The organism is Saccharopolyspora hirsuta (genome assembly GCF_008630535.1).
Classification (GTDB): domain Bacteria; phylum Actinomycetota; class Actinomycetes; order Mycobacteriales; family Pseudonocardiaceae; genus Saccharopolyspora; species Saccharopolyspora hirsuta.
The window spans coordinates 227,917-285,587 of the sequence record NZ_VWPH01000008.1 but is presented as its reverse complement, the minus strand read 5'-3'; the positions used below and the strand labels follow the sequence as shown (position 1 = coordinate 285,587).

The 57,671-nt window shown below is 71.5% G+C and carries 46 protein-coding genes (2 of these 46 only partly in view); 22 read left to right on the top strand and 24 right to left on the bottom strand.

Annotation, left to right across the window (positions count from 1 at the left end; all coding sequences use genetic code 11):
* A protein-coding gene (locus F1721_RS19460; RefSeq protein WP_150068129.1) for a deoxyguanosinetriphosphate triphosphohydrolase family protein crosses the window boundary here: on the bottom strand, positions 1-1,084 show its 5' portion. Its footprint begins 485 nt before the window's first position; only the first 1,084 of its 1,569 coding nucleotides appear in the window; its start codon is at positions 1,082-1,084; the stop codon falls past the left edge of the window.
* A gap of 76 nt (positions 1,085-1,160) precedes the next feature.
* Between F1721_RS19460 and F1721_RS19455 the strand changes: the two genes are divergently transcribed.
* The 3 genes from F1721_RS19455 (at position 1,161) to F1721_RS19445 (ending at position 6,793) form a co-directional block, all read left to right on the top strand.
* Positions 1,161-2,363: a lycopene cyclase family protein gene (locus F1721_RS19455; protein ID WP_150068128.1), complete on the top strand. Its 1,203-nt coding sequence runs from the start codon at positions 1,161-1,163 to the stop codon at positions 2,361-2,363.
* A gap of 202 nt (positions 2,364-2,565) precedes the next feature.
* Positions 2,566-4,296 carry a GGDEF domain-containing protein gene (locus tag F1721_RS19450; RefSeq protein WP_150068127.1) on the top strand — a complete coding sequence of 577 codons (1,731 nt, stop codon included), beginning with the start codon at positions 2,566-2,568 and terminating at the stop codon, positions 4,294-4,296.
* A 112-nt stretch (positions 4,297-4,408) separates the two neighbouring features.
* On the top strand, positions 4,409-6,793 hold the full coding sequence (locus F1721_RS19445; RefSeq protein WP_150068126.1) for a GH92 family glycosyl hydrolase: 2,385 nt from the start codon (positions 4,409-4,411) through the stop codon (positions 6,791-6,793).
* A 4-nt stretch (positions 6,794-6,797) separates the two neighbouring features.
* Here the strand turns inward: F1721_RS19445 and F1721_RS19440 are convergent, their stop codons facing one another.
* Positions 6,798-9,404, bottom strand: coding sequence for a hypothetical protein (locus tag F1721_RS19440; RefSeq protein WP_425474411.1), 2,607 nt, complete (start codon positions 9,402-9,404; stop codon positions 6,798-6,800).
* 136 nt (positions 9,405-9,540) lie between these two features.
* Positions 9,541-10,494, bottom strand: a complete 954-nt coding sequence (locus F1721_RS19435) for a nitroreductase/quinone reductase family protein (protein ID WP_150068124.1) — start codon at positions 10,492-10,494, stop codon at positions 9,541-9,543.
* A gap of 785 nt (positions 10,495-11,279) precedes the next feature.
* On the opposite strand from F1721_RS19435, the gene F1721_RS19430 reads away from it, so the two are divergent.
* Complete coding sequence (locus tag F1721_RS19430; protein WP_246155156.1) at positions 11,280-12,599, top strand: HNH endonuclease signature motif containing protein; 1,320 nt, start codon at positions 11,280-11,282, stop codon at positions 12,597-12,599.
* Positions 12,600-13,071: 472 nt separating this feature from the next.
* On the opposite strand, the gene F1721_RS19425 is transcribed toward F1721_RS19430, so the two are convergent.
* From F1721_RS19425 to F1721_RS19395, 7 genes are read right to left on the bottom strand one after another with little or no spacing between them, the layout of a single operon-like run.
* Positions 13,072-13,482: a metal-sulfur cluster assembly factor gene (locus F1721_RS19425; RefSeq protein WP_150068122.1), complete on the bottom strand. Its 411-nt coding sequence runs from the start codon at positions 13,480-13,482 to the stop codon at positions 13,072-13,074.
* Positions 13,479-13,937, bottom strand: coding sequence for a Fe-S cluster assembly sulfur transfer protein SufU (gene sufU, locus F1721_RS19420; RefSeq protein WP_150068121.1), 459 nt, complete (start codon positions 13,935-13,937; stop codon positions 13,479-13,481). The genes F1721_RS19425 and sufU overlap by 4 nt, the downstream gene beginning before the upstream one ends.
* A gap of 23 nt (positions 13,938-13,960) precedes the next feature.
* Positions 13,961-15,259 (bottom strand): cysteine desulfurase, encoded by a 1,299-nt coding sequence (locus F1721_RS19415; RefSeq protein WP_150068120.1) that lies wholly within the window; start codon positions 15,257-15,259, stop codon positions 13,961-13,963.
* Positions 15,256-16,029 carry a Fe-S cluster assembly ATPase SufC gene (sufC, locus tag F1721_RS19410; RefSeq protein WP_150068119.1) on the bottom strand — a complete coding sequence of 258 codons (774 nt, stop codon included), beginning with the start codon at positions 16,027-16,029 and terminating at the stop codon, positions 15,256-15,258. Before sufC ends, F1721_RS19415 begins: the two co-directional genes overlap by 4 nt.
* Before the next feature lie 33 nt (positions 16,030-16,062).
* The gene (sufD, locus tag F1721_RS19405; RefSeq protein ID WP_150068118.1) at positions 16,063-17,250 is read right to left on the bottom strand and encodes a Fe-S cluster assembly protein SufD; all 1,188 of its coding nucleotides are present in this window, start codon (positions 17,248-17,250) and stop codon (positions 16,063-16,065) included.
* A 1-nt stretch (position 17,251) separates the two neighbouring features.
* Positions 17,252-18,706 (bottom strand): Fe-S cluster assembly protein SufB, encoded by a 1,455-nt coding sequence (gene sufB / locus F1721_RS19400; protein ID WP_150068117.1) that lies wholly within the window; start codon positions 18,704-18,706, stop codon positions 17,252-17,254.
* Positions 18,703-19,458, bottom strand: a complete 756-nt coding sequence (locus F1721_RS19395; protein WP_150068116.1) for a helix-turn-helix transcriptional regulator — start codon at positions 19,456-19,458, stop codon at positions 18,703-18,705. The genes sufB and F1721_RS19395 overlap by 4 nt, the downstream gene beginning before the upstream one ends.
* A gap of 118 nt (positions 19,459-19,576) precedes the next feature.
* Between F1721_RS19395 and mptB the strand changes: the two genes are divergently transcribed.
* From mptB to F1721_RS19370, 5 genes are read left to right on the top strand one after another with little or no spacing between them, the layout of a single operon-like run.
* Entirely contained in the window at positions 19,577-21,100 is a 1,524-nt protein-coding gene (mptB, locus tag F1721_RS19390; RefSeq protein WP_246155155.1) for a polyprenol phosphomannose-dependent alpha 1,6 mannosyltransferase MptB, read from the top strand.
* A gap of 11 nt (positions 21,101-21,111) precedes the next feature.
* Positions 21,112-22,047, top strand: coding sequence for an ABC transporter ATP-binding protein (locus F1721_RS19385; RefSeq protein ID WP_150068114.1), 936 nt, complete (start codon positions 21,112-21,114; stop codon positions 22,045-22,047).
* A complete protein-coding gene (locus F1721_RS19380) occupies positions 22,044-22,853 on the top strand; it encodes an ABC transporter permease (protein ID WP_246155153.1) in 810 nt (269 codons plus the stop codon). Before F1721_RS19385 ends, F1721_RS19380 begins: the two co-directional genes overlap by 4 nt.
* Before the next feature lie 41 nt (positions 22,854-22,894).
* A complete protein-coding gene (locus tag F1721_RS19375) occupies positions 22,895-23,740 on the top strand; it encodes an SCO6745 family protein (protein WP_150068113.1) in 846 nt (281 codons plus the stop codon).
* A gap of 49 nt (positions 23,741-23,789) precedes the next feature.
* Positions 23,790-24,740, top strand: a complete 951-nt coding sequence (locus F1721_RS19370) for a COX15/CtaA family protein (RefSeq protein WP_211840530.1) — start codon at positions 23,790-23,792, stop codon at positions 24,738-24,740.
* On the opposite strand, the gene F1721_RS19365 is transcribed toward F1721_RS19370, so the two are convergent.
* Together F1721_RS19365 and F1721_RS19360 are read right to left on the bottom strand one after the other, a co-directional pair.
* A complete protein-coding gene (locus F1721_RS19365; RefSeq protein ID WP_150068112.1) occupies positions 24,737-25,231 on the bottom strand; it encodes a GbsR/MarR family transcriptional regulator in 495 nt (164 codons plus the stop codon). The two genes, F1721_RS19370 and F1721_RS19365, sit on opposite strands and share 4 nt — an antisense overlap.
* A 94-nt stretch (positions 25,232-25,325) precedes the next feature.
* Complete coding sequence (locus F1721_RS19360; RefSeq protein ID WP_150068111.1) at positions 25,326-25,634, bottom strand: hypothetical protein; 309 nt, start codon at positions 25,632-25,634, stop codon at positions 25,326-25,328.
* 79 nt (positions 25,635-25,713) lie between these two features.
* Here F1721_RS19360 and F1721_RS19355 point away from each other — a divergent pair, with 79 nt between their 5' ends.
* Entirely contained in the window at positions 25,714-26,682 is a 969-nt protein-coding gene (locus tag F1721_RS19355) for a quinone oxidoreductase family protein (protein ID WP_150068110.1), read from the top strand.
* Positions 26,683-26,720: 38 nt separating this feature from the next.
* On the opposite strand, the gene F1721_RS19350 is transcribed toward F1721_RS19355, so the two are convergent.
* Positions 26,721-27,656 (bottom strand): heme o synthase, encoded by a 936-nt coding sequence (locus F1721_RS19350; RefSeq protein ID WP_150068109.1) that lies wholly within the window; start codon positions 27,654-27,656, stop codon positions 26,721-26,723.
* Positions 27,657-28,029: 373 nt separating this feature from the next.
* On the opposite strand from F1721_RS19350, the gene tkt reads away from it, so the two are divergent.
* The 6 genes from tkt to pgl all read left to right on the top strand — a co-directional run bounded on the left by tkt (position 28,030) and on the right by pgl (position 36,257).
* Positions 28,030-30,093 carry a transketolase gene (gene tkt / locus F1721_RS19345; protein ID WP_150068108.1) on the top strand — a complete coding sequence of 688 codons (2,064 nt, stop codon included), beginning with the start codon at positions 28,030-28,032 and terminating at the stop codon, positions 30,091-30,093.
* 14 nt (positions 30,094-30,107) lie between these two features.
* The gene (gene tal / locus F1721_RS19340) at positions 30,108-31,214 is read left to right on the top strand and encodes a transaldolase (protein ID WP_150068107.1); all 1,107 of its coding nucleotides are present in this window, start codon (positions 30,108-30,110) and stop codon (positions 31,212-31,214) included.
* A 174-nt stretch (positions 31,215-31,388) separates the two neighbouring features.
* Positions 31,389-33,020 (top strand): glucose-6-phosphate isomerase, encoded by a 1,632-nt coding sequence (locus F1721_RS19335; RefSeq protein WP_150068106.1) that lies wholly within the window; start codon positions 31,389-31,391, stop codon positions 33,018-33,020.
* Positions 33,017-34,555: a glucose-6-phosphate dehydrogenase gene (zwf, locus tag F1721_RS19330; RefSeq protein WP_150068105.1), complete on the top strand. Its 1,539-nt coding sequence runs from the start codon at positions 33,017-33,019 to the stop codon at positions 34,553-34,555. Before F1721_RS19335 ends, zwf begins: the two co-directional genes overlap by 4 nt.
* Entirely contained in the window at positions 34,552-35,496 is a 945-nt protein-coding gene (gene opcA / locus F1721_RS19325) for a glucose-6-phosphate dehydrogenase assembly protein OpcA (protein WP_150068104.1), read from the top strand. The genes zwf and opcA overlap by 4 nt, the downstream gene beginning before the upstream one ends.
* Positions 35,493-36,257 carry a 6-phosphogluconolactonase gene (gene pgl / locus F1721_RS19320; RefSeq protein ID WP_150068103.1) on the top strand — a complete coding sequence of 255 codons (765 nt, stop codon included), beginning with the start codon at positions 35,493-35,495 and terminating at the stop codon, positions 36,255-36,257. Before opcA ends, pgl begins: the two co-directional genes overlap by 4 nt.
* 52 nt (positions 36,258-36,309) lie before the next feature.
* On the opposite strand, the gene F1721_RS19315 is transcribed toward pgl, so the two are convergent.
* From F1721_RS19315 to F1721_RS19305, 3 genes are all read right to left on the bottom strand, one after another.
* Positions 36,310-38,328, bottom strand: a complete 2,019-nt coding sequence (locus F1721_RS19315) for an NACHT domain-containing protein (protein WP_150068102.1) — start codon at positions 38,326-38,328, stop codon at positions 36,310-36,312.
* Between the two features lie 176 nt (positions 38,329-38,504).
* A complete protein-coding gene (locus F1721_RS19310; protein WP_246155152.1) occupies positions 38,505-39,386 on the bottom strand; it encodes an endonuclease/exonuclease/phosphatase family protein in 882 nt (293 codons plus the stop codon).
* 8 nt (positions 39,387-39,394) lie between these two features.
* Positions 39,395-41,344 carry a glycoside hydrolase gene (locus F1721_RS19305; RefSeq protein WP_246155150.1) on the bottom strand — a complete coding sequence of 650 codons (1,950 nt, stop codon included), beginning with the start codon at positions 41,342-41,344 and terminating at the stop codon, positions 39,395-39,397.
* A gap of 56 nt (positions 41,345-41,400) precedes the next feature.
* Between F1721_RS19305 and F1721_RS19300 the strand changes: the two genes are divergently transcribed.
* Positions 41,401-42,072 (top strand): response regulator transcription factor, encoded by a 672-nt coding sequence (locus F1721_RS19300; RefSeq protein WP_150068100.1) that lies wholly within the window; start codon positions 41,401-41,403, stop codon positions 42,070-42,072.
* Complete coding sequence (locus F1721_RS19295) at positions 42,069-43,415, top strand: HAMP domain-containing sensor histidine kinase (RefSeq protein ID WP_150068099.1); 1,347 nt, start codon at positions 42,069-42,071, stop codon at positions 43,413-43,415. The genes F1721_RS19300 and F1721_RS19295 overlap by 4 nt, the downstream gene beginning before the upstream one ends.
* On the opposite strand, the gene ahcY is transcribed toward F1721_RS19295, so the two are convergent.
* Positions 43,416-44,669: an adenosylhomocysteinase gene (gene ahcY, locus F1721_RS19290; protein WP_150068098.1), complete on the bottom strand. Its 1,254-nt coding sequence runs from the start codon at positions 44,667-44,669 to the stop codon at positions 43,416-43,418.
* 139 nt (positions 44,670-44,808) lie between these two features.
* Here ahcY and F1721_RS19285 point away from each other — a divergent pair, with 139 nt between their 5' ends.
* Positions 44,809-46,098 carry a helix-turn-helix domain-containing protein gene (locus F1721_RS19285; protein WP_170301535.1) on the top strand — a complete coding sequence of 430 codons (1,290 nt, stop codon included), beginning with the start codon at positions 44,809-44,811 and terminating at the stop codon, positions 46,096-46,098.
* Positions 46,099-46,200: 102 nt separating this feature from the next.
* Positions 46,201-47,412 (top strand): glycoside hydrolase family 10-like protein, encoded by a 1,212-nt coding sequence (locus F1721_RS19280; RefSeq protein ID WP_150068096.1) that lies wholly within the window; start codon positions 46,201-46,203, stop codon positions 47,410-47,412.
* On the opposite strand, the gene F1721_RS19275 is transcribed toward F1721_RS19280, so the two are convergent.
* Genes F1721_RS19275 through F1721_RS19255 form a run of 5 tightly spaced genes read right to left on the bottom strand, consistent with a single transcriptional unit; the run spans position 47,400 to position 52,798 of the window.
* Positions 47,400-48,080 carry a GntR family transcriptional regulator gene (locus tag F1721_RS19275; RefSeq protein ID WP_211840528.1) on the bottom strand — a complete coding sequence of 227 codons (681 nt, stop codon included), beginning with the start codon at positions 48,078-48,080 and terminating at the stop codon, positions 47,400-47,402. The two genes, F1721_RS19280 and F1721_RS19275, sit on opposite strands and share 13 nt — an antisense overlap.
* A 41-nt stretch (positions 48,081-48,121) precedes the next feature.
* Positions 48,122-48,907 carry an N-acyl homoserine lactonase family protein gene (locus F1721_RS19270; RefSeq protein WP_150068095.1) on the bottom strand — a complete coding sequence of 262 codons (786 nt, stop codon included), beginning with the start codon at positions 48,905-48,907 and terminating at the stop codon, positions 48,122-48,124.
* The gene (gene tcuA, locus F1721_RS19265; protein WP_150068094.1) at positions 48,900-50,372 is read right to left on the bottom strand and encodes an FAD-dependent tricarballylate dehydrogenase TcuA; all 1,473 of its coding nucleotides are present in this window, start codon (positions 50,370-50,372) and stop codon (positions 48,900-48,902) included. Before tcuA ends, F1721_RS19270 begins: the two co-directional genes overlap by 8 nt.
* On the bottom strand, positions 50,369-51,280 hold the full coding sequence (locus tag F1721_RS19260; protein WP_150068093.1) for an NAD(P)-dependent oxidoreductase: 912 nt from the start codon (positions 51,278-51,280) through the stop codon (positions 50,369-50,371). The genes tcuA and F1721_RS19260 overlap by 4 nt, the downstream gene beginning before the upstream one ends.
* A 36-nt stretch (positions 51,281-51,316) precedes the next feature.
* Positions 51,317-52,798, bottom strand: a complete 1,482-nt coding sequence (locus F1721_RS19255; protein WP_150068092.1) for an aldehyde dehydrogenase — start codon at positions 52,796-52,798, stop codon at positions 51,317-51,319.
* A gap of 328 nt (positions 52,799-53,126) precedes the next feature.
* Between F1721_RS19255 and F1721_RS19250 the strand changes: the two genes are divergently transcribed.
* A complete protein-coding gene (locus F1721_RS19250; RefSeq protein ID WP_150068091.1) occupies positions 53,127-54,449 on the top strand; it encodes an MFS transporter in 1,323 nt (440 codons plus the stop codon).
* Position 54,450: 1 nt separating this feature from the next.
* Complete coding sequence (locus F1721_RS19245) at positions 54,451-55,689, top strand: alpha/beta fold hydrolase (RefSeq protein WP_211840527.1); 1,239 nt, start codon at positions 54,451-54,453, stop codon at positions 55,687-55,689.
* On the opposite strand, the gene F1721_RS19240 is transcribed toward F1721_RS19245, so the two are convergent.
* Entirely contained in the window at positions 55,690-56,358 is a 669-nt protein-coding gene (locus F1721_RS19240) for a potassium channel family protein (RefSeq protein ID WP_246155149.1), read from the bottom strand. It abuts the gene before it with no gap.
* A protein-coding gene (locus F1721_RS19235) for a TrkH family potassium uptake protein (RefSeq protein WP_246155148.1) crosses the window boundary here: on the bottom strand, positions 56,351-57,671 show its 3' portion. 41 nt of this gene lie beyond the right edge of the window; only the last 1,321 of its 1,362 coding nucleotides appear in the window; its start codon lies beyond the right edge, outside the window — the gene reads right to left on this strand; the stop codon is at positions 56,351-56,353. Before F1721_RS19235 ends, F1721_RS19240 begins: the two co-directional genes overlap by 8 nt.

Sequence of the window (57,671 nt, the reverse complement as noted above, 5' to 3'; positions counted from 1 at the left end):
TCCACTCCCCGGAGAACGCCGCGACCGCCTGCTCGGCCTGCTGCGAGCGGTCGAACGGCACCTCCAGCAGCTTGGTGACCAGGTTCGCGACCACCTTCTTGACCGCGCTGACGAACGCCTCGTCGTCGGCGATCCAGGCGTCCTTGGCGTGCAGGCGGCGGCGCAGCCGCTCCAGCGAGCAGCCGGGCCGCATCCCGTCCCCGGCCAGGTCGGCGTCGGAGCGCCCGGCGAACTCCACCGCGTGCCCCAGCCACTCGGTCAGCTCGTGCGAGACGCTGGTGTGCTGCAGGATCCCGACGCGGTGGAAGTCCTCCAGGTCGTGGATCGCGTAGGCGATGTCGTCGGCGGTGTCCATGATCGACGCCTCGACGGTCTGCTGCCAGTCCGCCAGCCGCCCGCGGAACGGGGTGCGCGCGTCGACCATGTCGTCCAGCTCGGTGCTGTAGCAGGAGAACTTGGCCGACCCCGTGCCCGGCGCCTCCTCCGGTTCGGAAGCACCCCGCGGCGGCACCGGCAGGTGGCGCGGGTGCGGCTGCGGCTCGGCCAGGCGCGTCCACGGGTACTTCAGCAGCGCGGCGCGCACGGCCGCGGTCAGGTCCAGGCCGTCGCAACCGATGCCGCGCACGTCGATGCGGGTCACCACACGGTAGCTCTGGGCGTTGCCCTCGAAGCCGTCGGGCAGCGCGAACCGCTGCCGGGCGAGCCGGTCCAGCACGCTCTCGCCGAGGTGCCCGAACGGCGGGTGGCCGAGGTCGTGCCCGAGCCCGGCGGCCTCCACCACGTCCAGGTCGCAGCCGCCCAGCCGGTCCAGCTTGGTCAGGTCCGCGGGATCGGCCACCAGCCGCTCGGCGATGGCCCGCGCGACCTGGGCGACCTTCAGGCTGTGCGTCAGCCGGTTGTGCAGCAGCAGCCCGGAGCCGCTGGGGCTGACGACCTGGGTGACCCCGCCCAGCCGGGCGAAGAACGCCGAGCTGGACACCCGGTCCCGATCCGCCCGGAACGGGCTGGCGGCGAGATCACCGGGGGCTCGGCGGGGGCCGGAACGACCACTCCGCCGATCGGTCCGAAGCTGCGCGTCCTGCATGGCCACACGTTAGTCGATTGATTCCGACCGGCGGCCCTGGCGGCGGGGCCACCGCGGGACGTGATCTGATTCGTACGTGGCAGATGTCGTGGTGGTCGGCGGCGGCCCGGCGGGACGGGCCGCGGCGGCGGCCTGCAGCGACACCGGGCTGGAGGTGGTGCTGGTCGACCCGGCACCGCGCCGCGTCTGGCCGCACACCTACGGGACCTGGCGCGACGAGCTGCCAGCGGCCGTCCCCGACACAGCGCTGACCTCGGTCGTGGACCGGATGGCCCTGCACGGCACGCACCCGCGCGAGTGGGCCCGGCCGTACGCGGTCCTGGACAACACCGCGCTGTGGAAGCACCTCTGGCGGCACGACGTCGTGGAGATCACCGGGCGCGCGCAGGCCGCCGAGCACGGACCCACCGGGTCGACCGTGCTGCTCAAGGACGGCAGGCGGATCGCCGCGGCGGTCGTGGTCGACGCGACCGGCGCGGCGCGGGCGCTCTCCGGCGGCCGCCCGGCGCACACCTCCGCACAGCAGAGCGCGGTCGGCTGGGTGGTCAGCGCCGCCGCGGCCGAGCCGTTCTGCGGCCCGGGCTCGGGGGTGTTCATGGACTGGCGACCGGCTCCGCAGACGCGCGGCGGCTGGCCGACCTTCCTCTACGCGGTGCACGTCGGCCACGACCGGGTGCTGCTGGAGGAGACCTCGCTGGCGCGGCGCCCCGCGCTCCCGCTGGCCCTGCTGCGCAGGCGGCTCGCGGGGCGGCTCACCGCGGCCGGGGTGACCGAGTCCGAGCGGCTCGCCGAGGAGCGGGTGCGGTTCCCGGTGGACGACCCGCTCCCCCGGCCGGGACGGGTGATCCCGTTCGGCGCGGCCGCCGGTTTCGTGCACCCGGCGAGCGGGTTCAGCGTCGCCGCGTCCCTGCAGCGCGCGCCGTGGCTGGCGGCGGCGATCAGCGCGGCGCTGCCGTCCGGACCGGCGGTCGCGGCCCGCGCCGGGTGGTCGATCCTGTGGCCGCCGCGCGCGGTGTCCGGGCACGTGCTGCGGCACCGGGCGCTGCGAGCGCTGCTGTCGCTGCCACCCGAGCACGTGCCGGAGTTCTTCGAGCTGTTCTTCCAGCTCGACGCCGATCACCGCGCGGCGTTCCTGTCCCCCGAGAGCGATCCGGCCGGCACCGCGGCGGCGATGTCCGCCCTGTTCGCGATCGCGCCGTGGCGCATCCGCCGACGGCTGGTGCTGGGCGGTTTGTCCGTCGGCCACCCGCTGGCCCGGCACGGGCTCGGCGGCAGCTGAAACCGGGCATACCCAGCCGACCGGACACGTAACGTGGCTGACGCGCTGCGAATCGTTGTGTCAACCGCCACCCACCGCGGCGAACCCGTGTTAGGTGCTGGTCAAGCACGCTAAGTTGGTCGGCGGGGAGAGGCGGTCCTCCATCGAGGAGGAGGAACTGAGATGTCGGTGAACAGGTCGTGAACACCGTCGATGGAGCAGCATGAGTGCGGGCAACATCGACTCCGTGCTAGCGCTGGTTGACGAGGTGCGCTTCGCGTTCCAGCCGTTGATCAACATCAAGACCGGGGCCATCGTCGCCATCGAGGCGCTGGCCCGACCGGTTGGGACGCACGTCCAGGAACTGTTCCGCGAGGCCGCTCGGCAGCGGCGGCTCACCGAGCTGGACGTCGAGCTGGCCACCGCGGCGCTGAGCGCTGCCGCCGAGCACGAATCCCTGCTGCCCCTGCACATCAACATCTTCGGCGGCACCGTCACCCACGACCTGCAGCGGCTGGACCTGGTGCGCGAGCGGCTGCGCGAGATCGGCCGCCGCGAGCAGGAGGTGACGCTGGAGATCGGGCCGCCGTTCGCCCGGCTGAACACCGACGACCTGCTGGTCGGGGTGGACAAGCTGCGCGCCGACGGGTTCCAGATCGCGCTGGACGGCGTCGGCGAGGGCGACGTGCCGCTGGCGCTGATCGCCGACATCGGCCCGGCCGTGGTCAAGCTGGACCGCGCGGTCGTACAGCAGCTGCCGGAGAGCCCGGCGCGGGTGGCGGTGGTCGAGTCGGTGCGGCACCTGTGCGAGGCCACCGACAGCCAGCTGGTCGCCGAGGGCGTGGAGAACGAGCGCCAGCTGACCACGCTGCGCCGCAACGGGGTCCGCCTGGTGCAGGGCAACCTGCTGGCCCCCGCGGCGCGGCGGCCCCCGACGGCCAGCAGCGTGCCCGGCGTGGCGGCGGAGGTGACCGACCCGCACGGTCCGCCGATCAGCTCGCTGGCCAGCGGTCCGCGGGTGACCGAGTTCCTGTCCCCGGCGACGATCCTGCCCACCGACGTCACCGCGGACAAGGTGCGCGGGGTGCTGGCCGACCACCCGGAGATCAGCGGCGTGGTGCTGGTCGACGAGGAGAACCGGCCGCAGTGGACCATCGACCGCAACCGGTTCCTGCTCGCGGTGACCGGCCCGTACGGGCACGCCCTGCACGCCAAGCGGCCCGCGTCGCGGCTGGCCGACGAACCGCGGGTGGTGACCACCGCGACCACCGCGATGGAAGCGCTGAGCCTGGTGACCCGCTCCGACCAGTACCGGATGTACGACGACGCGATCGTGGTCGACGAGTCGGGCCGGTGCCTGGGCGCGGTGCGCGCCGGGGACCTGATCCGCGGCATGGCGGAGCTGAAGGTGGAGGAGGCCGCGGCGCTGAACCCGCTGACCCGGCTGCCGGGCAGCGACGCGATCGCCCGCGACGTCACCCGCCGCATCGCCGCCGACGAGGTCTTCGCGGTGAGCTGGCTGGACATCGACGGCTTCAAGACGGTCAACGACACGGCCGGTTTCTCCGCGGGCGACGACCTGATCCGCGCCATCGGCCGCAGCCTGACCGATGCGGCCACCTCGCTGAGCTCGGTGCAGGTCGGGCACGTCGGCGGGGACGACTTCCTGCTGGTGGCCGACCTCGACGACCTGGTGGCGCTGGCCGAGCTGGTGCTCGGCCCGGAGCGCTCGGCGGGCGGGGTGGCGGTGAGCCTGTCGCTGGCGACCCTGGTGTGCACCCCGAGCACGGTCGAGGGCTACGACGAGGTCTCCAGCAGGCTGGCTCCGCTGAAGAAGCACGCCAAATCGCTGACCGGGTCGAGCTGGGTGATGTCGCGCCCCGGTTCGGACCGCATCGAGGTGCTGCGCGGCAAGCAGGCCTCCCCGCCCCAGGAGCATCCGCCCAGGTCATGAGCCTCCCGCCGGGAGGATCACTCACGCGGACGATTGCCGCGGCCCACCGCGCTCGCCCTAGGCTGGTGGTCGAACCAGTTTTGACAACGTTGTCAAAGCCGTGGGAGGGCACGTGCCAGGACACCGCCGTCGGCTCGCGACCACCGCAGCGCTGCTGTTGACCGCGCTGACCGCCACCCAACTACCCGCCACCGCGCACCCCGCCGACCCGGTCCGGGCGGTGAACACCTTCATCGGCACCAAGGACGAGGGCAACACGTTCCCCGGCGCCTCCGCACCGTTCGGCATGACCCAGGTCAGCCCGATCGGCACGCACTACGCGGGATGGCGCTACGACGACACCCGGATCAAGGGCTTCGGGCACTTCTTCCTCTCCGGCGCGGGCTGCTGGGAGCAGGGCGGGCTGGTCTCGACCCTGCCCACCACCGGCAGCATCGGCGCCGGGCCGGGCCACGACTTCGACATCAACGCGCCGTCCACCTTCGACCAGGACCAGTACGCGGCCGCGTACACCCACGACGGCGAGGTCGGCGAAGCGGGCTACTACCGGACCCGCCTGACCGACTACGGCGGCATCGACGTGGAGGCGACGGCCGACACGCGCGTCGGCGTCGAGCGATACACCTTCGAGAACGGCCCGGCGCACGTCTTCCTCAACGTCGGGCAGGCCAACGAGCGCAACCCGGTCAAGGCCAGCGGGCTGGACGTGGTGGACGAGCGGACGGTCCGGGGTTGGGTGCGCAGCAAGGGCTTCTGCGGCGGCCGGGACTACACGCTCTGGTTCACCACCCGCTTCGACAAGCCCGTCGAGTCCTTCGGCACCTGGCAGCCCGACGGAGGTCGCTTCGACCGCCGCTCGGTCTCCGGCGGCGAAGGCCTGCGCGGCGCGTGGCTGACCTTCGCCGACGACCAGGTCACCGCGACCACCTCGATATCCTATGTGGACGCCGCGGGCGCGGACGCGAACCTGGCGGCCGAAGGTTCCCGGGACTTCGAGCAGATCCGCGGGCAGACCCAGGACCGCTGGCGCCGCGAGCTCGACCGGATCCGGGTGCGGGGCGGAACCCCCGACGACACAGCGGTCTTCTACACCTCGCTGTACCACGTCCTGCTGCAACCGTCGACCGCCACCGACGCCGACGGCCGCTACCGCGGCTTCGACGACGCGATCCACCGCGCCGACGACTGGACGTACTACCAGTTCTTCTCGCTGTGGGACACCTACCGGACGCAGAACCAGCTCCTCGCGCTGCTGGCCCCGGACCGCGCCCGGGACATCGCGCGCAGCGTGCTGGCGATCGACGAGCAGGGCGGCTGGCTGCCGCGCTGGGCGTACGCGAACTTCGAGACGAACACCATGACCGGCGACCCGGTGACTCCGTTCCTGGTGGACCTGTGGCGCTTCGGCGCGCTGGACGGCCGCGAGCAGCAGGCCTACGAAGCGTTGCGCCGCAACGCCAACGAGGTCCCGCCACCGGACTCGCAGTTCGAGGGCCGCGCGGGCAACCACTCCTACCTCTCGCAGGGCTTCGTGCAGTACGACCCGGACTTCCCGAAGAAGGGCCAGGACGTCGACCCGGCGCACGGCGGCTCGGCCACCATGGAGTACGCGCTGGCCGACTGCTCGCTGTCCCTGCTGGCCCGGATCTTGGGACGCACCGAGGACGCGGCGCAGCTGGCCGAACGCGGCCGGAACTGGCGCAACGTCTGGGACCCGGCGGTGCACGACCCGGAGCGCGGCTTCACCGGGTTCCCCCGCCCGAAGAACGCCGACGGAACCTGGTTCGACCCCTACGAACCGATCTCCGACAAGGGCTTCCACGAGGGAACGGCCTGGCAGTACCAGTGGCTGACCCAGCAGGACGTCCCCGGCCTGCTGGACGCGGTCGGAGGTGCGGAGCAGGCGGAGAAGCGCCTGGACACGTTCTTCGCCCACGACAAGCTCCTCCAGGACCCGGCCCGCACGGCCCGCGAGGAGTGGGTGATCGACCCGTACGACTACTACGGCCAGTTCCGCTACAACCCGAACAACGAACCGGACCTGCACGCCCCGTGGATGTACTCGCTGATCGGCCGACCGGCGAAGACCTCAGCGGTGGTCCGCGCCCAGCAAACCCTGTTCACCAACGCCCCCGACGGCGTGACCGGCAACGACGACCTGGGCACGATGTCGGCCTGGTACGTCTTCAGCGCCCTCGGCCTGTACCCCGCAACACCGGGAACCGGCCAGTTCATCCTGAACGCCCCGAGATTCCCCGAAGCAGTGGTCCAGCTCCCCGGCGGAACCCCGCTGACCATCACGGCCCCGGGAGCCGACGGCGCGAAGCTCCAGTACGTGGACGAAGCCCGAGTCGCCAACACCCCGAAGAACCAGGTGTGGATCGACCTGGAAAGCATCCGCACGAGCGGCACGATCCACCACACCCTCTCCAACACCCCCACCGACTGGGCAACAACCCCGGACGCAACCCCGCCATCCCCCTGCGCAGCGGGGTGACCGCTCAACTCCGGCGCAGGGTCCTGCTGGCCGCCGCGATGATCGCGGTGGCCAGCACCCACCCGGAAACCATCAACACCCACATGACGGCCTTGGACGGACCGATAACGTCCCACGCCTTCTCGTGCCCGAGATCGAGAAGTGGGATGAGCAGGTCCAAGGCGTACAGGAACGGGTCCCACGACGGGTGCTCGTCCGCCTTGACGGGGCACGGCCCCGCTTGAGGTGCACCCGCGCGAAGGCAAGGTCCGCTGCCCAGGGCGAAGGCGGCGCCGCCGACAACCCAGAGGACCACGAACAACACCAGAGCTCGCGCAGATCGGTAGCCGTAGCCGAGCACTGAATCCTGCAGACACCCCCAAGCCCGCCGAAACACGTACCTGATCCGACGGCGGACCGATCGGGTGTCGCGCAACCCTGGGGGTACATCTCGGTAAGAGCGCCTGACCGCGGCCAAGCGGACCGTCCGAGCCCCGTCCTTGTCCCCTGCCGCAGTCAGGCAGTTCGCGAGCTGCTCGTAAGGCCCTGGTACGAACTGTGGGGTAGCGAGCTTCAACCACGAAAGGCGATCCGCCAACGTCACCTCGGCGGACAGGCGCCCGTACGTGAATCCGGACAGATCTACCTCGTGCTCCCGCGGCCACGAGGTCGCTCGATCGATCAACAAGCCGACGTTCGCATTGGCCAAGCGCACTGCCCCGCCCGGAGCCGTTGCCGGTAGCAACCGGAGGACGCTGGCCTCGAGTCGAGTGGCGTCGAGCGCACATCCGTTCCGGCCACCGAGCCGTGCGTCGTCGAGCCGCACGTCCTGGCCCACCGCGGCATCCGCCAAGATGACCTTGTCCTCGAAGAAGCTCCCGGCCATGTTCAGCTGCCGACCGATCTTCGTCCCGGTCAGGTCGAGCGAGAACGAACCGACTTCCTCCAGGTCCAGCCTCCGCGAACCACCGGTGATCACGGCCGACGTGACCCGCAGGACGTGCCCTATCTCGCACGACGACAACACGACGCCACCGACCGCCGACAGCTCCGCGAGAACCAGGGTGTCGACCGTCAGATTCGAACCGCTGATCACCAGCGCGCCCGGCGCCCTCAGCGCCGCGCCGTGGAACGTGACGTGCGGTACCACCAAGTTGACCAGCCGGACCTCGCCCGAACAGCGGAGCGATCCCGCGTGGAGGCGTCCGCGGACAGTCGTGTCGGAGAGTTGCGCGGTCGACACGAGCAGATCCGCCGAGGAGCTCGGCGCTTCAGCGCCCTCGGCAGGCTGGCAGGCATCCCCCAGGAGCTCCAGGTCGGTGAGCATCAGATCGCCGGAGATTTCACTGGTCGCGATGTGCAATGCGGTGCCGCCCGGGGCCACCAGCTTTCCGCTGCAGATGGACACGACGCCGCTGACAGTGCTGCTCGCGAGGTGGAAGGACGTCCCTTCGAGCCCGTCAAGCATCACATCGCCGCTGATCGTGCATGCCGTCATGCGAATCTCGCTCGAGAGCCTGGAAGCGCCTTCCAAGCGGAAACCGGCACCGAACGCAGCTGCGACGGCGTTGATCGCACGCCCGTCCCGTCCGTTCAACTGCCCGCCGCGGATCCTGAAAACACCACCCACGCGCGTGCCGACCAGGTTGATCGCACCGTCGAGCGCAACGGGTTCGGTCGCCTCGACCCCACCAGCGATGTCCGCCCAGTCCAGGGCGATCGCGACGCCCGAACCAGGATGCGGATCGGTGACCGCCGACCGGTCCAGCCGAAGCTGACCGCTGATCGTGGCGTGCCTGCAGTCCAGAACGCCTCGGCAGGAGAATCCCCCGCGCAGGAAAGCAGAGCCGCGGACCTCGGCACCGCTGAAGTCGATCGCGCAGGCGCCGGGGCGGTCGTGCTGCGCTCCCTGCAGGTTCAGATCACCGCCCAAACGGGCGCCGGCGAACTGGAGCTTCCCGGTGAACCTGGCCAACCTGGCATCGATCCCCAACGACACGTCGGCCGACTTGCCGTCGACCGCGATACCGCTCTCGTTGGCGATCTTCGCCTGTTCCAGCAGCAGGCGTCCGCTCACCACCGCACCGGGAAGGTGGAACGTGCCGCGCAGATCGACGTTCTTCGCAACCAGGTCGCCATCGACCTGCGCGGCCATCAGGTTCACGGCAACTCCGTCGTTGCCGACCCTGCTCCCCGCCAGGTCCAGATCTCCCCCGATGTGCGCGTCTTCGAGATCGATGCGACCGGTCTTCTGGAGCCCGCGAAGCCACAGCGGTCCTTCGCACCGGAGCCGAGCGGCCCGAACGGAACCGATCTCGCAGTCCTCCATGTGGATGCGCGACGTGCGGGCGTCGTCGAGCAGCACATCTCCTTCGAAGCGACAACCTCGGAAGACCATCGGCACGGACACCGAGCAGTCCGACAAGTCCAGGTCACCGACGATTCGAGCACCGATCAGCTCCAGAGCCTGCCCCCGCCCGTCCTCGCGAGGCATGACCACGAGCTGAGCGATGAACGATGCCCGTACGACCTGGTCATCGCCCAGCGAAACGGCCTGGCGCTGCTCGAATGATCGGCGGAGCGACACCTCGGCGGACGAGACTTCCGCTCCCGAGAGGCCTCCTGCCCCCATGATCACCCACCCCAGGATCAGCTTGCTCGGCGAACGTAGCGCAGCGCAGGAGAGCTTGAGGCGAATTCGCTCGATTCAGCACCGCGTGGATGGCGGAGTCCGGCTCGACTCCGCCATCCCCTGCGGCGGAACAGGATCACGGGATGTTCGGGGCTGGGCCCAGGGTGTTGAGGGCTGTGACGATCGTTGTTTCTTCGTGGGTGAAGTGGGCTTCGAGGTGTTGGGTCAGGGTTTCGAGGCGGTTCTTGAGGGTCTTCGGGTCGCTCTTTCCCGGCTCGTACTCGTCCACGAGGTGGCGGATCTCCTCCTGCAGGCGCGCTACGACCTCGTGCTCTCGGCCGAGCTTCTCCAGCGTCGGGGCCAGTTCCGGGTACTGCTGGGCGAGCATCGGGAAAGCACCTCGGTCCTCGCCGGTGTGGTGCTGCTTGAGCGCCGCGCAGAACTCCGCGCAGTGCGTGCGCAGCTGGTGGGCCAGGTCCGGCTTTGCGCGTTCGAGTTCGGTGGAGCTCAGGTTGCCCGCGATGATCTCGTCGACTTGGCGGAGGAGGTCGGCTAGTTCCTTGCGCAGCCAGGCGTGGACTTCCACGAGAAAGTCGCCCAGGCCTCGGGCCCTCTCCTCGGTTTCCTTGTCCTGAGTGGACGCACGGGTCGTGCGGTGGAGGGTCACCACGGGGAGTACCCTCGTCGTTCTCCGCTGGTAGTCGCGCATTCCCTCGTTCTGCGCCGCTACCGCGGCGAACAGCTCGTCTCGCCGCTCGCCGGTTTCGATGGTTGCCGTGGCTTCGTACGTTTCCGCGCCGGTCTCCACCGTGACCCGGGGGTTCTTTCGGATGTTGTGGTACCAGGACGGGTTCTTCGGGCCGCCCATCGCCGAGGCCACCACCAGCGGTTGGCCGTTGATCTCGAAGTAGCCCAGCGGGGTTTGCCGAGGTTCGCCGGTGCGGGCTCCCGTTGTCGTCAGCACGCACACCGACCAGCCCTCCATCCAGCCGGTGAGCTTTCCTCCGTTCTCGCGGAACTCCGCTATCACCTGGTTGTTGAATGCTTGGACGTCGAAGTTCTCATGTTCCTCGGTCTTCTGCTCGGTCATGCAGTCCTTCCAGATCTGTGTTGATCGGAGGGTTCGGCACCGAGATGCAGACACGCGGACGGGCCCCGCAGGCCGGGTACGCAGAGGTAGGCACGTTTGATCGCAGATGCAGTCAGACGGCACCAGGTGCGAGACACGTTGGATCGTGTCGCAACTCGATGGTGGCTTTAGAAGCCGATACCTCCATGCGGTAGGCCCATCCGGGGCTCGGTTCGGAGGTTAGCAGGGGGTTGGTTTGGGCGGCAAGGCGGTTGGGGTCTTCGCTGTGGCTGGGACTTGTGTCGGTTTGGTCGTTGGTGGGGCCATCCCCGTGGTTCGGGGGATTGTGGGGGCTGCGGTCCGGATGTCAAGCCCGGCCTGGCGGCCGCCCCTTCGGGGTTTCAGGCTTGACATCCGGGCCGCAGCCCCGTTTTGGCTTCGTGTCACGGGGATGGCCCGGCGTGGGATCGCTTTCCGTTCGGACGTGGCGTGCATTTTTCGGGGCGACTGGGACTTGTTTTGGTTGTGTTGTCGGCTGTTTTGTCTGGGGTAGGCGCTTTCCTTGCGTATGCCTCTCGTGTTTCCTTGCGCCGCAGTCGGTTTGAGGTTCCTGAAGTCCGAGTCCGGCGCCGCCCACAGCTGCTCATGGCTCGATGATCACCGGATTGAGCGACGGTAATCTGATCGAAATCCTGTTCGATGCTTGAGATACTTGAGTCATGAGCCCGCTGATGACGAACCGCGTTGCGACTCCCGGCCCGAGTGCCGGTGCAGTCGCGACCACGACCGCGCCCACGGATGTGCCCGTGCCTGGTGCTGCGGTCGTCTCGTCGTGGGCAGAATCGTCTCCGGCGTCGTACACCGATGCCGAGCTCGCGTCTCGCATCGCGGAGATCGAGCGAGCCATCCGGCAGGCGCGGATGGAGCAGCTGAAGCTCATCGCCGAGGCTGACCGCCGCCGCGTGTTCGCCGCGCAGAGCGCGCGGTCCACCCAGGCTTGGCTGCAAAGCCTGCTCCGCATCGACTCCCGCGAGGCCAAGGCTCGCGTCCAGGTCGCCACCGACGTGACTCCCGCTCCGGAAGAGCAGGGCGAGTCACCGTCGGCGGCCCTCCCCGCTGCCGCTCAGACCCTCTCCGAGGGAACCATGGGGATCGAGCACGCGACGATCATCGCGCGATGCATCCGCAATCTGCCCGAGTCGGCCCGACACCGCGCGAGCGAGGTCGAGGCGCTGCTCGCCGAGAACGCGCGTCGAATGTGCCCGCGCGACCTGGCGAAGCTGGCCGAGCGGATCAAGTACGCCCTCGACCGGGAGGGGGCGTTGCGCGAGGAGCACGCCCAGCACGAAGCGCGGGAACTGCACTACGCGACCGCCCGCGACGGCATGCTGGTCATCAAAGCTCGCCTGGACCGCGAGACCGGGGCGAAGTTCGTGGAAGCGCTCCGCCCCCTGGCCGCGCCGCGCCCCGAGACCGACGGCGAGAAGGACTCGCGCACGGTCGGCCAGCGCAACGCCGACGGCTTCGCGGCGATGGTCGACCTGGTCCTCGACTCCGACCAGATGCCGCGCACCGGCGGCCAGCGCCCCCACCTGACCGTCACCATCGACTTCGACGACCTCAAGCAGCGCCTGACCAACACCCCGGGCACCCTCACGGCGACTGAGCAGTCCATCACCGCCGAGAACGTCCGCCGCATCGCCTGCGACTGCGAGGTCCTCCCCATGGTCCTCGGCGGCGACAGCCTCCCCCTCGACGTGGGAACCACCCAGCGAACCGCACCCACCCACATCCGCGCCGCCCTGCTGCAGCGCGACGGTGTCTGCGCGTTCCCGGGATGCGACCGCCCGCCGGGAACCCCGCAAGCGCACCACATCAAGCACTGGATCGACGGTGGTCCCACCGAGATCAACAACATGGTGATGCTCTGCCCGCACCACCACCGCAGGATCCACGACCAGCACTGGTCGATCACCATGCAACGAGGCCGCCCGATGTTCACCCCGCCATCCAGTGTGGACACATCGAGAAAACCGAAGCCCGGCGGCAAAGCACTACCCGCCGCCTACCAGGACACCCTCCGGGGACTCATCCCAACCCCACGAACCCCGGAGGGCACCCCATGACGCCCACGCGAAAGCCCGGGCGGCAACCCCGCACGCCCTAACCAGCCACATCCCCTCACCAACCCACCCGAGGAACGACCGATGCGCGGAACCACCCACAACCAACCCGAGATCAGCCCCAACCACGCACAGAAGCACCCCGAAGGCCAAAACGGGAGGCGATCCCACACCGGGCCATCCCCGTGACATGAAGCCAAAACGGGGCTGCGGCCCGGATGTCAAGCCTGAAACCCCAAAGGGGCGGCCGCCAGGCCGGGCTTGACATCCGGACCGCAGCCCCCACGATCCCCCGAACCACGGGGATGGCCCCACCAACGACCAAACCGACACAAGCCCCGACCACAGCGAAGAACCAAGAGCACCTTGACAACTACACAGCGGAAGACCAGGACGGCGTGGAAACCCAGGACGGCAACGAAAAAGGGGCACCGGGCAACAAGGCCCAGCACCCCTAGTCCGAAAGATCAGAAGGTCACACGGTGAACCCGAGAGCACGCAGCTGCTCGCGGCCTTCCTCGGTGATCTTCTCCGGCCCCCACGGCGGCATCCACACCCAGTTGATGCGGAAGTCCTTGACCAGACCACCACCGGGGCCACCGGTCAGCGCAGCCCGCGCCTGGTCCTCGATGACGTCGGTCAGCGGGCACGCCGCCGAGGTCAACGTCATGTCGACGGTGGCGGTGTTGTCCTGCTCGACCCGGATGTCGTAGACCAGGCCGAGGTCGACGACGTTGATGCCCAGCTCGGGGTCGACGACGTCGCGCATCGCCTCCTCGACGTCCTCCAGCGAGGCGACCTCGGCGGACGGCGCGGCCTGCTCCGGCAGCGCCTCAGCGGTCCGCTCCACGTCGGTTTCCTGCTGCACCGGGGCTTGCTCGCTCATGAAGCCTCCTCGACAACTACGCGGGACACCGCGTCCTTGAAAGCCATCCAACCCAGCAGCGCGCACTTCACGCGCATCGGGTACTTCGCCACGCCCGCGAAGGCGATGCCGTCCTCCAGCACGTCCTCGTCCGGTTCCACCTTGCCGCGGCCGTGCATCAGCTCGCTGAACGCCGCCTCGGTGGTCATCGCCTCCTTCAGCGGCTTGCCGACCACCAGGTCGGTCAGCACCGACACGGAGGCCTGGCTGATCGAACAGCCCTGCCCCGCGTAGGACACGTCGTCCACGATCGCGTCCTCACCGGCACCGGTCAACCGCACCCGGAGGGTGACCTCGTCGCCGCAGGTGGGGTTCACCTGGAACGACTCGGCGTCGAAGGGTTCCCGCAGCCCGTGGCGGTGCGGGTTGCGGTAGTGGTCCAGGATGATCTCCTGGTACATCTGCTCCAGCTGCATGAAGAATTCCCCGGCAGGTCCGGTCAAGCCACCCCGAAGAAGCGCTGCGCCTCGCGCACCGCATCCACCAACGCCTTGACCTCGTCCAGTTCGTTGTACAAGTAGAAGGACGCCCGGACGGTCGCCGGAATTCCCATCCTGCGGTGCAGCGGCCAGGCGCAGTGGTGCCCGACCCGGACCTCCACCCCCTGGTCGTCCAGCACCTGACCGGCGTCGTGCGGGTGCACGCCGTCAATCGTGAACGACACCGTACCGCCGCGGCTCTCGGTGCTGGTGGGGCCGATGATCCGCACGCCGTCGACGGCCGACAGCTCGCGCAGCGCCAGCTCGGTGAGCTGCCGCTCGTGCTCCTCGACGCGGTCCATGCCGATCGCGGTCAGGTAGTCCACCGCCGCGCCCAGGCCGATCGCCTGGGACGTCATCGGCACACCGGCCTCGAACCGCTGCGGCGGGGCCGCGAACGTGGAGCGCTCCATGTGCACCAGCTCGATCATCGAACCGCCGGTGATGAACGGCGGCATCGCCGCCAGCAGCTCGCGGCGGCCGTAGAGCACCCCGATGCCGGACGGGCCGAGCATCTTGTGCCCGGAAAACACCGCGAAGTCCACGCCGAGCGCCTTGAGGTCCACCGGCTTGTGCGGCACCGACTGGCAGGCGTCCAGCACCACCAGCGCGCCGACCTGGTGGGCCCGCTCGACGATCTGCTCCGTCGGGTTCACCGTGCCCAGCACGTTGGACTGGTGGGTGAAGGCCACCACCTTGGTCCGCTCGGTGATCACGCCGTCCACGTCGGACAGGTCGAGGCGCCCCTCGTCGGTCACCCCGAACCAGCGCAGCGTGGCACCGGTGCGCTCGCACACCTGCTGCCACGGCACCAGGTTGGCGTGGTGCTCCATCTCGGTCACCACGACCTCGTCGCCCGGGCCGAGGCGGAAGCGCTCGGCCTCCGCCCCGGCCGTCGCGGCGTTGCTCATCGCGTAAGCGACCAGGTTGACGCCCTCGGTGGCGTTCTTGGCGAACACCACCTCGTCGGCGTCGACACCCACGAAGTGGGCGATCCGTTCTCGGGCGCTCTCGTACGCGTCCGTGGCCTCCTCGGCGAGCTGGTGCGCACCGCGGTGCACCGCCGCATTGGAGTGCTCCAGGAAGGAGCGCTCCGCGTCGAGCACCTGGCGCGGCCGTTGCGAGGTCGCCCCGGAGTCGAGGTAAACCAGGCGCCGCCCGTCGCGGATGGTGCGTCCCAGGATCGGGAAGTCCGCGCGGATCGCCGCCACGTCCAACGGCGTGCTCGCACCCTCGGTGCGAGGAGGCTGAACGGTCATGACTGGGCTGCCGCCTCCTTCTTGCCGGTGAAGCGCACGTAGCCGTTGGCCTCCAGCTCGTCGGCCAGCTCGGCGCCACCGGACTCCACGACCTTGCCGTCGGCGAAGACGTGCACGTAGTCCGGGGTGATGTGCTTCAGGATCCGGGTGTAGTGCGTGATCAGCAGGACGCCCTTGCCGCCCTTGCCGTGGTAGCGGTTGACGCCCTCGGAAACCACCCGCAGCGCGTCGACGTCCAGACCGGAGTCGGTCTCGTCCAGGATCGCGAACTTCGGGTCCAGCAGGTCCAGCTGCAGGATCTCGTGCCGCTTCTTCTCACCACCGGAGAAGCCCTCGTTGACGCTGCGCTCGGCGAACGACGGGTCGATGTCCAGGTCCGACATGGCCTGCTTGACTTCCTTGACCCACTTGCGGATCTGCGGCGCCTCGCCGCGGACCGCGGTCGCCGCGGTGCGCAGGAAGTTCGACATCGACACGCCCGGCACCTCGACCGGGTACTGCATGGCGAGGAACAGACCGGCGCGGGCCCGCTCGTCGACGCTCATCTCCAGCACGTCCTCGCCGTCCAGCAGCACCGTGCCGGAGTCGATCTGGTACTTCGGGTGGCCGGCGATGGCGTAGGCCAGCGTCGACTTGCCGGAGCCGTTCGGGCCCATGATCGCGTGGATCTCGCCCGAGCGGACGGTCAGGTTGACGCCGTTGAGGATCGGCTTCGCGCCTTCCTCGGTGAGGACCGAGCCGTGCAGGTCCTTGATCTCCAGGGTGGCCATTTCTTCTTCGTTCTCCTGTTTCAGGCTTGCGGGTCAGGCGCCGACGACGGCGAGTTCGGCCTCGATGGCGGCTTCCAGCCGCTCCCGGACCTCGGGCACGGTGATCTTCTGCAGCAGCTCGCCGAAGAACCCGCGCACCACCAGGCGGCGGGCCTGGCCCTGCGGGATGCCCCGGGCCTGCAGGTAGAACAGCTGCTCGTCGTCGAAGCGGCCGGTGGCGCTGGCGTGCCCGGCGCCCTCGATCTCGCCGGTCTCGATCTCCAGGTTCGGCACCGAGTCGGCCCGCGCACCCTCGGTCAGCACCAGGTTGCGGTTGAGCTCGTAGGTGTCGGTGCCCTCCGCCTCGGCCCGGATCAGCACGTCGCCGATCCACACCGAGTGCGCCGAGTCGCCCTGCAGCGCGCCCTTGTAGAGCACGTTGCTGCGGCAGTTGGGCACCGCGTGGTCGACCAGCATCCGGTGCTCCAGGTGCTGGCCGGCGTCGGCGAAGTACAGGCCGAGCAGCTCGGCGTCCCCGCCCTTGTCGCCGTAGTTGACGGTGGTGTTGACCCGCACCAGGTCACCGCCGAGGGTGACGGCCAGGTGCCGGAACACCGAGTCGCGCCCCAGCGCGGCGTGCTCGGAGCTGACCTGGGTGGCGTCGTCGGCCCAGTCGTGCACCGACACGACGCGCAGCTGCGCACCGTCGCCGACGACGAACTCGATGTTGTCGCCCAGGGTTCCGGAGCCGCGGTAGTCGACGACGACCACGGCTTCGGCGAACTGCTCGGCGCGCACCTGCAGGTGCCCGAAGGCGACCTGACCCTCGCCCGGCCCGTGGACCGTGACGGTGATCGGGCCCTCCGGCTTGGTCTCCTTGCCGATGGTGACGATGGTGGCCTCGGTGAACGAGCTCCACGCCTGCGCGGCGATCCGGTCGGCCGGGATTCCGCCGTTGCCGATCCGCGCGTCGTCGCGGCCCACGGTCTCCACGGTCGCCCCGTCGCCGGTGACCTCGACCTTGATGTTGCCGGTCGCGGTCGCGGTGCCGTCGTGCAGGCCCTTGAGCCGCTTCAGCGGGGTGAACCGCCAGTCCTCCTCGCGGCCGCCGGGGACCTCGAAGGCCTCGACGTCGTAGGAGGTGAAGCGCGAGCCTCGCGACGACTGCGGGACAACAGGCCCGCCGCCGTGCGAGTGCTCGCCGAGGCCGTGCTGGGCGTCGGTCTTGGTGGTGCTCGTCATCTCAGCCGACGGCCCCTTCCATCTGCAGCTCGATCAGTCGGTTCAGTTCCAGTGCGTATTCCATCGGCAGCTCGCGGGCGATCGGCTCGACGAAGCCGCGCACGATCATCGCCATCGCCTCGTCCTCGGTCAGACCCCGCTGCATCAGGTAGAACAGCTGGTCGTCGCTGACCTTGGACACCGTCGCCTCGTGGCCCATCGACACGTCGTCGACGCGGACGTCCACGTACGGGTAGGTGTCGGAGCGGCTGATGGTGTCGACCAGCAGCGCGTCGCACTTGACGTTGGACGAGGAGTGGTGGGCGCGCTTGGCGACCTTCACCAGACCCCGGTAGGAGGTGCGGCCACCACCGCGGGCGATCGACTTGGAGACGATCGTCGAGGAGGTGTGCGGCGCCAGGTGCTCCATCTTCGCGCCCGCGTCCTGGTGCTGGCCCTCACCGGCGAACGCCACCGAGAGCACCTCGCCCTTGGCGTGCTCGCCCATCAGGAACACCGACGGGTACTTCATGGTCACCTTGGAGCCGAGGTTGCCGTCGACCCACTCCATGGTGGCGCCCTCTTCGGCCTTGGCGCGCTTGGTGACCAGGTTGTAGACGTTGGTCGACCAGTTCTGGATCGTCGTGTAGCGGCAGCGACCGCCCTTCTTGACGACGATCTCCACGACGGCCGAGTGCAGCGAGTCGCTGGAGTAGATCGGCGCGGTGCAGCCCTCGACGTAGTGCACGTAGGCGCCCTCGTCGACGACGATCAGGGTCCGCTCGAACTGGCCCATGTTCTCGGTGTTGATCCGGAAGTAGGCCTGCAGCGGGATGTCCACGTGCACGCCCGGCGGCACGTAGATGAACGAACCGCCCGACCACACCGCGGTGTTCAGCGCGGAGAACTTGTTGTCACCGGCCGGGATGACCGAGCCGAAGTACTCCTTGAACAGCTCCGGGTGTTCCTTCAGGCCGGTGTCGGTGTCCAGGAAGATGACGCCCTGGGCCTCGAGGTCCTCGCGGATCTTGTGGTAGACGACCTCGGACTCGTACTGGGCGGCCACACCCGCGACGAGGCGCTGCTTCTCCGCTTCCGGGATGCCCAGCTTGTCGTAGGTGTTCTTGATGTCCTCCGGCAGGTCCTCCCAGGTCTGGGCCTGCTGCTCGGTGGAGCGGACGAAGTACTTGATGTTGTCGAAGTCGATGCCGGACAGGTCGGCACCCCAGTTGGGCATCGGCTTGCGGTCGAACAACCGCAGCGCCTTGAGCCGGGCCTCCAGCATCCACTCCGGCTCGTCCTTCTTCGCCGAGATGTCGCGGACGACGTCCTCGTCGAGGCCACGGCGGGCGCTGGCACCCGCGACGTCCGGGTCGGCCCAGCCGTACTCGTAGCTACCGACGCTGGCCAGGATCTCGTCCTGGCTCAACTGCTGGTCAGCCGTGGTGGGTGTGCGCTGCTCCGCAGCGGCAGTCATACGGGCTCCCCTCCATCAGGAATCGGGGCGGTGTTCGGGTCGGGATCCGCGAACCGCGTGGTCGGCACGTGCGTGGTGCAGACCGAATCGCCGTTCGCGATGGTGGCCAACCGCTGCACGTGGGTGCCGAGGACTTCGGCGAAGGCCGCTGTCTCGGCCTCGCACAGCTGCGGGAAGTCCGCAGCGACGTGCGCCACCGGGCAGTGGTGCTGGCAGAGCTGCTCGCCGCTTCCGACGCTTCGCGTCGAGGCAGCGTAGCCCTCCCTGGTGAGCGCGTCGGCAAGGGCCTCCGCGCGTTCGGCCGGGCTGCTCGCGGCGGCCAGCGCCTCGCGGTGGTTGGCCACCAGGGCGGCCATCCGTCGCTCGGCGAACTCGCGCACCGCCTGCTCGCCGTCGTGCTCGGCGATGAACCGCAGCGCCGCCACCGCCAAGTCGTCGTAGGCGTGTCCGAACCGCGCCCGTCCCACCTCGGTGAGCAGGAAGAGCTTGGCGGGTCGGCCGCGACCACGACGGCTCCGCGGGGAGGACTCCCGGGTGTAGGCCTCACCTTCGGCGACCAGCACGTCGAGGTGCCGGCGCACCGCGGTGGGGCTCAGCCCGAGTTCCTCGGCCACCGCCGCTGCGGTGATCGGTCCCCGTTCCAGCAGCAACCGCGCAACCGTGTGCCGGGTGCGCCCATCGCCGTGCGTGCCTTGCTGGGCGGCCTGGCCCGGCTCGGCCGCCGCAGCGGTTGACGTCCCGACGTTTTTCACAACACGAATGTTACCTATTTCGACCCGGGACACCAGAACGCGGGGCGCGCCCGTGAGCTGACTCACGCGATTACGCTTCGTCGTCGTGGCGGCAGGCGAAGCGACCAGCAGACGACCAGTGACCGAAGAGGCGGCCGAGCCTCTCGACCGCGCGGAGCGGCGACAGCTCGACGTGGTCCGCCGGTTCGGCACCACCGGCTCGCTGGTGCTCGCGGTCGGCTCGATCGGCGCCGGGGCGGCCCCGGTGGACAACCCGCTGTCCGGGGCGCGGCTGATCGGCCTGCCGGTCCGGGTGCCGACGGTGGCGATGGCCTGCTGCTGGCTGGGCATCCTGATGATCGTGATCGCCTGGCTGTGGCTGGGCCGCCTGTGCTGGCCGGGCCGCGGCCGGATGCTGTCGGTCACCCAGCTGGCCCGCACGCTGGCGATGTGGGCGCTGCCGCTGGCGCTGGCGCCGCCGCTGTTCAGCACCGACATGTACAGCTACCTGGCGCAGAGCGAGGTCGCCGCGCGCGGCTTCAACCCGTACGTGCTGGGCTCGGCCGCCGCGCTGGGCGTGGACCACCCGTTCACCGCGAACGTGCCCAACATCTGGCGCGACACCCCGTCCCCGTACGGCCCGCTGTTCCTGATGTTCGGGCAGGTGATCTCCCGGATCGTCGGCGACAACGTGGTGTTCGGGGTGCTGGTGTGGCGCGCGGTGATGCTGTGCGGTCTGGCGCTGGCGATCTGGGCGATCCCGCGGCTGGCGCGGCGCTGCGGCGTGCACCCGGCGGCCGCGCTGTGGCTCGGCGCGGCCAACCCGATCGTGCTGTTCCACGTGGTCAGCGGCATGCACAACGAGGCGCTGATGGTCGGCATCATGCTGGCGGCGATCGAGCTGGGCCTGCGGTACCAGACGGTGCCGGGCACCATCGCCGCCGGAGTGCTGCTGAGCGTGGCCGGGGCGATCAAGCCGCCGGGCTGGATCGCGCTCGGCTTCTTCGGCATCTACCTGGCGCTGCGCCGGGGCGGCCGGTTCCGGGACCTGGTCAAGGTGGCCGCGCTGCTGACCGCGGTGTTCCTGGCCACCATGACGGTGATCACGGTCGCCAGCGGCTGGGGGCTGGGCTGGATCGACACCTTCGACGTGCCCAACCGGGTCAAGACGTTCATGGCGCCGCTGACCGCGTTCGGCATGACCGGCGGCGGGCTGAGCACCCTGCTGGGGCTGGGCAACCAGACCGACGCGATGCTGGTGATCACCAAGATCATCGGCTATCTGCTGGTCGCGGTGGTGTGCCTGCGGATGCTGTGGTTGTCCTTCCGCGGCCGCATCGAGCCGCTGGCCGGGCTGGGCATCACCTACCTGACGCTGGCGCTGGCGGTGCCGGTGCTGTGGCCCTGGTACCTGCTGTGGTCGGTGGTGCCGCTGGCGCTGGCGACCAACAACAACCGGTTCCGGGTCACCGCCGCGGTGATCTGCGCCGCGGTGTCGCTGTTCGTGCCGCCGACCGGGGCGGGCTTCCCGCTGCGGGCCTACCAGATCCCGCTGGCGGTGATCGCCGCGGTGATCGCCTTCGCGATCACGCTGTGGCTGGTGCGCGGCAAGGTGCCGCGGTTGCTGCCCACCCGCGGCGGTGTTCGGCCGGTCACGCAATAGGCTTGGATTTCGTGAGCAACGCCGATGGTCCGGCCGTCCAGCTGCGCGGGCTGAAGAAGCGCTTCGGCGACACCGTCGCCGTGGCTGGCCTCGATCTGTGCCTGCCGCGCGGCAGCGTCCTGGCGCTGCTCGGGCCGAACGGCGCGGGCAAGACGACGACGGTGGAGATCTGCGAGGGCTTCCAGCGCCCCGACTCCGGCGAGGTCCGCGTGCTCGGCCTGGACCCGCACACCCAGTCCGAGGCGCTGCGGCCGCGGATCGGCGTGATGCCGCAGGGCGGCGGCGCCTACCCCGGGGTGCGGGCCGACGAGATGCTGGACCTGGTCGCGGCCTGCGCCGCCGACCCGCTGGACCCGGCCTGGCTGCTGGACGTGCTCGGGCTCGCCAACGCCCGCCGCACCCCGTACAAGCGGCTCTCCGGCGGCCAGCAGCAGCGGCTGTCGCTGGCGTGCGCGCTGGTCGGGCGCCCGGAGCTGGTGTTCCTCGACGAGCCCACCGCGGGCATGGACCCGCAGGCGCGGCGGCTGGTCTGGGACCTGGTGGGCGCGCTGCGCCGCGACGGGGTCAGCGTGCTGCTCACCACGCACCTGATGGACGAGGCCGAGGCGCTGGCCGACCGGGTGGTGATCGTGGACCACGGTCGCGCGGTCGCCGACGGCACCGCCGCGGAGCTGACCGAGCCCGAGGACGGCAAGCAGGAGCTGCGGTTCCGCTCCCAGACCGGGCTGGACCTGAACCTGCTGCTGGCCGCGCTGCCGGAGGACTGCCAGGCCAGCGAGCTGCGGCCGGGCGACTACGTGGTGCGCGGGGTGGTCGACCCGCAGGTGGTGTCCACGGTGACCGCCTGGTGCGCGCAGCACGGGGTGCTGGCGCAGGAGCTGCGGGTGAGCCGCCGCAGCCTGGAGGACGTCTTCCTGGAGCTGACCGGACGGGAGCTGCGATCGTGAACGCCGAGGCCAACGCCGCCCCCCAGCTCGGCACCCAGTTCCCGGCCGGGACCTTCGCGCCCGCCCCGGGCCGGGGCCGTCCGCTGCGGATGCTGCTGGCGCAGACCCGGGTCGAGGCGCTGCTGATCATCCGGCACGGCGAGCAGGCGCTGCTCACGCTGATCATCCCGCTGGCGCTGCTGATCGGCCTGAGCACCTTGCACATCGGCGACCTGCCGGAGCCGCGGGTGAACTCGGTGATGCCGCGCATCCTGGCGCTGGCGGTGATGTCCACGGCGTTCACCGGGCAGGCCATCGCGCTGGGCTTCGACCGCCGCTACGGCGTGCTCAAGCGCTTGTCCGCGACGGCGCTGCCGCGCTGGACGCTCATCTCCGGCCGAGTGCTGGCGACGCTGCTGGTGGTGGCGTTGCAGGCGGTCGTGCTGGGGGTGGCCGCGGTGCTGCTGGGGTGGTCGCCGGAGCTCTCCGGGCTGCTGCCCGCTGTCCCGCTGCTGGTGCTGGGCACGCTGGCCTTCGGCGCGGCCGGGGTGCTGGTCGGCGGCGCGCTGCGGGCCGAGATCGTGCTGGCGCTGGCCAACGCGATCTGGTTCGTGCTGCTGCTGGCCGGTGGCCTGGCGCTGCCCGCGGCCGATCTGCCCGGGCCGCTGGGCGCGCTGGCCGGGTTCCTGCCGTCCGGCGCGCTGTCCGCTGCTCTGGACGCCGTGCTGGTCAACGGCTCGCTGCCGGGCGTGCAGCCGGTCGTCGTGCTCCTGGCCTGGGGCGCGGTGTGCGGCGCGGTGGCGGTGCGCACCACTCGCCTGACCTGAGGCGGTGACGGCACCCACCACTCGGTTCTAGGGTGTGGGCCATGACGGAGATCGCCCGCCGGGCCAAGAGCGCCCTGGAAGTCATCCATTCGATGATCTACTTCGCCCCGGAGGCCGCCGACGGCTTCGCCGAGCTCGGCCTCGAGCGGGGCCGTATGTCCTACTACGCGGGCCGGTCCGCCGCGATGGGGCCGGTCGGTGCCGGTGCGGTGGCGGCGACCTTCTACAACTTCAACCCCGAGTCGGTCGCCAAGCACATCCCGCGCGCCTGGTCGATCGCCTCCCCGAGCGCGGTGCTCGACGCCCGCTTGCGCGCCGCCGACGCGGCGCTGCGCCGGATGCTCGGCGAGGTCGACTCCCCGGCGATCGCCGAAGCGGCCGAGCTGGCCCGCGAGGCCAGCCGGGCGTGCCGCCCGGAGGGCAAGCCGCTCTACGCCGCGCACGCCGACCTGGACTGGCCGGACGAACCGCACCTCCAGCTCTGGCACGCCACCACCCTGCTGCGCGAGTTCCGCGGCGACGCGCACATCGCGGCGCTGCAGCGCGCCGAGCTCAACGGCGTGCAGGCGCTGGTGCTGCACAGCTCGACCGGCGAGGGCTTCAAGCCGTCGGCGGCGCGGGAGCTGCGCGAGTGGAGCGAGTCGCAGTGGGCCGAGGCCGAGCAGGAGCTGCGCGAGCGCGGCCTCATCGGCGATGACGGCGGGACCAGCCAGGCGGGCCTCGCGCTGCGCGAGGAGATCGAGGCCGAGACCGACGCGATGTCGATGGCCCCGTGGCGCGCGCTGGGCGAGTCCAAGGTGGAAGCGCTGATCGACAGGGGCCGCGAGCTGACCCGCGTGCTGCTGAAGGCCGGTGCGGTTCCGCGCGAGCTGTTCGGGCGCGGCTGAGCCAAGGCCTGCGGACGGGCGGGTTCCGGGCCGCGGCTACCATCGGACCGTGCCGCTTCCTACTTGGATCTCCCGCCCGTCCCCGCGCGTCGTGCGCGTGCTGGCCCTCGCGGTGCTGGTGATGCAGGCGCTGATCTCGGTGACCGGCGTGACGGTGCGCGTGACCGGGTCCGGGCTCGGCTGCCCGACCTGGCCGCAGTGCTTCCCCGGCAGCATGGTGCCCGTCGAGCACCCCGAGGTGGCGACGCTGCACCAGGTGATCGAGTTCGGCAACCGGCTGCTGACCGGGGTGATCGGCTTCGTCGCGCTGGCCTGCTTCGTGGCCGCGCTGCGCTGCCGCCCGCGGCGCAAGCGGCTGGTCCGGCTCGCGCTGATCATGCCGCTGGGCGTGGTCGCGCAGGCGATCATCGGCGGCATGACGGTGCTCGTGGACCTGGCCTGGTGGAGCGTCTCCGTGCACTTCATGGCCTCGGCGGTGCTGATCTGGCTGGCCGCGATCCTCTACAAGGCCACCAAGGAGGGCGACCGCGAGCCGGTCGGCGTGGTGCCGACCCCGATGCGCAGGCTGCTGGTCGCGCTGGTCGCGGTGACCGCGGCGGTGCTGATCGCCGGCACCCTGGTGACCGCGGCGGGCCCGCACGCCGGTGACCCGGACACCCCGCGGCTCGACCTGCCGGTGCACACCCTGGTCCAGGTGCACGGCCTGCTGGTGATGGCCTACGTGCTGCTGCTGGCGATCTTCGGCGTGTGGCTGCGCAGCGCCCGCCCCACCAAGGCGCTGCTGAAGACCTACGCCTCGGCCTGCGCGATGGTGCTGGTCCAGGGCGCGATCGGGTCGGTCCAGTACTACCTCGGCGTGCCGGAGGCGATGGTCGTGCTGCACATGGCCGCGGCGACGCTGGTGATCATCATCACCGCCCTGCTGTGGGGCGAGTCCCGCTACCGCGGCGCGCTGCCCGAGCCGACCGAGGTCAAGGCCGCCGAGCCCGCCGCGGTCTAGAAGCGGAGATTGGGCTTGCCCTCGCGCTCCCAGCGGCGCCAGAGCTCGGGCATCTCACCGGCCAGCCACTGGTAGAACTCGTGCACCGTGCGCAGGCGCCGGGCGCGCTCGCCCTGGCCGCTGAACATGCGCAGCCCGGCCGCGGTCAGCTCCTCCAGGCCGGTGACCCGCTGCATCCGGTGGCGCACCAGCTCCGGCCAGCGGTCCTCCTCCACCCGGTACAGCGCCGCTTCGCGGCCCTGCCGGGTCGTCTTGGAGACCACCCCGAGCCGCATCAGCAGCCGCACGTTGGTGCTGATCGAGCCGGTGCTGGCGGCCAGCGCCAGGGACAGCTCGGCGGCGGTGCGCTCCGGCGGGTCGCAGACGAGCAGGAACGCCAGGATCCGCCCGGCGATCAGCGGCATTCCCTCGCTGGCCTCGAAGTGCGCCGCCATCTGCTCGATCCACTCCGACATGGCCGGTCGGTCGGTGCGCTGCACGTAATCGGGCACGACGACTCCAGGTGATCGAGTTCAGTCCTCGCTGAAAAGGTAAACCACAGCGAAGGCCGCCACCAACCACCTACCGGCGTGTCGGGGGAAGGGCTCAGCGGGCGCGCGGACCGGCCATCTTCCGGCGGTGCGCGGCACCGATCTGCACCGCGGCGACGGTCTCCCCGTCCCACTCGTGGGCGGACAGCCCCTCGACGGCCTCGACCAGCGCGTTCCCGGTGGCGACATCGGGGACCATGACGTCGCCGAAGCGGCCGTCCTCCCCGATCAGCACGACGCGGGCGCCGACCTGTCCGAGGTTCTCCACGACCGCCCGGGCGGACTTGCCGTGCGCGGCGACGAAGGCCTCGGCCGTCGCGATCGCCTTGGGCGCGGGTGCGGTGGTCTCTTCGGTAGCCGTCATGACCGAAATCCTAGATCAGGGGAAGATCCGGCGGAGCGGTCCGGTTGCAGCAGATGAGTACGACAGCGAAGGAGCAAGCATGCGAGCCATCCGGGTAGCGGAGCACGGCGGGCCCGAGGTCCTGCAGCTCACCGAGATCGAGGCGCCGGAACCGCAGCCCGGCCACCTGCTGGTCGAGGTCGCGGCGATCGGCGTGAACTTCATCGACACCTACCAGCGCAGCGGCGTCTACTCGATGCAGGTGCCGTTCACGCCCGGTTCCGAGGGCGCGGGCGAGGTCGTCGCGGTGGGCGACGGCGTGACCGGGTTCGCGGTGGGCGACCGGGTCGCCTGGGCGATGACGCCGGGCAGCTACGCCGAGCGGGCGCTGGTGCCCGCCGACAAGGCGGTCCGGGTCCCGGACGGGGTCGACGACCGCACCGCGGCCGCGGCGCTGCTGCAGGGCCTCACCGCGCACTACCTGGTCACCTCGACCCACCCGGTGCACACCGGCGAGACCGCGCTGGTGCACGCCGCGGCCGGTGGCATGGGCCTGCTGCTGACGCAGCTGATCAAGCACCGCGGCGGCAACGTCATCGGCACCGTGTCCACCGCGGAGAAGGAGAAGCTGGCCCGCGAGGCCGGGGCCGACGAGATCATCCGCTACACCGAGGAGGACGTGGCCTCGACGGTCGCCGACCTCACCGACGGCCGCGGCGTGGACGTGGTCTACGACGGCGTCGGGAAGACCACCTTCGACGCCAGCCTGGCCAGCCTGCGCCCGCGCGGCGTGCTCGCGCTGTTCGGCGCGGCCAGCGGTCCGGTGCCCCCGGTGGACCCGCAGCGGCTGAACTCGGCCGGTTCGGTGTTCCTGACCCGCCCCAGCCTGGCGCACCACATCCTGACCCGCGACGAGCTGGACTGGCGGGCCGGTGAGCTGTTCGACTGGATCACCACCGGGGTGCTCGACATCCGCATCGGCGGCACCTACCCGCTGGCCGAGGCCCGCCGCGCCCACGAGGACCTGGAGGGCCGCCGCACCACCGCGAAGCTCCTGCTCCTGCCGTGACCGGCACGCCTGCCCCGGTCCGCGCGACCGGGGCAGGTCTACATCGGCCAGCCGAGCACCGGCAGGCTCAGCGCGGAGTCCACCGCCAGCGCCACGAACACGATCATCAGGTACGTGTTGGACATGTGGAACAGCTTCATCGGCTTGGTCTTCTCGCCGTGCTTGGTCGCCGCGTGCAGCCGGTGTGCCAGCAGCAGGAACCACGCGCCCGCCAGCACCGCGAAGGCCGCGTAGAGCCAGCCGGTCGCCGGGACCAGCAGCAGCGTCCAGATCACCATCAGCCAGGTGTAGGCCACGATCTGGCGCGAGACGTAGGTCGGCTCGGCGACGACCGGCAGCATCGGCACCCCGGCCCGCTCGTAGTCGTCCTTGTACTTCATGGCCAGCGACCAGGTGTGCGGCGGCGTCCAGAAGAAGATCACGCCGAACATCACCAGCGCGGGCCAGTCCACCCGGCCGGTCACCCCGGCCCAGCCGATCACCACCGGCATGCACCCGGCCGCGCCGCCCCAGACGATGTTCTGCGCGGTGCGGCGCTTGAGCACCAGCGTGTAGACGAAGACGTAGAACAGGATCGTGCCGACCGCCAGCGCCGCGGCCAGCAGGTTCGCCGTCGCCCACAGCCAGGCGAAGGAGCCGACGCCCAGCACGATGCCGAAGACCAGCGCGTGCCGGTTGGACACGGTGTGCCGCACCAGCGGGCGCGCCCGGGTGCGCTTCATCACCTGGTCGATGTCGGCGTCGGCCACGCAGTTCAGCGCGTTCGCGCTGCCCGCGGCCATGGTGCCGCCGATCAGCGTGGCGATCACCAGCCACGGCGACGGGATGCCCCGCTCGGCCAGCAGCATCGCCGGGATGGTGGTCACCAGCAGCAGCTCGATGACCCTCGGCTTGATCAGACCGACGTAGGCCTTCAGCAGCTCACCGGGCCGACGAGCGTGCCGCTTGCGGGGGACGTCGACTGCGGTGCTCACGAGCGAATAGTAGGCGCGCTACTGAACAGCGCCTCGCGCGGGTGGTCACCACTCGGCCGGTGACCCCGGTCACGCAGCGTTACAGGTATCCTGGTGGCGGTCCCGATCAGCTGGGAACCCCGGTCGCACTTCAGCGCGAAATCCGCCCCCAGGCGCAGAGTCGGGCGCCATCGTCACCGCCGCCCCCGCAGGCGGCGGTGCGGCAATTCAGACGGGTCGGCGCGTGCCCGATCGGACACGACTAGGCTGCCCGTCGGACGAGGGATAACCGCGGTTCGAATCGGTCCAGCGACCGCATTCACCCGTCAACGGGAAACCGCCGAAGGAAAAACTTGGAGCTGCGTCCGTGTCCGTCACCGACGACCTTGCCCGCTTGACCACCAAGCGACTGCCCGACGACTGGAGCGAGCTGGACCAGCGCGCGGTGGACACCGCCCGCGTGCTGGCCGCCGATGCGGTGGAGAACTGCGGCAGCGGCCACCCCGGCACCGCGATGAGCCTGGCCCCGGCGGCCTACGCGCTGTTCCAGCGCGTCATGCGGCACGACCCGAGCGACCCGGAGTGGATCGGCCGCGACCGGTTCGTGCTCTCCGCCGGTCACTCGAGCCTGACGCTGTACGTGCAGCTGTTCCTGTCCGGCTACGGCCTGGAGCTGGAGGACCTCAAGCAGCTGCGCAAGTGGGGCTCGAAGACCCCGGGGCACCCGGAGTACGGGCACACCGCCGGGGTCGAGACCACCACCGGCCCGCTGGGCCAGGGCCTGGCCACCGCGGTCGGCATGGCGATGGCCGCCCGCCGCGAGCGCGGGCTGTTCGACCCGGAGGCCGCCGCCGGTGAGAGCCCGTTCGACCACCACATCTACGTGATCGCCTCCGACGGCGACATCGAGGAGGGCGTCACCTCCGAGGCGTCGTCGCTGGCCGGTACCCAGCAGCTGGGCAACCTCACGGTGATCTACGACGCGAACGAGATCTCCATCGAGGACGACACCCGCATCGCGCTGTCCGAGGACACCGCGAAGCGCTACGAGTCCTACGGCTGGCAGGTCCTCACCGTGCACGGCGGCGAGGACGTCAAGGGCCTGCTGGAGGCCATCGAGACCGCCAAGGCCGAGACCTCCCGCCCGACCCTGATCGTGCTGCGCACGGTGATCGGCTACCCGGCCCCGACCAAGATGAACACCGGCAAGGCGCACGGCGCCGCGCTCGGTGCCGACGAGGTCGCCGGGGTCAAGAAGGCGCTGGGCCTGGACCCGGAGCGGTCGTTCCAGGTCGACGACGAGGTGCTGGCGCACGCCCGCGAGGTCGCGGCCCGCGGCAAGGCCGCGCACGCCGAGTGGCAGGTCGCCTTCGACAAGTGGGCGGCGGCCAACCCGGAGCGCAAGGCGCTGCTGGACCGGCTGAGCGCCCGCGAGCTGCCGGCCGGTTGGCAGGAGAAGCTGCCGACCTGGGAGGCCGACGGCAAGTCCATCGCCACCCGCAAGGCCTCCGGTGAGGTGCTCAACGCGCTGGCCGACGTGCTGCCCGAGCTGTGGGGCGGTTCGGCCGACCTGGCGGAGAGCAACAACACCACGATGAAGGGCGTCGACTCGTTCGGCCCGGAGTCGATCTCCACCAGCACCTGGACGGCCAACCCCTACGGCCGCACGCTGCACTTCGGCATCCGCGAGCACGCGATGGGCGCGATCCTCAACGGCATCGCGCTGCACGGCGGCACCCGCCCCTACGGCGGCACCTTCCTGGTGTTCAGCGACTACATGCGCCCGGCGGTCCGGCTGGCCGCGCTGATGAAGGTCCCGTCCATCTTCGTGTGGACGCACGACTCCATCGGCCTCGGCGAGGACGGCCCGACGCACCAGCCGATCGAGCACGTGGCCTCGCTGCGCGCGATCCCGGGCTTCTCGATCGTCCGCCCGGCCGACGCCAACGAGACCGCGGCGGCGTGGAAGAAGATCCTTGAGGACCCGAGCGGCCCGGCCGGTCTGGCGCTGACCCGCCAGGGCGTGCCGACGCTGGAGGGCGTGACCGCCGAGGGCGTCGCCAAGGGCGGCTACGTGCTGGCCGAGGCCGGCAACGGCGAACCGAAGGTTGTGCTCATCGCCACCGGCTCCGAGGTGCAGCTGGCCGTCGAGGCCAGGAAGATCTTGGAGGCCGACGGCGTTGCAACCCGTGTGGTCTCGATGCCGTGCGTGGAGTGGTTCGACGCGCAGGACGAGGCCTACCGGGAGCAGGTGCTGCCGGAGTCGGTCAAGGCCCGCGTCTCGGTCGAGGCCGGCATCGCGATGCCGTGGTACCGGTTCGTCAAGGACGCCGGTGAGTCGGTGTCCATCGAGCACTTCGGCGCCTCGGCGGACTACAAGACCCTGTACAACGAGTTCGGCATCACCGTCGACGCCGTTGTCGCGGCGGCCCGGCGCAGCCTGGACAAGCAGGCGTGAGCGGAGGAATTCCTGTGACCACCAACCCGAACCTCAAGGCGCTCAGCGAGGCCGGGGTTTCGATCTGGCTGGACGACCTGTCCCGCCAGCGGATCACCTCGGGCAACCTCGCCGAGCTGATCACCGACCAGGCGGTCGTCGGCGTCACCAGCAACCCGACGATCTTCGCCAACGCGCTGTCCAACGCGGCCGACTACACCGAGAAGGTGCGCGAGCTGGCCGCCCGCGGTGCCAGCGTGGACGACACCGTCCGCGAGCTGACCACCGCTGACGTGCGGGACGCGGCGGACATCTTCCGCAACGTCTTCGAGCAGTCGGGCGGCGTCGACGGCCGGGTCTCCCTGGAGGTCGACCCGCGGCTGGCGCACGACACCGACCGCACCGTGGCCGAGGCCGTGGACCTGTGGAAGGCCGTGGACCGGCCGAACCTGATGGTCAAGATCCCGGCCACCGTGGAGGGCCTGCCCGCGATCACCCGCGTGCTGGCCGAGGGCATCAGCGTCAACGTCACGCTGATCTTCTCGGTGCAGCGCTACCGCGACGTGATGGACGCCTTCCTGGCCGGTCTGGAGCAGGCGAAGGCCAACGGCCACGACATCAGCGAGATCGCCTCGGTCGCGTCGTTCTTCGTGTCCCGCGTGGACACCGAGATCGACAAGCGGCTGGAGAAGATCTCCGGCGGTGAGGCGCTGCGCGGCAAGGCCGCCATCGCCAACGCCCGCCTGGCCTACGCGGCCTACGAGGAGGTCTTCGCCGGTGAGCGCTGGAAGGCCCTGGAGGCCGCCGGTGCCAAGGCGCAGCGTCCGCTGTGGGCGTCCACCGGCGTGAAGGACCCGGCCTACTCCGACACCCGCTACGTGGACGAGCTGGTCGCGCCGAACACGGTGAACACCATGCCGGAGGCCACGCTGAAGGCCACCGCCGACCACGCCGACGTGCGCGGCGACACGGTCAGCGGCACCGCCGCCGCCTCGCAGCAGGTCTTCGACGACCTGGCGAAGGCGGGCATCGACCTCGACGACGTGTTCGCGGTGCTGGAGCGCGAGGGCGTGGAGAAGTTCGAGAAGTCCTGGAGCGAACTGCTGGACACGGTCGCCCAGCAGCTCGAGCAGGCCAAGTAAGCGTTGGGGGCGGGGCCGGTTCGCGAAACCGGCCCCGCCGCCGCGCCTCCGGGCCGCTCCTGCCCGGATCGGCGACACTGTGGTCGCACGAAGTTGGCTTCCAAGATCGAATCCCGGAAGGTCAGATCGAACTGGGGTTCGACCCAACTAGATCGAGCGCTGTTAAGGAAATACATGGCAACCGAAATTTCCGTCGACATTCCCGATGTGGCGCTAGCGGCCGAAGCCCGACCGCTGGTCGAGCGGTTGGCCGCCGATGCGGTTGCCGGCAAGCTCGCCGCCCAGGACGCCACGCTGTGGGGCCCGGACGCCGAGCCCGAGGCATCCATCCGGCTGTCCTGGACGACGCTGCACGAGAGCTCCCGCCCGCTGCTGGCCGAGATCGACGCGCTGCGCGCCGAGCTGCACGCCGAGGGCCTGGACCGGGTGGTGCTGGCCGGGATGGGTGGCTCGTCGCTGGCCCCGGAGGTGATCACCGCGACCGCCGGGGTGCCGCTGGTCGTGCTGGACACCACCGACCCCGGGCAGGTCGCCGACGCGCTGGCCGGTGACCTGGAGCGCACCGTGCTGGTGGTCTCCTCCAAGTCCGGCACCACCGTCGAGACCGACTCGCACCGCAGGATCTTCGAGCAGGCTTTCGAGCAAAACGGAATCGATCCTGTGACCCGCATCATCGTGGTCACCGACCCCGGTTCCCCGATGGAGACCGCGGCGCGCGAGGCGGGCTACCGCAAGGTGTTCACCGCCGACCCGCACGTGGGCGGCCGCTACTCGGCGCTGACCGCGTTCGGCCTGGTCCCGGCCGGGCTGGCCGGTGCCGACGTGTCCGCGCTGCTGGACGACGCCGCAGCGGCGTTCCCGCGGCTGAGCGCCGACGACGACAGCAACCCCGCCGTGCGGCTGGCCGCCGCCCTGGGCGCGGCGCACGCCGGGGGCGCGGAGAAGGTCGTGTTCGCCGACACCGGCTCCGGCATCAAGGGCTTCGGCGACTGGGTGGAGCAGCTGATCGCCGAGTCCACCGGCAAGAACGGCACCGGTCTGCTGCCGGTCGTGGTGGAGGGCACCGACGCGCCCGGGTTCGCCGACGCGGGTGCCGACGCCACCACCGTGGCGGTCGGCCCGGCCGTCGCGGGCGCGAAGATCAGCACCGCCGGTCCGCTGGGCGGGCAGTTCCTGCTGTGGGAGTTCGCCACCGCGCTGGCCGGTCGGCTGCTGGGCATCAACCCGTTCGACCAGCCCGACGTGGAGGCCGCCAAGAAGGCCGCGCGGGCGCTGCTGGACGGCCCGGCCGGTGGCCCGGTCGCGACCCCGGCGCTGGTGGACGGCTCGATCGAGGTGCACGCCTCCGGCGAGTGGCTGTCGGCCGGGGTGGGCACGGTGACCGAGGCGCTGCGCGCGTTCCTGGCCGCCGCCCCGAAGAACGGCTACCTGGCGGTGCAGGCCTACCTGGACCGCCTCGACGACGCCTCGGCGGCGGTGCTGCGCCCGGAGCTGGCGCGGCGCAGCGGCCTGCAGACCACCTTCGGGTGGGGGCCGCGGTTCCTGCACTCCACCGGGCAGTACCACAAGGGCGGCCACCAGAACGGCGTGTTCCTGCAGATCACCGGGGACGTCGAGCAGGACCTGGAGGTGCCGGAGCGGCCGTACACGCTGGCCGGTCTGCAGCGCGCGCAGGCGCTCGGCGACGGTCAGGTGCTCGCCGACCGCGGGCGGCCGGTGCTGCGGCTGCACCTCACCGACCGCGCGGCCGGGCTGGTCGAGCTGGTCAAGGCCGTGCAGGACCTGGCGCAGGGAGGTGCGCGGTGACCCCGCCCGACCAGCAGTGGCAGAACCCGCTGCGGGATCCGCGGGACAAGCGGCTGCCCCGGATCGCCGGCCCGTGCGGGCTGACGATCTTCGGCGTGACCGGTGACCTGTCCCGCAAGAAGCTGATGCCCGCGATCTACGACCTGGCCAACCGCGGCCTGCTGCCGCCGGGCTTCGCGCTGACCGGCTTCGCCCGCCGCGACTGGGCCGACCAGGACTTCGGCCAGGTCGTCTACGAGGCGGTCAAGGAGCACGCGCGCACCCCGTTCCACCAGAGCGTCTGGGACCGGCTGGCCGAGGGCATCCGGTTCGTGCCGGGGTCCTTCGACGACGACGAGGCGTTCGACCGGCTCGCCGACACCGTCAAGCACCTCGACGCCGAGCGCGGCACGGGCGGCAACCACGCGTTCTACCTGTCGGTGCCGCCGTCGGCGTTCCCGACGGTGCTCAAGCAGCTGTCCCGCTCCGGGCTGACCGACCAGTCCGGGGACAGCTGGCGCCGGGTGGTCATCGAGAAGCCGTTCGGCCACGACCTGGAGAGCGCGCAGCACCTCAACCGCATCGTCAACGAGGTGTTCCCCGAGGACTCGGTGTTCCGCATCGACCACTACCTCGGCAAGGAGACGGTGCAGAACATCCTGGCGCTGCGCTTCGCGAACCAGCTGTTCGAGCCGATCTGGAACTCGCACTACGTGGACCACGTGCAGATCACCATGGCCGAGGACATCGGGCTGGGCGGTCGCGCGGGCTACTACGACGGCATCGGCGCGGCCCGCGACGTGATCCAGAACCACCTGCTGCAGCTGATGGCGCTGACCGCCATGGAGGAGCCGGTCTCGTTCTCCCCGCAGGACCTGCGGGCGGAGAAGGTGAAGGTGCTCTCGGCGACCAAGCCGGTCGGTCCGTTCGACGAGACCACCGCGCGCGGCCAGTACACCGGTGGTTGGCAGGGCGGTTCGCTGGTGCCGGGCCTGCACGAGGAGGGCGGCTTCGCCTCCGACTCCATCACCGAGACCTACGCGGCGATCACCCTCGAGGTGGAGAGCCGCCGCTGGGCCGGGGTGCCGTTCTACCTGCGCACCGGCAAGCGGCTGGGCCGCCGGGTCACCGAGATCGCGGTGGTGTTCAAGCGCGCCCCGCACCTGCCGTTCGACAGCACGATGACCGAGGAGCTGGGGCAGAACGCCCTGGTGATCCGGGTGCAGCCGGACGAGGGCGTGACGATGCGCTTCGGCGCGAAGGTGCCGGGCACCTCGATGGAGGTGCGCGACGTGACCATGGACTTCGGTTACGGGCACGCCTTCACCGAGTCCTCGCCGGAGGCCTACGAGCGGCTGATCCTGGACGTGCTGCTGGGTGAGCCGTCGCTGTTCCCGGTCAACGAAGAAGTCGAACTGTCCTGGAAGATCCTCGACCCGGTGCTGGAGCACTGGGCGGCGCGCGGCAAGCCGCAGCCCTACAAGGCGGGCACCTGGGGCCCGCCGTCGGCGGACGCCATGCTGGCCCGCACCGGACGCGTCTGGAGGCGACCGTGATCATCGACCTGCCGTCCACCACGACCTCGCAGGTCAACAAGAAGCTGGTGGAGCTGCGCGAGACCGGCGGCGCGGTGGCGCTGGGCCGGGTGCTGACGCTGGTGGTGGTCACCGGCGACGGCACCGAGGTGGAGAAGGCCATCCAGGCCGCCAACGACGCCAGCCGGGAGCACCCGTGCCGGGTGATCGTGGTCGCCAGCGGGGCGCGGCAGGCCGCGCCGCGGCTGGACGCCCAGATCCGCATCGGCGGTGACGCGGGCGCGTCCGAGGTGATCGTGCTGCGGCTGTACGGGCCGCTGGCCGACGAGGGCGCGGGCTCGGTGGTCCCGCTGCTGCTGCCGGACGCCCCGGTGGTGGCGTGGTGGCCGACCGACGCCCCGGACAACCCGGCGAAGGACCCGATCGGCGCGCTGTCGCACCGGCGGATCACCGACGCGGCCAACGAGGCCGATCCGATCGCGGCCCTGCAGAAGCGCGTCCGGTCCTACACCGACGGCGACACGGACCTGGCCTGGACCCGGCTGACCTCGTGGCGCGCGATGCTGGCGTCGGCGATGGACCTGCCGCCGCACGAGCGCGTCACGGCCGCCACGGTGACCGGCGCGGCGGACTCCCCGTCGACCGATCTGCTGGCCGCGTGGCTGGCCAGCTACCTGGAGATCCCGGTGCGCCGGGTGGAGCACCCGCGCGGGCCGGGCATCGTCTCGGCGGTGCTGGAGCGCCCGTCGGGCAACGTGGAGATCGTCCGCCCGGACGGCAAGGTGGGCACGCTGACCCAGCCGGGCCAGCCGGACCGCCGGGTGTCGCTGCACCGCCGCGAGGTCCGCGACTGCCTCACCGAGGAGCTGCGCCGCCTCGACCCGGACGAGATCTACGAGGCCACCCTGTCCGGCCTGGACAACATCGTCCGCGACGAGCCGGAGCAGGAGGAGGGGGCATGACCCGTCCCGACGTGGTGGTGCACGCCTCGGGCGAGCTGCTGGCCGCTGCCGCGGCGGCGCGGCTGATCACCAAGCTGGTGGACGCCCAGGCCGCGCACGGGGTGGCGTCGGTGGTGCTCACCGGCGGCCGCACCGGCATCGGTGTGCTGGAGCAGGTCCGCCGCTCCCCCGCCCGCGACGCGGTGGACTGGTCCGCCGTGGACGTCTACTGGGGCGACGAGCGGTTCCTGCCGGACGGCGACCCGGAGCGCAACGAGACGCAGGCTCGGCAGGCGCTGCTGGACCACGTGCCGGTGGACCCGGACCGGGTGCACCCGATGGCCCCGTCGGGCGGCAAGTTCGGCGCGGACGCGGACGCCGCCGCGGCGCACTACGCGGAGGTCCTGGCGACCACGGCGGCCCGGGCCACCGACATCGCGGTGCCCCGCTTCGACGTCCTGCTGCTGGGCGTCGGCGAGGAGGGCCACACGGCGTCGCTGTTCCCGGACACGCCGTACGTCCGGGAGACCGAGCGCACGGTGGTGGGCGTGCACGACTGCCCGAAACCGCCGCCGACCCGGATCTCCCTGACGCTCCCGGCGATCCAGGCGGCCTCGGAGGTCTGGCTGATGACCACCGGAGCGGCCAAGGCCGAACCGGTGGCGGCGGCCCTGGGCGGCGCGAAGCCGGTGGACATCCCGGCAGCCGGGGCCCACGGCCGCGACCGCACGCTGTGGCTGCTGGACCGGACCGCAGCATCGGCAGTCCCCACCGGGGGCTGATCGCGACGACGAGGGGCGCCTCCGAGCCACGTGCTCGGAGGCGCCCTTCTGCTCATTGCTGCCGGTCCGCGAGGTGGTCCTGGAGGCGGGCGTGCCGGAACTGGTACACCGCGCCGACCTGGCGGAACACGCCGCACCGGTGACCGTGGTCGAGGAACGCCATCAGCCGCCACGGCAACCTGCCGCGCAGCGCCCACCACAGCCTCGGCGGCCACGACGACATCCACGCGCTCTTGGCCGCCACGCCGAGCCCCAAGCCCAGGCCGAGCGTCAGGGCGGAGCTGAACTCGTACCAGCCCTGGTCCTGCCCCATCACGACGATGCTGAGAAGCACCAACAGCTGAAGGAAGACGATCGGCATCAGCACCCGCACGACCGTCGACGTCCGGTCCCAGCGCAGCACGTCGATCGGACGTGGTACTCCGGCATCCTCCGACGACACCGCCGCCCACGTTCCGGGCCCGACCACGGCCACCCCGATGAGGCCGAAGATCACGGCGATCCCGAGCAGCAGCACGGGTCCGTCCTCGATGCCGCGCACCGCTGCGAAGGCGGTGACGAGGAAGATCCCGGCGAGCAGGCTCACCAGGTAGCTCACGGCCAGCCGCCGGAGGACCAGCAGACGCAGCCCGCGGCGGATGCGCATGCTGGCGCGCCGCGGGCTCCTCGATTCCGAGAGCAGCAGTGCGAGCACCAGGGCGATGCCGAATACGTCGACGAGGACGTTCGCGGATTCGTCGAACTTCCGCGCGGAGAACCAGAACGTGCAGAACAGCACCGGCACGGCGGTCAGCAGGATCGCGGCGGGGCGTTGCTTGAAACGGGGCACGTGCTCGATGAGCCAGTCGAGGAGCACGCCCACGAACAACCCCGTCACGATCTCGCTCTGCCCCAGCAACAACAGGCAGCCGAACACCGCTCCCCAGGCGACGGCCGCCATCGCGTTGGGTCGGCGCTGGCGCCACCAGGCGATGTCCCGGGTTTGCAGGCTGGTGAGGTGGTGCGCCAGGAACCCCAGCCACCGCTGGGCCTGCTCCGCAGGGTAGGACCGGGCCGCATGGGCGTCCGATGTGGACGGTGCCGTCGGTTGGTCGGCGTAGATGGTGGGCAGGTACGCGTCGAGCAGGTGGTGCTCGATCGTCGCGGCGTCGGCGAAGCGGTCGCGGTCGAGCAGTTCGGCGGGGTCGCGGTCCGGGTGGGTGTAGACGGTCCGGGCGAGGCTCACCATCAGGGGCGTGGCGAACGTCGTCGCCAGCGGACCGTCGGGGTCCTGCCGCAGGTGGGCGAAGACCGGCCGCCACCTGGCCGTGGTGCTCGGCAGGCCCGCGGACAGGAAGGCGATCGCGTCCTCGACGTCGACCTGCTGGAGCTCCACGACCGCCGCCGCGGCCAGCGTCGTGCCCCCGGCTTCGACCGCGTGCTGGAACTCGTCGCTGCGGCAGGTCACGACCAGCGGTCGCCCGGCGGCGGCTGCCCGGTCGATGCCTTCGATCGCCGTGACGTGCGCTTCGGGCGGCAGTTCGTCGAGCCCGTCCAGGACCGGGATGATCCGCCGCTGCTCCACCAGCCGCAGCGCCGCGTTGCGCCCGTAGGCGCGGCGGTTGGTCAGCGCCGGGTAGTCCTGGCGCAGCCGCCGGACGATCCAGTCGTCCAGGAACTCCTCGAACGGGTTCCAGGACGCCACCGAGAGCAGCACCGGCACCGGTTCGCCCGGCTCGCGGGTGCCGAGCATGCCCAGCGCGAACAGCAGGGCCAGCACGGTCTTCCCGGCTCCGGGTTCGCCCAGGACCACCAGCTGCCGCGCGGGCAGCGCCCGGAACTTCTCGACGACGTCCCCGAGATCGCCGTCGACGCGCAGGTCGGCGGTCGCGGTGACGTCCCGCCCGGTGCTCGACCAGCGCAACCGCAGCGGGTGCGGCCGGTGCAGCGATCGCGTCTGGGCCTCGGCCTGCCACTGGGCTCGCACGGCTTCCGCCAACCGCTCCGCCGCCCGGTCGAGGCGGGATCCGCCCTCGCCCGGGACGATGACGACATCGCCGTGGATCTCGTGGGTCTGCACGAGATTGCCCACGGCACCGCGGTTCTCGATCGTGCCTCGCCGGGCTGCGAGGTACCTCCGCCGCAGCCGGGAACACCAGCGCATGGTGACCTCCTGGCGGTGGGGACGACGGGGGCACACGCTAGCGGCGGATTCCGGCCCGTCGACCGGAATCCGCCGAACAGCACCCGAACGGCGGGCCGCTGCCTTCACGCCTGGTTGAACGCGAGATCGGCGAGCACGGCGCGGTGGTCGCTGCCCCGGGTTTCGACCACGTCGGCGCCGGTGGAGGTCAGGCCCCGGTAGAGCACGTGATCGAGTCGGACCAGGGGAACCGCCGCGGGCCAGGTGAAGCCGAAGCCCGCAGGTTCGGCTTCCGCCACGGTCCGCAGCAGCGGGCCCATCGCGCGGTCGGTGGTCGCCGTGTTCAGGTCCGCGAGCACGACCACCCGGTCCGCCCGCTCCGCGACGAGCGCGGCGCGCAGCTCGGTCAGGCCCCGGTTGCGCTCGGCCACCGAGTCCGGGCGCAGCGACGGCAGGTGCGCCACGTACACCGCGACCGGACCGTGCGGGGTGCGGACCCGCGCCCGCAGCGCGCGGGTCCACCCCATCCCCAGGTCCACCGGCTCGGCCGCCTCGATCGGGTACCTGCTCCACACCCCCACCGTGCCCAGGACTTCGCTGTGCGGGTACTCCGCTCCGAGGGCTTCCCGCACGGCCGAGCGGGCCGTCCCGGTCAGCTCCTGGACGCCGATCACGTCCGCGCCGGTCGCCGCCAGGTCCGCGGCCGTCGCCGCCGGGTTCTCGTTGGCCGCGAAGATGTTCTGGCTGACCACCCGCAGGTCGCCGGACGCCGACGCCTGCGGCAGCAGCGCGGTCCCGAACACCGCGCACCACACCGCCGCCGGGACCAGCACTGCCACCGCAGCTCGGGTCCGCCCCACCAGACCGAGCACCAGGAGCACCGGGACGAGCAGGCCGAGCCAAGGCGCCGCGCTGTCGAGCAGGGTGCCCGCACCGCTGACGTCGGGCACCAGCGCGTGCGCGCCGAGCAGCAGGGTGAGCACCCCGCACCCGGTCAGAACCGCCACCCGCATCTTCACAGCCCTGCCGGGCAGATCCGCTGCGGCGCACCGCCCCGGACCACCGCGTCCAGGCAGCCGCCCGGCAGGCCGTCGTGCGGCCGGGCGGAGAAGTTCGCCGTCACGGTGAGCGCACCGTCGCCGAAGGACGTCCGCTGCACCAGGTGGTCGGGGGTGAGCCAGCGGAAGTCCGCGAGCGGTTCGGTCGCGGCAGCGCGGTGCAGCGGCTCGAAGAACCGCTGGAGCTGGGCGATCTGCGCGCCGTGCGAGTCCAGTTCGGACTCGTCGAGCACCAGGTTGAGCGGGATGTTGTGCAGCATCGCGAGCATCGCGCGGTTCTTGCTCTGGTCCGGCAGCTTCGACCAGGACAACTCCCACCGCTCGGTGCTGATCACCGAGTCGTGCAGCACCGCCTGGTAGAGCGGCACCCGGTACTCCGGGGCGTACATCGCCTTGGCGACGTCGGCGGGCAGCCGCACCGGCTTGAAGAAGAACGCGGGCGCGCCCTGCGGCGCGTACCCGCCCCAGGACTGCTTGTCCTTCTCCAGCTTCCACAGCTGGTCGGTCACCGGTGTGACCGAACCGTGGTTGTAGGACAGGACGCCGTTCGCCCAGGAACCGGCGGTCTCCGAGCCGAGCACGAGCTGGCCGGACAGCCAGGCCATGCGGTCGAGCCGGTTGCGCCGGTCCTGCTCCTTCGCCATCGGGTGCGCCGGGCTGTGGTCGCTGTGCAGCTCGCCTGCGGCGTCGACGTCGAGGAAGTAGCTGTTCGCGCCGTTGGCGGTGAACTCGCGGGTCCGGTCGGCCATGAGGTGCTGCGTCGGCTCGGCGCGGCGGAACGCCTCCGAGCTCAGGTAGCAGCCCCGGCCGCCGAAACCGGGGAGCACGCCGCCGTCGGCCTCGCGCACGCAGGCGTCCGGCCACACCGGGTCCGGCCACTTCGACGCGGGGTTGTCGGCCTGTCCCGGTTCCTGCGCGTTGGCCCAGGAGTCGTAGGGGCCGACCAGGAAGCCCGCCTGCTTCGCGGCCGCCACGGCCTGCTCGTCCATCGGCTCGTCGTCGGCGTCGTAGCCCAGCCACATCCGGTCGATGCCCAGGTCCCGCAGCCGCTGCACGCCCTCGGCGGTGCGCGCCCGCCCCCAGGTGTAGGCGTGGAAGGCGCCGATCAGCTTGCCGACCTCGGGGTTGCGCGCGATCTTCTCGCGCAGCGGGGTGATGCCGCCGTGGTGCTGCAGCCAGTCGCGGTAGTCGCGGGCCGCGGCGATCGGTCCGCCGTCGGTGATCGCGAACGTCATCCGGTAGTCCATCGTGGACTCCCGGGGCGAGAACTCGTGGCTCGCCGACGCCCGCAGGCGGCCCTGTTCGGAGGTGAACCGCAGCGCGGTCCCGATGTCGGACTCGGCGATGTAGCTCGCGCCGAGCCCCGGCAGGCTGGTCCCCCAGAACGGCATGGTGAGACCGCCCACCACCGCCGCCTCGGTGCCCACCAGCCCGGCCTGCTCGGAGTTCCACCACTCGTCGGCCACCGGGACGGCGATCCCCTCGCCGCGCGGCAGCTGCAGCTCGGTGGTCGCCGGGTCGGTGGCCGTCACCGGCCAGGTCAGCGTGCCCTCCCGGTCGGCGTGCACGGTCATCTCGAGCCGTCCGCCCCGCCCGGTGGCGGTGACGGTGAGGCCCTTCTCGGGGTAGCGCCAGGTGGCCGCTCCGCCCCGCGCGCTGACCTGCCCGGCCGGGCCCAGGTCGCCTTCGGCGGGCGCCGAGAGCTGCCAGGTCCGACCGTCGGGCGCTTCGGCCCGCAGGCCCAGCGACGAGGTGTCCACCTCCACGAGGCCGCCGGAGACCGGGACGCGCACCCGGTCGCCGTCGACCTCGACCTGCGGCTGGTCCGCGGCGGCGGGGCTGCACGCCGTGGTGGCGGCGAGCACCCCGACCGCGCAGACCAGCGGGATCATCTTGGTCACGTTCACACGGGCAGCTTCCGGACCGGAGATGAGAGTTCGGTGAGAGCCTGCATCCTGGTGGGGTGCGGATTCTGGTCGTCGAGGACGAGTCGTCGGTGCGGGACGCGGTGGTGCTCGGTCTGCGGAGCGAGGGCTACGAGACCGGCACCGCGGGTGACGGCGCGCAGGCGCTGACCGAGATCGCCCGCTGGCGGCCGGACGCGATCGTGCTCGACCTGCTGATGCCGTTCATGGACGGGCTGACGCTGTGCCGTCGGCTGCGCTCGGACGGTGACCGGACCCCGATCCTGGTGCTCACCGCGCGCGATGCCGTGTCCGACCGGATCGCGGGCCTGGACGCGGGCGCGGACGACTACCTGGTCAAACCGTTCGACCTGGACGAGCTGCTCGCCCGCGTGCGCGCGCTGCTGCGGCGCAGCTACCCCGAGGACGACGCGGTGCTCCGCGTCGCCGACCTCACCGTGGACACCGCAGCGCACCTCGTGCTGCGCGGGGACCGGGTGGTCGAGCTCAGCCGGACCGAGTACGCGCTGCTGGAGGTGCTGGTCCGCAACGCCGAGCAGGTGCTGCCGCGCGAGGTGATCACCGAGCGGGTGTGGGGCACCGACTTCGGCCCGACCTCGAACTCGCTGGAGGTCTACGTGCGCTACCTGCGGCGCAAGCTGGAGGCGGGCGGCGAAGCCCGGCTCGTGCACACCGTGCGCGGCATCGGCTACCGGCTCGGTGCGCGATGAGGCGCCGCTGGTCGCTGCGGCTGCGGATCGCAGTGGCCACCGCGCTGGCGGTGGCCGCGGCAGTGGCCGGGACGGCGGTGGCCGGGTACGCGATCGTGGCGCACGAGCTGGACCGCTCGCTGAACCTCGGGCTGACCCGGGAGGTCGCCCGCCTGGTGCGGCTGGAGCAGTCCTCCCCGGGGGCGTGGTCGCCCGCCGGTCCCTGCGTGTTCCTCGCCGCCCCGGCGTGCGTGCAGAAGGTGCACGCGGACGGCCGCGTCGAGGGCGAGAGCGCGTTGCCGGTGGACGAGCGCACCCTGGACGTCGCCGCCGGGCGCAGCGGAGCGTTCTTCAGCGACACCTCGCTGGAGGGGTTCCCGGTCCGGATGTACACCGCTCCGCTCGCTCCCGGCACCGCCGTCGAGGTCGCGGTCCGCTCCGACCGAGCGGACGAGAGCCTGCAGCGGATCAGCCTCGCGCTGCTCGCCGCGGGCGCGGTCGGGGTCGTGCTGGCGGCGGTCGCCGGGTTCGCGGTCGCCCGGTCGGGGCTCAAACCGGTCGGCGAGCTGACCGCCACCGCCGAGCGGGTGGCCCGGACCCGGGACCCCGAGCAGCACCTCGCGGTCCGGGGCGACGACGAGATCGCCCGGCTGGCAACGGCTTTCAACACGATGCTCGGCGAGCTCCAGCAAGCGCTGGGCGCGTTGCGGCAGTCGTTGACCGCGCAGCGGCAGCTCGTCGCCGACGCCTCGCACGAGTTGCGCACCCCGCTGACCGGCCTGCGCACCAACATCGACCTGCTCACCCGGGCGGACCGGCTGAGCCCCGAGCAGCGCGCCGCGACGATCGAGGCGCTGCGCGCGCAGGCCGTCGAGCTGACCGGGCTGGTCACCGACCTGATCGACCTGGCGCGCGGCGACGAGGCGCCAGCCGAGGAGACCGAAGCCGTCCGGCTGGACCAGATCGTCGAGCGGTGCGCGGCCAGCGCCCGCCACCGCTACCCGGGCATCACCTTCGAGACCGGCCTCGAACCGACCGTGCTCGACGGGGTGCCGCGCACGCTCTCCCGCGCCGTGACGAACCTGCTGGACAACGCGGCGAAGTTCAGCCCCGCCGGTGGGTCGGTGCAGGTCGGGTTGCACGGCGGGGAACTCGTCGTCCGGGACGGCGGGCCGGGCATCGCGGCGGACGACCTGGACCGCGTCTTCGACCGGTTCTACCGCTCCCCCGCCGCCCGCGGCCTGCCCGGCTCCGGTCTCGGCCTGGCCATCGTGCGCCAGGTGGCCACCGCGCACGGCGCCACCGCCATCGCGGAGTCGCCGCCCGGCGGCGGGGCGCTGTTCCGGCTGCGGTTCCCGACTTGATCAGGTGCCGAACTGCCAGGAGGTGCGGTACTCGTGCTGGCGCGGGGTGAGCTCGTCGATGGTGATGTCGTAGGCCGCGAGCTTGGCCACCGCGACCTCGTTCTCGATCTCCTGCGGGATCGGGTGCACCGCCGGTTCCAGCTCGCCCGCGTTCTCCACCAGGTAGCGGACCGCCAGCGCCTGGGTCGCGAAGGTCATGTCCATCACCTCGGCCGGGTGGGCTTCCGCGGCGGCCTGGCCGAGGAGGCGGCCCTCGGCCAGCAGGAGGATCCGGTGCCCCTCGGGGAGGGTGTACTCCACGCAGCTGTCGCGGACGTAGCGGCGGCTGGTGGCCGCGCTGGTGAGGTCGTCGACCGCGATCTCCAGGTCGAAGTGGCCGGAGTTGCCGATGATCGCGCCGTCCTTCATCAGCCGCATGTGCTCGACGGTGACCACGTCCCGGTTGCCGGTGGTCGTGATGACCAGGTCCGCCTCGGCGGCGGCGCGGCGCATCGGCAGCACCCGGAGCCCGTCCAGCTTGGCCTCCAGCGCCCGCACCGGGTTCACCTCGGTGACGATCACGTCCGCACCCATGCCGCGCGCCCGGGCCGCCACCCCGCGCCCGCACCAGCCGTAACCGGCCACCACGACGGTCGCCCCGGCCAGCAGGACGTTGGTGGCGCGCAGGATTCCGTCGATGGTGTTCTGGCCGGTGCCGTAGCGGTTGTCGAACAGGTGCTTGGTCAGCGCGTCGTTGGTGGGCAGGACCGGGTAGCGCAGCGCCGCGTCGGCGGCCATGTTGCGCATCCGGATCACCCCGGTGGAGGTGATCTCGGTGCCGCCGACGATGGCCGGGAGCAGTTCCGGGCGCTGCTCGTGCACGGTGGCGGTGAGGTCGGCGCCGTCGTCGACGATCAGCGTCGGCTCGATGCCGAGCGCGCCTTCGACCTGCTGGTAGTAGGTCTCGCGGTCGCAGCCGTGCAGCGCGAAGACCTCCGCGCCCAGGTCGCGCTGGATCGCCGCGGCGACGTCGTCCTTCGTGGACAGCGGGTTCGACGCGCACAGCGCCACTTCAGCGCCTCCGGCGACGAGCGCGCGGCAGAGGTTCGCCGTCTCGGTGGTGACGTGCAGGCAGGCCGCGATGCGCGCGCCGCGCAGCGGTTTCTCCTCCGCCCAGCGCTCGGTCAGTCCGGCCAGGACCGGCATGCGGCGGTGGGCGAACTCGACCTTGCGGGCGCCGTCGTCGGCCAGCGCGGGGTCGCGCAGCAGGGGCATGGGCTGCTTCCTCTCCTCGGCGGGACGAACCGAGTCCACCAAGGGCACCACCGCCGGACCAGAGCACGAACCGGGCGACAACCGGGCACCTGCTGGAACGCGCTGGAGGCGGGCAGGTCCACCGCGTAACGTCGCCGTGGTGGTACGCCAGTCCGACCTCGCACGGAAACGCCGCAGCCGCGGCCACACCCAGGAGACGCTCGCGCACCGGCTCGAAGTGGACGTCTCCACCGTCGCGCGCTGGGAGCGCGGCGCGTCCACCCCCACCCCGCGGATGCGGGAGGCCCTGGCCCGCGAGCTGGGGCTGTCGCTGGACCAGCTCGCCGCGCTGCTGCCCGGCGCCCCGGCCGCTGCGTCCGCCCCGGTCCCGGATGTCCCCGCGGAGGACCCGGTGGAGCTGATCAAGGACGTGTGGACCTCGGCGGAGCGCGACGGTCTCGTCGCCCGCCTCGCGGAGAACGCCCCCGCGCCCGGGCTGACCGGTGACCGCGCGGTGCGGGTGGCCCACCAGTGGCTGATCACCCCGCCACCGCCCTCGGTGGCGGGGAGGGGCGAGGCCGGTCGGCGGATCGGGTCCGGCGAACTCGGCCGCATCCAGGCCCGGTTGCGGTACCTGCACCACGCCGACGACGTCGTCGCGGGCGGAGACCTGCACACCACCATCCGCGGCGAGGTCGCCCGCACCGCGGCGCTGCTGCGCACCGCGAGCTATCCCGAGGAGGTCGGCCGCGGCCTGCTGCGGGCCGTCGCCGAGCTGTGCCAGCTGGCCGGGTGGTCGACGGCCGACGGCGGGCACGTCGCGACCGCCGAGCGCTACTACCTCAGCGGCATCCAGGCCGCGCACGCCGCCGACGACCCGGTGCTGGCCGCGCAGGTGGTGTCCGCGCTGGCCGGGCACCTGACCGAGTTCGGCCGGGCGCGCGACGCGGTCCTGGTGGCCCGGTCCGCGCTTGCGCGCCTCGACGGCCTCGCCCGCAACGCCACCACCCCGACCGTGCGGGCGCTGCTGCACGCGCGGGCGTCGTGGGCGCACGCGGCGGCGGGCGAGATCAGCCAGGCGGCCACGGCGATCCAGCGCGCGCAGGACGAGTACGCGCGCCGCCGCGACGGCGACCCGGACCCGGCGTGGGTCTACTGGCTGACCCCCGAGGAGATGGACATCATCGTCGGCCGGGTCGACACCGCGCTGGGGCAGCCGCAGCAGGCCCGCCAGCGGCTGACCTCCGCGATCCGCAGCTGCGACCACCGCCGCGTCCGCGAGACCGCGCTCTACACCACCTGGCTCGCGCACGCGCACCTGCGCGCGCAGGACGTCGACCGCGCTGCGGCGCTCGCAGACCGGGCCCGGGAGCTGAGCGAGACGATCCCCTCCGCCTACAGCGAGCGCGCGGTGCGCCAGCTGTCCCGGCAGCTCGCGGCGACCCGGTGATGCAACGGATCAGGTGGTAATTCCTCGCCATTCCGGCGACGACCGGGTCTCGGACCGTACCCTGTGCCGCGCGATCGACGACGAGCGGCGGAGGCGAGCTGAATGACCCGAGCACAGGGGTTGCGCCGGATCCGGGCCGACGTGCTGGTCCTGGCGCTGGGGTTGGTGGCGGTCCTGCTGGGGTTGTCCGGGGCCACCGGTGCGGCAGCCAAGGCGCCGAGCACGGCGATGCGCGGGGTGTGGATCGCCTCGGTGACCAACATCGACTGGCCGAGCAAGCCGGGGCTGTCCGCCGCGCAGCAGCAGGCCGAGTACCGCGAGCTGCTCGACCAGGCCGTGGACAACAAGCTCAACGCGGTGTTCGTGCAGGTCCGGCCGACCGCGGACGCGTTCTGGCCGTCGCCGTACGAGCCGTGGTCGCACTGGCTGACCGGGGAGCAGGGCAAGGACCCCGGCTACGACCCGCTGCGCTTCCTCGTCGACGAGGCCCACAAGCGCGGCCTGCAGTTCCACGCCTGGTTCAACCCGTACCGGATCAGCATGCAGGACGACCCGGCGCAGCTGGTGCCCGACCACCCGGCGCGCAAGCACCCGGAGTGGACCTTCAGCTACGGCGGCAAGCTGTACTTCGACCCCGGGGTGCCCGCGGCCCGCGAGTTCGTCACCGAGGCCATCATGGACGCGGTGCGCAACTACGACGTGGACGGCGTGCACCTGGACGACTACTTCTACCCCTACCCCGTCGAGGGCGAGCAGATCCCGGACGGCGACACCTTCGCCGAGCACGGCGGGGACTTCACCGACATCGGGGACTGGCGGCGGCACAACGTGAACCTGCTGGTGTCCGAACTGGACACCCGGGTGCACGAGGTCAAGCCGGACGCGCAGTTCGGCGTCAGCCCGTTCGGCATCTGGCGCAACGCCTCCAGCGACCCGAACGGTTCGGACACCAGCGGGCTGGAGTCGTACTCGGCGATCTACGCCGACACCCGCAAGTGGGTGAAGGAGGGCTGGGTCGACTACATCGCCCCGCAGGTCTACTGGCCGATCGGCCACCCCGCCGCCGACTACGCGAAGCTGGTGCCCTGGTGGTCGGACACCGTGGCGGGCACCGACGTGGACCTCCACATCGGACAGGCGGCCTACCGGGTCGGCCAGGAGGGCTGGACCGACCCGGGCGAGCTGTCCGAGCACCTGGCCCTCAACGCCAAAAACGCGGGCGTCAAGGGCGACATCTACTTCAGCGCCAAGTCACTGACCACCAACGCCGCTGAAGCCATGGCCCGGGTGGTCGCCGAGCACTATTCCGGCTGATCGGGCTCGTCGCGGTAGATCTGCAGGCGGAGTTCGCGGGCCTTGGTCATGTGGTCGCGGGCCAGCTCGTGCGCGAGGTCGGCGTCGCGCTGCTCGATCGCGTCGATGAGGGCGTGGTGCTCGGCCAGCGCCTCGGACCAGCGGCCCGGGACCTTCAGGGTGGTCGCCGGGTAGCGGGTGAGGTGGTTGTTCAGGCGGGTCAGCAGGTCGACGATGGTGCCGTTGTGGCTGGCCACCCAGATCGCCTCGTGCACCGCCCGGTTGGCCGCGGCCATCGCGGGCGGGTCGTCGGTCGCGGTGTTGTCCATCGCCGTCTGGGCCCGCCGGATGCGGATCAGGTCGAAGTCGCTGCGCCGCTGGGCGGCGGCCGCGGCCGCGGTGGCCTCCAGGGAGATCCGGACCTCGTAGATCTCCAGGATCTCCTCCGGGCTGCGGGTGCGCACCCGCATGCCGCGCTCGGCGCGCTCGACCAGACCGTCCTGCTCCAGGCGGCGCAGCGCCTCGCGCACCGGCGTGCGGCTGGTGCCGTACTTCTCGGCCAGCGCCAGCTCGACCAGTTGGGCCCCGGCTTCGAACGTGCCGTCGACGATCTCGCCGCGCAGCCGGTCGTACACCTCGGACAGCGCCGCCCCCTCCTTCTGCTGCAGGTCCACCCGCGGGTGGAGCACGGATCGGCAGGACACAGCATACCGCGGTATGCATTTCCTCCTCAGGCGATGCGCACGGCCAGGCCCTCCAGCCCCGGCACCGCCGGGAACCGTTGCAGCACCTGGGGATCGTGCCCGGGCACGATCAGCTCCGGGCGGTCCGACAGCGCGTGCAGGGTGTCGAACGCGTCGTACATCGCCGGCAGGTACGTCACCACCCCGTAGGGCTTCACCCGCTCGACGTTCTCGTAGAAGTGCGACGCGTCGGCGGCCAGCACCACGTCGCCGACCGCGGTGCGGACCTGCACCACCTGCAGGCCCGGGGTGTGCCCGCCCACCCGGTGCGCGGTCACGCCCGGCACCACCTCGTGCACCCCGTCGACCAGGCGCACCCGACCGGCGAAGTTCTGCTCCACCAGGTACGCGACGTCGGCGGGCTCCACGAAGTGCGCCAGCTGCCCGCGCCCGGCGTGCCGGGAGGTCCAGAACGCCAGCTCCGACTCCTGCAGCACGATCTCCGCCCGCGGGAAGTCCGCCGCGTGCCCGGAGTGGTCGTAGTGCAGGTGGCTGAGCACCAGGTGCCCGATGCCGTCCGGGGCCACGCCCAGCGCGCGGATGGTGTCCATCGGGCTGGCCAGGTAGTCGCGGTTTCCGCGCCGCGCCGCCGTTTCCGGGGTGAAGCCCGCGTCGACGAGCACCGCGCGGGAGTCCGAGACCGCCAGCCACACGTAGTAGGAGATCGGCCAGTCGTCCAGGGCGCACGGGTCGTGGCCGTAGAAGTGCTCGCCGCGCACCGACGCCTCCCGGTGCGCGAACCGGATCGCGTACACCTGGAACTGCTCAGCCACGGCGCGCCGCCTTCCCGGCCCCGGCCCCGGCCAGCCGCCCGAACACCGCCCCCGAGGTCAGGCCGCTGCCGCCCGGGTAGTTGCCGGAGAAGAGCCCGCCGACCATCTCCCCCGCGGCGTAGAGCCCGTCGATCGGCCGACCTGCGGTGTCCAGCACCTGCGCGGACTCGTCCACGTGCAGGCCGCCGAAGGTGAAGGTGATGCCGCAGCCCACCGCGTAGCCGTAGTACGGGGCGGTGTCCAGGGCTTGCGCCCAGTTGGACTTCGGCGGGTCGACCCGCGCCGCGCGGCCGTCCTTGACCGCCGGGTCGAACGGTTCGTCCACGATGGACTCGTTGAACTCGGCGACGGTGCGCAGCAGCCCGGCGGCGTCGATGCCGAGCTTCTCGGCGAGCTCGGGCAGCGAGTCGGCCTGCGCCCCCGCGATCGGCCGCGAGTCGTACTCCTCCTTGCGCAGCAGCGGGCGGGTCTTGGCGTCGAAGAGCTGGAACGCGCGGCCCCGCGGCTGGTGCAGGATCTCCCGGCCGTACTTGGCGTAGGTGTAGTTGCGGAAGTCCGCGCCCTCGTCGACGAACCGGTCGCCGCGCACGTTCACCACGATGCCGATCGGGTAGCTCTGCCGGGTCAGCTGGTTGGTCAGCTCCCGGTTGCCGCCGGTCGGGCTGGCGTCGGCGTCCCAGGCGACGCTGTGGCAGGAACCCCAGTCGCCGTGCGGGGCGGCACCGGCGGCCAGCGCGAGGTCGAGCACCTCGCCGGTGTTGGTGGGCGTGCCGCGGACCAGCGCCCGGTCCCAGCCCTCGCCGAGGTGCTCGGCGCGGCGCTTCGGGTCGGCCTCGAAACCACCGGCGGAGAGCACCACGGCACCGGCGGCGACCCGGTGCTCGGCGCCGTCGGGGCCGCGGTAGGTGACGCCCCGCTCGTCCAGGTGCAGCGCGGTGACCTCCGCGCCGTAGCGGATCTCCACGCCCGCTTCGAGCGCGGCCCTGGTGTGCTGGGCGATGAGGCCCTTGCCGCCGTCGACGGTGCCGACGAACAGGCCGCCGGAGAACACCCACTTGCCGTCCGAGAGGTAGGCCTGCCGCTCGTACATCAGCCGCCACCTGATGCCCTTGGTCGCCAACCAGCGCACCGCATCGGTGGACCGGGAGACCAGGACGTCGGTCAGCACCGGGTCGCACCGGCCGCCGGTGACCCGCCGCATGTCGGCCGCGAACGCGCTCTCGGGATAGGCGGGCACCACGGAGTCGGCGTGCCGCTCGTCGGGTTCGAGCAGGTCGGCGACCTCGTCGATGCTGTCGAAGGCGAACCGGAACGCTCCCGCGGTGTAGAACGAGTTCCCCCCGGCGGCGTCTTCTGGCGCCTTCTCCAGCAGCAGCACCTTCGCGCCCTGCTCCACCGCCGAGTGCGCGGCGGAGAACCCGGCGTTGCCGCCGCCGACCACGACCACGTCGAACTGGTCGGTCATCCTTCAACTCCCTCGTCGTCCGGGGTTTCGGTCATGGGGCGCCCGGTCCAGCGCTCCCAGAGCGTGGCGATCGCGGCGTAGTCGAGCCGCCCGAGGCCTTCGGCGACGCCCAGCTCGTAGACGGTGTGCGCGCCCTGGATGCCGAACAGCGGCACCCCGGCGTCCTGGGCCATGGCCAGCGCCAGGGTGGAGTCCTTGCGGGCGGCTTCGGTGGGCATGCCGCCGTCGTAGCGGCCCTGCAGGATCCGCTCCGCGAACCGGTGGGTGAGCGGGCGGGTGAGCCCGGCCTCCGGCCCGGACAGCAGCGAGACCAGCGCCGAGCCGGACACCCCGGTGGCCGCGGCCAGCGCCCCGGCTTCGGCGAGCACCACCATCACGGCGTGCGCGACCGCGTTGTTGATCACCTTCGCGGCCATGCCGCTGCCCACCGGGCCGAACCTGGTGGTGGTCGAGCTGATCGCAGCCATCACCCCGGCCACCTTGTCCACATCGGACTCGTCCCCGCCGACCAGCAGCGTGGCGGTGCCACCGGCCATCTGGGCCACGCCCGAGAGGATCGCCGCGTCCACGACGCCGACGCCGTGCGCGGCGCAGATCTCCTGCTCCGCGAGCACGTCGGCGGGGTTGACCGTGCTGGTCTCCAGGACCACGCCGCCCTGGCGCATCCGCGGCGCGAGCTCGGCGACCACCTGCAGCGAGATCTTCGGCGCCGGGAGCGAGAGCACCACGACGTCGGACTCCGCCAGGTCGGCCACCGACCCGACCGCGGTGACCTGCGGGTGTTCGGCGGCCTGCGCGACGCGCTGCGGGTCGAGGTCGAACACGCGCAGCGGGCCGCGCGCGGCGAGGCGACCGGCGACCGCGCCGCCCATGTTCCCCAGGCCGCACAGCGAGACGGTGTCACTCACCGGCGCTTCTCCTTCCAGTTTCGGGCTCGGCACCGCTCAGAGGCGGATCGAGAAGGGGTCCGGGGTCTGGCCGGTGAGGTCGACCATCACGTTCTTCGTGCTCAGGTACTCGTGCAGCGCTTCCTCACCCCGTTCGCGGCCGTAGCCGGACTTCCGGGTCCCGCCGAACGGCGCCTGCGCGGCGCTGGCGCGGTAGGTGTTGACCCACACCGTCCCGGCCCGCAGCCGCTTGGCGACCCGGTGGGCGCGGGTCAGGTCGTTGGTCCAGATCCCCGACGCCAGGCCGAAATCGCTGTCGTTGGCGATCGCGACGGCCTCGTCGTCGGAGGCGAACGGGATCGCGCTGAGCACCGGGCCGAAGATCTCCTCGCGGGCCAGCGCCGAGGTGTTGTCGACGTCGGCGAACACCGTGGGCCGCACGAACAGGCCCTCGCCCAGCGCCGGGTCGTCGACCGGCTCGGCGCCGACCACCGCGCGGGCCCCGGACTCGACACCGGCGGTGATGGCGCGCTGGATGCGGTCGAGCTGCGGCCGGTTGGCGACCGGCCCCATCTGGGTGCGCGGGTCCGCCGGGTCGCCGAGGCGGATCTCCGCGGCGCGCGCCGCGACCGCCCGCACCACCTCGTCGTAGACCGATTCGTGCACCAGCAGCCGGCTGCCCGCGATGCAGGTCTGCCCGCCGGCCGCGAAGATCCCGGCGACCGCGCCGGTGACCGCCCGGTCCAGGTCGGCGTCGGCGAAGACGATGTTCGGCGACTTGCCGCCCAGCTCCAGGGTGACCGGGACCAGGTTCTTCGCCGCGGCGGCGGCGATCGCGCTGCCGGTGGCGACGCTGCCGGTGAAGCTGATCCGGTCCAGGCCCGGGTGCTCGGACAGCGCGATCCCGGCCCCGGCGCCGCCGGTCACGATGTTGATCACGCCCGGCGGGAACCCGGCCCGCTCCACCAGGTCGGCCATCCGCAGGGTGGTCGCCGAAGCGTGCTCGGACGGTTTGACCACCACGCAGCACCCGGTCGCCAGCGCCGGGGCCAGCTTGTTGGCCAGCAGCTGCATCGGCGAGTTCCACGCGGTGATCAGCGCGGCGACGCCGATCGGCTCGGCCACCGTGTAGTCCAGGGTGTCCGGGTTGTCCAGCGGGATGGTGCGCCCGTAGAGCTTGTCGGCGTACCCGGCGAAGAACCGGTAGTTGCGGGCGGCGAAGCGCGCCTGACCGGTGGTCTCGCGGACCAGCTTGCCGTTGTCGGTGGACTCCAGGTGCCCCAGCTCGTCGGCGTGCTCCTCGATCAGCCCGGCCAGCCGGTTCAGCAGCTCGGCGCGGCGGACCCCGGGGGTCGTCGACCAGCCCTCGTCGAACGCGGTGCGGGCCGCCGCGACGGCGGCGTCGACGTCCTGCGCACCGGCGTCCGGGATGGTGGCGAACTCGGCCGAGGTGAAGGGGTTGATCGCGGGCAGCTCCTGCCCGGTGGACGCCCGCACCCGCTGCCCACCGACGAGCATCCGATAGCTGGGGTTGGTCATGAAGCGCACTCCGCAGGTGGTCGGCGACATCTCGGCGCACCGGGCGAATCCGGCGGCACGCCGTTGTATACAAAAGAATACACATACCGCAACTCCTCGTGTCAAGAAGAAAATCCCTGTCCGCCATCCGAAGGAGACTGCGCCCCGGATGGGGCCTTGACGTCACGGAACGCATACGTATCCTGCTGCATACAGTCGTGCACTGCTGCACTCAGGCGCGATGCTCGTCGCCGGGTCGGTCGTGCCGTGGCTCCTGCTGGTCGTGCTCGGCCTGGGCTGAGCCGCGCGGAGATCCCCAAATCCCACTGCCCGCACCCGTGGAGGTTCGATGCCGAACACGATCCGAGCACCGCAGACCAGATCCGGTTCGATGGCGCGGAAGGTCGTCGCCGCGAGCTTCGTCGGCACCACCGTGGAGTGGTACGACTTCTTCCTCTACGGGACGGCCTCGGCGCTGGTCTTCAACCGGCTGTTCTTCCCGCAGTTCTCCAGCCTGGCGGGCACCATCGCCGCTTTCGGCGCCTTCGCCGCGGGTTTCATCGCCCGGCCGGTCGGTGGTGTCCTGTTCGGACACTTCGGCGACCGGATCGGCCGCAAGTCCATGCTGATCTACAGCCTCGTCGGGATGGGGGCCTCCACCGTCGCCATCGGACTGCTGCCGACCTACGCCCAGATCGGCGTCCTGGCCCCGATCCTGCTGGTGCTGTGCCGACTGGTCCAGGGGTTCGCGGTGGGCGGCGAATGGGGCGGCGCGGTCCTCATGTCCGTCGAGCACTCCCCGGCGCACAAGCGCGGACTGGCGGGCAGCTGGACCCAGGCCGGGTCCCCCGCCGGGCTGGTCCTCGCCACCGCCGCCTTCGGCGGCTTCTCGATGCTCCCGGAGGACGCCTTCATGAGCTGGGGCTGGCGGGTGCCGTTCCTGCTCAGCGCGGCCCTGGTCATCCTGGGCACGTTCATCCGGCTGAGCGTCGTCGAGTCACCGGAGTTCCAGGAGGTGAAGGACGCGGGCGCGCGGACCAGGCTGCCGATCGTCGACGCCGTCAAGAACCACCCGCTCAACATCCTGCTCGCGGTCGGCGCCTGCCTGGCGCCGTTCGTCAACTTCTACCTCGTCGCGACGTTCGTGCTCACCTACGGCACGTCCTCGCTGGGTCTGGAGCGCTCCGGCGTGCTGGTCGTCGTCGCGATCGCGGCGGCGCTGGAGGTGATCACCATCCCGCTGGCGGCCGCGCTGTCCGACCGCATCGGGCGGCGCCCGGTCTTCCTCACCGGGGCGGCGCTGTTCGCCGCGTTCGCCTACCCGTTCTTCGCGATCAACGAGTCCGCCCCCTCCACCTGGGTCCTCGGCATCACCTCCGTGGTCGGGCTCTCGCTGATCCACCCGCTGATGTACGGGCCGATGGCCACGCTGTTCGCGGAGATGTTCGCCCCCGAGGTCCGCTACAGCGCGGCCTCCCTGGGCTACCAGCTCGGCGCGATCTTCGGCGGCGGCTTCGCCCCGCTCGTCCTGACCGCGCTGCTGGCCACCGGCGGCGGCTCCGCGGTGGCCCTGCCGCCGTACCTGATCGCCGTGAGCGTGCTGACCTTCATCGCGGTCTTCTTCGCCACGCAGCCGGGCCGTCGGCGCTCGACCGCGGGAAGGGAGCGTTGAGTTGACCTGGCACGACACCGACCTGGAGCGGTGGACCGACGCCTGCCGGAACGACCGGGAGCTGACCGCCCTCGCCGCTGCGGCGACGGTGACCTTCGGGATCTCCTCCGGCGACCGCCGCGCGCTGTTCGGCTTCCGCGACGGGCAGTTCGCCGAGCCGACCGGCGCCCCGGACTTCGTCCTGGTCGCGGCGGCCGACGACTGGAGCAGGTTCTTCCGGGCCGTCCCGCCACCGGCGTACCAGAACTTCTTCGGCATGCTCATGCGCGTTCCGGGTTCGCGGGTCGAGGGCAGCGAACTCGCGATGGCGCAGCACGCCCACCTCGTCCGCCGGGTGCTGGAGCTCGGCCGGGAAGCGATCTCCGGTCCCCCGGCCGCACCGCCCGCTCCCCCGGCGCTGAGCAAGGCGCACCTGCGCCCGGGCTACGTGCGCATCAGCGTTCGCGGCGAGCCGGTGGAGGTCTTCTACGAGGAGGCAGGCGCGGGTCAGGACGTCCTGCTCCTGCACACCGCTGGCGCGGACGCCCGCCAGTACCACGCCCTCATGGCCGACCAGGCGCTGACGGCGCGATGTCGGCTCATCGCGTTCGACCTGCCCGGCCACGGTCGTTCCGGCCTGCTGCCCGGGACCCCGCCCGGCGGATACAGCCTGACCACCGACCAGTACGCCGCGACCGTCCTCGCCGTGATCGACGCGCTCGGCCTGACGTCGCCGGTCGTCAGCGGTTCCTCGATGGGCGGTGAGATCTGCCTGGAGCTGGCGCACCGCGCGCCGGACGTCCTCGGCGGGGTGATCGCGTGCGAGGCCAGCGACCGGGTTCCCGGCCGGAAGGTGGCGTGGGCGAAGCACCCCCTGGTCAACGAGTCCACCTTCGTCCCGGAGTGGGTCCACGGGCTGATGGCCCCGCAGAGCCCCGAGCACCACCGCCGCGAGGTGTGGTGGGGCTACTCCCAGGGCGGGTTCGGGACCTTCGCCGGTGACATCGACTTCTACAGCGGCGACTGGGACGGCCGCGACCGGGTCGGCGGGATCGACACCGCCCGGTGCCCGGTGATCATGATGACCGGCGAGTACGACTACTCGTGCACGCCCGCGATGTCGGAGGCGACGGCGCGGAGGATCCCCGGAGCGGTCTTCTGGCCGATGCCCCGCCTCGGGCACTTCCCGATGGCGGAGAACCCACCGCTGTTCGCCGAGCACTTCGCCGCCGCGCTGGACCGCCTGGGGATCCCGGGCTGATCAGGTCAGCTCGGCGAAGCGCTCCACCTGGTCGCTGCTGCCCGCGACGACCAGGATGTCGCCCTCGCGGACCACCGTTTCGGCCGTCGCGTAGGTGAAGGACTGGCCCGGTCGCTTGATGGCGACCACCGTCACGCCGTACTTGGAGCGCACGCGGGTCTCGCCGAGCGGGCGGCCCAGCGCTTCGGTGGGCGCGAGGGTCTTGGCCAGCGCGTAGTGGTCCTCCTCCAGCTCGATGTAGTCGAGCATCCGGCCGATCACCAGGTGCGCCGTCGCCTTGCCCATTTCGTGCTCCGGCAGCACCACGTGGTGGGCGCCCACCCGTTCCAGGATGCGGCCGTGCTGGCGGCTGGTGGCCTTGGCCCAGATGTTCGGGATGCCGAAGTCCACCAGCAGCGAGGTGGTCAGGATGCTGGCCTCCAGGTCGGTGCCGATGGCCACCACCGCCCGGGTGAACTGGTGCACGCCGAGCTGGCGCAGGCTCTCCGGGTCGGTGGTGTCGGCGACCGCGGTGTGGGTCAGCTCGTCGGCCAGCCGCTGCACCACGGTCGGCCGCGAGTCGATGGCCAGCACCTCCGATCCGCGCCGCACCAGCTCCCCGGCCAGCGAGCTGCCGAACCGGCCGAGGCCGATCACCACGATCTGATTCGCTGCGTCGTTCCTAGCCAACGATGGGTCGCTCCTCCGGCAGTTCGTAGCGGCGGACCCGCTCCCGCAGCGCCAGCGCCGAGGCGAGCGTGATCGGTCCGAGGCGCCCGATGAACATCAGGGCCACCAGCAGTATCTGCCCGAGGTCGGGCAGCTGGGCGGTGATCCCGGTGGAGAGCCCGACCGTGGCGAACGCCGAGATCACCTCGAACAGCACCGCGTCCAGGCCGAACGGCGAGATCGCCTGCAGCGCCAGCACGCTCAGCACCACGACCCCGACGCCGATCAGCACGATGGTCAGGGCCTGCCGCTGCACGCCCTCCGGCAACCGGCGGCCCATCACGTGCACGGTCGGCTCGCCGCGGATCTCGGCCAGGATCACGAACGCCAGCAGCGCGAACGTGGTGATCTTGATGCCGCCCGCGGTGCCCGCGCTGCCGCCGCCGATGAACATCAGGACGTCCTGCACCAGCAGCGTGCCCGAGTGCATCTCGGCGATGTCGAGGTTGTTGAAACCGGCGGTGCGGGTCATGGTCGCGGCGAAGAAGCCCGCCAGCAGCTTGCCCGGCCAGGACAGCGGCCCCAGCGTGCCGGGGTTGGTCCACTCCGCGGCGGTGACCACCAGCGCGCCGCCGACCAGCAGCACGAGCGTCACCCAGACCGTGATCTTGGTGTGCAGCGTCCAGCGGCGGGGCTGGCGGAACCGGCGGAACAGCTCCAGCCACACCGGGAACCCGAGCCCACCGGCGATCACCGCCAGGGCGATCGGCAGGCAGAACCAGGCGTCGGTGACGAAGCCCATCAGGTTGTCCGAGTACAGCGCGAAACCGGCGTTGTTGAACGCCGAGACGGAGTGGAACACCCCTTCGTAGACCGCGCGGCCGAACCCGAACCCGTAACCGGTCACCAGCCGGGCGGTCAGCGCCACCGCGACCACCAGCTCGAACAGCAGGCTGAGCAGCAGGATGCGGCCCACCACCCGGCGGACGTCGCCGAGCCCGAGCGTCTTGGTCTCCGCCTGCGCGGTGAGGCGCATGCGCAGGCCGAACCGCCGGAACACCAGCAGGCTCAGCAGCGAGGCCAGGGTCATGACGCCCAGCCCGCCCATCTGGATCAGCGCTAGGATGACCACTTCGCCCGCGGTGGACCAGTGCGTCGGGGTGTCCACCACGACCAGCCCGGTCACGCACGCCGCCGAGGTGGCGGTGAACAGCGCGGGCACCAGCCCGGTGGACTGGCCGGACTCGGTGGCGAACGGCATCGAGAGCAGCAGCGTGCCGACCGCGATCAGCCCGGCGAAGCCGAGCACGACGGACACCGCCGGTTGCTTGCGC

What these genes read in the sequence shown, in the direction of transcription:
- F1721_RS19280 (WP_150068096.1), top strand. Translation starts at nt 46,201, where the DNA reads ATGACCCGAGCACAGGGGTTGCGCCGGATCCGGGCCGACGTGCTGGTC.
- sufD (WP_150068118.1), bottom strand. Translation starts at nt 17,250, where the DNA reads ATGACGAGCACCACCAAGACCGACGCCCAGCACGGCCTCGGCGAGCAC.
- ahcY (WP_150068098.1), bottom strand. Translation starts at nt 44,669, where the DNA reads ATGCCCCTGCTGCGCGACCCCGCGCTGGCCGACGACGGCGCCCGCAAG.
- F1721_RS19435 (WP_150068124.1), bottom strand. Translation starts at nt 10,494, where the DNA reads ATGACCGAGCAGAAGACCGAGGAACATGAGAACTTCGACGTCCAAGCA.
- F1721_RS19440 (WP_425474411.1), bottom strand. Translation starts at nt 9,404, where the DNA reads ATGGGGGCAGGAGGCCTCTCGGGAGCGGAAGTCTCGTCCGCCGAGGTG.
- sufC (WP_150068119.1), bottom strand. Translation starts at nt 16,029, where the DNA reads ATGGCCACCCTGGAGATCAAGGACCTGCACGGCTCGGTCCTCACCGAG.
- F1721_RS19335 (WP_150068106.1), top strand. Translation starts at nt 31,389, where the DNA reads ATGGCAACCGAAATTTCCGTCGACATTCCCGATGTGGCGCTAGCGGCC.
- F1721_RS19415 (WP_150068120.1), bottom strand. Translation starts at nt 15,259, where the DNA reads ATGACCGTTCAGCCTCCTCGCACCGAGGGTGCGAGCACGCCGTTGGAC.
- pgl (WP_150068103.1), top strand. Translation starts at nt 35,493, where the DNA reads ATGACCCGTCCCGACGTGGTGGTGCACGCCTCGGGCGAGCTGCTGGCC.
- F1721_RS19375 (WP_150068113.1), top strand. Translation starts at nt 22,895, where the DNA reads ATGACGGAGATCGCCCGCCGGGCCAAGAGCGCCCTGGAAGTCATCCAT.
- tcuA (WP_150068094.1), bottom strand. Translation starts at nt 50,372, where the DNA reads ATGACCGACCAGTTCGACGTGGTCGTGGTCGGCGGCGGCAACGCCGGG.
- sufB (WP_150068117.1), bottom strand. Translation starts at nt 18,706, where the DNA reads ATGACTGCCGCTGCGGAGCAGCGCACACCCACCACGGCTGACCAGCAG.
- F1721_RS19355 (WP_150068110.1), top strand. Translation starts at nt 25,714, where the DNA reads ATGCGAGCCATCCGGGTAGCGGAGCACGGCGGGCCCGAGGTCCTGCAG.
- sufU (WP_150068121.1), bottom strand. Translation starts at nt 13,937, where the DNA reads ATGCAGCTGGAGCAGATGTACCAGGAGATCATCCTGGACCACTACCGC.
- F1721_RS19295 (WP_150068099.1), top strand. Translation starts at nt 42,069, where the DNA reads ATGAGGCGCCGCTGGTCGCTGCGGCTGCGGATCGCAGTGGCCACCGCG.
- F1721_RS19250 (WP_150068091.1), top strand. Translation starts at nt 53,127, where the DNA reads ATGCCGAACACGATCCGAGCACCGCAGACCAGATCCGGTTCGATGGCG.
- F1721_RS19450 (WP_150068127.1), top strand. Translation starts at nt 2,566, where the DNA reads ATGAGTGCGGGCAACATCGACTCCGTGCTAGCGCTGGTTGACGAGGTG.
- F1721_RS19255 (WP_150068092.1), bottom strand. Translation starts at nt 52,798, where the DNA reads ATGACCAACCCCAGCTATCGGATGCTCGTCGGTGGGCAGCGGGTGCGG.
- F1721_RS19425 (WP_150068122.1), bottom strand. Translation starts at nt 13,482, where the DNA reads ATGAGCGAGCAAGCCCCGGTGCAGCAGGAAACCGACGTGGAGCGGACC.
- F1721_RS19360 (WP_150068111.1), bottom strand. Translation starts at nt 25,634, where the DNA reads ATGACGGCTACCGAAGAGACCACCGCACCCGCGCCCAAGGCGATCGCG.